Source organism: Emticicia sp. (assembly GCF_049241225.1).
Lineage (GTDB): Bacteria > Bacteroidota > Bacteroidia > Cytophagales > Spirosomataceae > Emticicia.
Genome location: NZ_JBMLRC010000189.1, coordinates 1 through 51,530, shown reverse-complemented (window position 1 = coordinate 51,530; position 51,530 = coordinate 1). Strand labels below are relative to the sequence as shown.

Here is a 51,530-nt window from a genome sequence, read left to right as displayed (position 1 = left end):
CTGCCACTGGTGAAATCAAAGCCAAGCCAAATGCCCCTATGCTGAATGCTTCCCCACAAACAATCACTATCGGACAATCATCAGTAATAACGGCAAGTGGTTGCAATGGTGTTATAAACTGGTCAAATGGCAGTTCTGTCAATCCATTAACTGTGAGTCCAATTCAAACAACAGGATATACAGCAATATGTACACAAAGTGGTTGCGAAAGTACAGTTTCGACTACAGCCATTGTTACAGTAAACACTAACGAACCTTGTGTAAGGCAAATAAGCCTTTCGAGCACTGCTGATGACTACTCGAGTGGTACACGCTTAAAACAAACAAATGCCTCGAATGGAAGCATTACTGCTGCTAATAGAATAAGCGGCACAGCAAAAGTAGCTTACGAATCAAAAGTCATAGAGCTCAAACCAGGATTTATAGCGGAAAATGGTACTGTTTTTAGTGCAAGAATTGGAGGATGTAATTAAAAAAAGAGGCTGTCTCAAAAGTTTTCTTCACAAAAGAATATTTGGATAGCATTTGACATCTCAATCTCCCTCTCCTCGCAGGAGGGGGAGACTTTTAGCCCTTCTCATATGAGGAGAAGGTCAGACCGCCGATGCGATTGGGATGAGGCGACCGACACTCGGTGATTTGCTGAATATTATTTGGTTGATTTTACTTTTAAGACAGCCTCAAGTTATTACTTTCCTAAAATTTATTTGCTTGTTAAAAAAATATAACAATGTTGAGAAAGAATATTAAATAATTTTATTAAAAAATTTTGCTAAATCGTTTTACCTACTTAACTTTACAAAACAAATTGAAATAATTCAATTTCCAGCTGATTACAGCTCAAAAAGACCTTTATATGTTCATTTTCTTGAAGGTTTTTATTTTTTATTTAATTGCTTAAACGTTTAATCATTTTCCATTTATTCTGTTTTCCCATTTCATTAAAATGATTTTCTATTAATACTTAATTTATTCAATATGGTCAATCAATATTTAACAGGAAGGATTTCGAGGATTCTTCTTCTATCAGCCCTCTCTACTTTGACGGTGTCCTTTGCCACAACGAGTGCAACTGCAAAGGATAAAGTCGTCAAAGTACAAGAAAGAAATATCAAAGGTAAAGTGTCAGACCAAGGAGGCGGAACATTGCCCGGCGTGAGTATCACAGTAAAAGGTACAACTACCGGAACAACTACTGACTCCAATGGAGAATTTACAATAAAAGTTCCAAACGAAAAATCAGTTTTGGTTGTAAGTTATGTTGGTTATTTAACGCAAGAAATTACGGTTGGAAATCAAAACTCAATCACCGTAGTAATGCAAGAAGATACAAAGACCTTGGAAGAAGTAGTGGTAGTAGGCTACGGTGAACAGAGAAAAGAAACACTAACTGGTTCGGTAGTGAGTGTCGATGATAAGGTATTCAAAAACAGGGGCCCCATTGCAAACCCAATGCAAGCATTGCAAGGACAGGTTCCCGGTGTAGTTGTAACTCGAAACTCGGCTCAACCCGGTCGTGAAAACTGGAACTTCCAAGTCAGAGGTGCTTCCTCGACCAATAATACTGAACCTTTGATTATTATTGATGGAGTGCCAGTACCCCAAGCCAACGCCTTAAACTCAATTAATCCAAATGATATTGACAATATATCTTTCCTTAAAGATGCAGCAGCGTCTATTTATGGTTCAAGAGCAGCTGGTGGTGTGGTATTAATTACTACTAAACGTGCTAAATCTGGGAAACCTACCATTGAGTATAGCACAGCTTTTTCTCAGAAAGTTCTTGGGCTTCAACCAAAATTGTTAACAGTAGATGAGTGGTGGCCATTTATTAGAGAAGCCAGAACAAATGATGGTTTTGCCCAAACCGACCTTTGGCTGAACCTAACTAATGTCATGGAAAAAGCATTAAAAGATAACAAAACTGTAATTACCCCTGCCGAATATGTGGCCTATGGTACTCCTGGTGCAGCACTTTTTGGGGATGTTAGAGATTTTCCTTTTTTCAGAGAATCAATGCAGGATATTCTTTGGGGTAATGCCAATTCGATGGAACATCAATTGAGTGTATCGTCAAGAACAGACAAGGCCGGTTATAGAATTTCGTTAGGTTATTTGAATGATGGTAGCCTATTGCAGTACGGAAATAACTCTAACAAAAGATATAATTTCAGATTGACACACGACTATAACTTTTCTTCTAAGTTAAAAATGGGAACAAATCTCTCATTAGAGAGAAATGATATTATTCAACCAACTCTTTTGGGCAATGTATTAAATAATGGTATTCAACAAGGCTTACCTGCTTTCAATGCCAAGGGCGATGCATATTTGTGGGGTTCGGGTATTCAGAATGCTTCACAGGCATCGATTGCTAAATTTGGTGGTGACAACAAGGAGTTAAACACTCGTATCAACGTAAATACTAATCTTAGTTATGAAGTTATACCATCACTTAAATTGGTGGGAACAGTTGGATATTATTTATTGAATACTGATTACCGAACTTTTGAAAATAATATTCCATTTTATAATTATGACGGTAGCTTATTGTTATCGACACTTCCAACACGAAGCTCTTATCAGCGTGCGAATAAGCAAGAGGCGTACTACAATGCAAGTGCCTACGCAGAGTATGCTAAAAAGTTTAATTCTATTCACGATTTTAGATTAACTGCAGGTCTTCAATATGAGCGAAACGAGTACAACAGATTTTTCTCAAGAACATTGGATGTAGTTCCGAATGTTCCGAATTCATTATCATTAAGTACCGGAGACCCTACCACAAAAACTATTGGTGAAGCCCAAAATCATTATGCAATTGGTGGTTATTTCAGTAGATTGAATTACTCACTCAATGATAAATATTTATTTGAAGCAAATTTCAGATATGATGGTTCATCAAAATTTGATGCGGACAACCGCTGGCAAGGATTTTATGGTGCATCAGTAGGGTGGAGAATCAAACAAGAAAGTTTCCTACGTGATGTAAAGGCTATTGATGAATTAAAACTCAGACTTTCTTATGGTAAAGTCGGTAATCAAAATGGTATCGGCCTGTACGATTATATCCAGTTTTTAAATTTGAATTTCTCGCCAGGTGCAACATCGAGTGGCTTCCCGATTCTTGGTTCAAGTCCAGTAGTTAGGGTTGCACCAAACGGTACACTCGTGGCCCTTGATAGAACATGGGAAACCGTAATCAACCAAAATATTGGTCTCGATTTTGCTTTCTTGAACAACCGTTTAGTGGGCTCTTTTGATGCCTACATAAAAAACAACAACAACATGCTGATAAGTCGCACGTACTCAAGTTTACTGGGTGCTAATGCTCCAGATGGCAACAACGGAGTCCTACAAACAAAAGGATGGGAGAGTGCTTTACAGTGGAGAGATAAAATTGGAAGTTTCAACTACAGAATCGGCGGAAATATCTCAGACAATAACAATAACCTTGTTTCTTTTGGCGGACAAACCATCATTAGTTCAGCAAATAGAGGCTTAAATAGTGGGGTGGAAGGCCATCCGATTAACTCATACTTTGGCTTGGTTTATGATGGCCGAATCCAAAGCCAAGAGCAATTAGATGCCTATCGTAAGTTTATCACAGGAAATAATATTGGTATACCGAGTGGTGCTGCCACCGCTCAGGCAAATGCACGCCTCGCCATTGGTGATAATATGTATAAAGATATAAATGGAGATGGTAGGATTACCTTCCCTGAGGATGCTGTAAATTTAGGTTCGGATAACCCTCGATACATTTACTCATTCAACGGTGGATTCGACTGGAAAGGATTTGACTTTAATGTAATTTTTCAAGGTGTTGCTAAGAGAGAATTAATCAGAGACGGAAACTGGCGTTTACCAGCACAGACTATTTTCCAAGCCCAGAATGCAGCATTTTTGGGTCAAACATGGAGTAGTACAAATACCGATGCCTATTACCCAAGACTCTCCACTACCGGAACGATCAACAATTACAATTATTTCCCTTCTTCATTTGTAGTCGAAAATGCTGCGTATATCCGCTTGAAAAACTTAGTTGTGGGCTATACGATACCATCGGCACTGACTCAGAGACTGCACATATCAAGACTGAGAGTATATTTTTCTGGCAGTGATTTGTGGGAAAGAAGTAAAATCAAGGATGGCTGGGATCCCGAAGCTACCAGAAGTGTAGCAAACACTGGCGATGCAGAAAACAACAATGTTTCTACTTTTAGCCAACGATTCCCTTTTTACCGTTATATGACCTTTGGTTTAAATCTTACATTCTAATAATTTAATTCAACATTGAAATGAAAAATAAATATATAAAAATAGTTGTTGCAGCACTTGGATTAAATCTATTCGGACTATCGAGCTGTAATGATTTACTCGATATGAAGCCACTCAATGAGATTTCGGATGCTTCATATTGGCAAAACGCTGACCAATTCAAATTGGCGGCAAATGAGTTCTATACCTACTTGTACACTTTCACTGATATGATAGGTAATACTCCTCACGCCGATTTAAGGAGTGATTTATTGTATTCGAGGGATGGAGCAAACCCGTTCAGTAACGGAACAAATACGATACCAAATACAGATGGTAACTGGACCACAGCTTTCCGTAGAATCCGAGCGATTAATTTCTTTTTAGAAAAAGCTGAGGCTTACCCCAAGCCAGATGAAATTAAAAGTTTAGTAGCCGAAGCAAAATTTTTTAGGGCGTATGTTTATTTCGATTTGTTTCAATTACACGGAGGAGTGCCAATTCTAAAAAATGTGGTTACGGTTGATTCAGAGGCATTATCAAGCCCTAGGGCTACTCGTGAAGAAACAATTAACTTTATTATTTCAGATTTAGAAAGTGCCATTCCAGACCTACGTGTTGAAAGCTCTATTACAGCAGCTGACAAAGGCAGAATTAGCAAAGGAGCCGCACAAGGTTTTTTAGGAAGAGTTGCACTTTATGAAGGCACATGGCAGAAATTTAGAAACGGAAATTCGGCCAACAATTTCTTGGATAAAGCCATAGCCAATTCAAAAGCAGTGATTGATAGCCGTGAGTATCAACTATTTGCACCAGCAGCATTAGGAGACTCTGCTCAGAAATATATGTTTATTCTTGAGAATCAACAATCGAACCCAGCAAATATCACAAAAGCAGCCAACCGAGAGTATATTTTAGCCAATAGATATGACTTTAATTTGCGTCAGATACGCTCAAATATCACGCACGCTGCTCTGAATAACGTTATTTGGCCAACAAAAAAACTGGCGGATATGTACTTATGCCAAGATGGCTTGCCTATCAACAAATCACCATTGTTTAGAGGATATGCCACAACAACATCAGAGTTTCAAAACCGCGATAATCGTATGCGTTATACACTTTTAATGGATGGTGTCTTTCGTTTCTCAAATGAAAACCCAGGTGCAAGAACTACATGGAGAGGTGATGCAGCCGATAATGCTGGCTCAGAAGGAAGACACAATTCAGCATCTAATAGTGGATATGCCAATCAGAAATGGTGTACAGAAAGACGTTTAGTAGATAATGAAGAAGCCTATGACTACCCAGTGATTAGATACGCGGAAGTTTTATTGACATATGCTGAAGCAGTATTTGAAAGAAATGGGGCTATCTCAGATACTGACCTCGATATTTCGATCAATTTAGTAAGAAATCGTGTAAACAAGACCATGCCTAAATTGAGCAATGCCTTAGTTAGTAATAACGGACTTTCGATGAGAGAAGAAATCCGTAGAGAACGTACTCTTGAACTATACTTAGAAAGTTTCAGATTAGATGACCTCAAACGCTGGAAAACTGCCGAGATTGAGATGCCAAAGCCAATTCAAGGAATTACTTGGAGAGGAACAGAGTATGAGAGAAGATGGAGTGGCCTTGGAAACAGACTAATTGGAAATGTCTTTACTCTTGAGTCATCTCGTAAATGGGAAGAGAAAAACTATCTTTTACCTATTCCGACTCAGGAAATAAATCTGAACAAAAATTTAACACAAACAACAGGTTGGTAAATTGATATAAGTTAATAAAAGGTGTATTCGTAAAGACGCTTTTAGCGTCTTTACCTTTCAATTTTTGGGGGCAGTTCAGATAGAAGTATAGGCATTTTTTTTGAATCATTAAGAACTTTCCATCTTCTTCTCGCTGCAGAAATATTCAAAGCACTAACCTTCACTATAAGAATTTCTTATTACAAACCTTCCAAATACATCCATGAAAAAGAATCTCTTATTTGCTACTTTATTTTTAAGCTTTAATACCATCTTTGCACAAGACTTCGTCAATAAAAGCCTACAATATTCAACAGGTCAAGTAGAAAAGGCACTCGCTCTGATTCCTGATAAATCAAAGGATATTCCAAGAAATATTAATAGCACTACAACCAAATGGCGGTATGTTGATTTTAGAGATTGGACCTCTGGTTTCTGGGGCGGAACACTCTGGTATCTGTTTGAGTTTTCAAAGGATGAAAAACTAAAAAATGAAGCAGATCATTTTTCTCGTTTACTTACTCCATTAGCTTATGAAAAGGCTTTTGATCATGATTTAGGCTTTCAGATATTTTGTAGTTTAGGCAATGGATACCGAATCACCAAAAACCCCGATTATAAAAAGATAATATTGGCCGCTGCCGACACACTAGCAACACTTTACAATCCGAAAGTCGGAACCATACTTTCATGGCCAAGAAATGTAGCAAAATATGGTGGGCATAATACGATCATCGACAACATGATAAATCTTGAGCTTCTATTTTGGGCTTCAAAAAATGGTGGGAATAAGAAATTATATCAAATTGCGGATAAACATGCCGAAACAACTATGAAGAACCATTTCAGACCAGATTTTAGTTCGTATCATGTGGTAGTGTATGATACACTGACTGGAAAAAAAATTATTGGTCAAACTCATCAAGGTTATGCCGATAATAGCATGTGGGCAAGAGGACAATCCTGGGCAATTTATGGCTATACAATGGTGTATCGAGAAACTAAAAAGGCAAAATATTTAGATTTTGCTCAAAAAGTAACAGATATTTACCTAAAAAGACTGCCCAAAGATTTAATTCCATATTGGGACTTCGACGCCCCAAATATTCCGAATGCCCCTCGTGATGCCTCTGCCGCAGCAATTACAGCTTCTGCACTTTTAGATTTATCGAAAATGATTCCAAACAAAGCCAAGGCAGCTAAATATTACACGACTGCTGTAAAAATCTTAGAGGAATTATCAAGCGAACGATACCAAAGCAGAGCTACAAACTCAGCTATTTTACTCCATTCTACTGGCCACCATCCGAATGGTACCGAAATAGATGCCTCGATAAATTACGCAGATTATTACTATCTTGAAGCATTGATAAAGCTAAAACGTATAAACAAACTATAATATCGAAAAAAAACGTTAAATTTGGCAGCAAAAACCTATTATGCTTTGAAAAAGAAAAAGTCAATTGTCGATGTTGCAAAAGAGCTGAATGTATCAACAGCCACGTTATCGTTTGTTTTAAACGGAAGAGGTAGAGAAAAAAGAATCAGTGAGGAGTTAATTAAGCGAATCGAAGAATATATAGAAGCAACGGGCTACAAACCCAATTTTTTTGGAAAAAGCCTTCGCACTGGCAAAAGCCAAACTATATGTATGATTGTGGAAGATATTGCTGACCCTTTCTTCTCGGAGGTAGCCAGTGGCATTGAAAAGAAAGCTTTTGAAGCTGGCTACAAACTGGTCGTTTCTAGCTGTAACAATGAGCCAGAAAAAATCAGGGAAGTCATTACACTAATGTCAGACAGAAACGTTGATGGCTTCATTATTGCCCCAACCATACAAATTGAGGATTTAATCCTAAAACTTCAAGAAGAAGGCAAGCCTTTGATTCTATTTGATCGATACCTGCCTGAAATCGAGACATTCAACGTGATCGTTGATAATGAATATGGCTCATATAAAGCAACTGAGCATTTGTTCGACAACGGGTTTAAAAACATTGCTTTTATCACCCTCGAATCCGAACAAACCCAAATGCAAGGTCGCTTAAAAGGCTATCTAAAATTTATCGAAGAAAACGAATCAGCCAGTAAAGTACTGCAAATAAAATATGAATTACAATATGAGCAGATTACTAGAAAGATAAAAACATTTTTGAAAGATAATCCCGAGATTGATGCTATTCTGTTTGGAACAAACTACCTGACCGTAGGCGGAATTAAAGCATTGAAACTCTTAGGTACGATGGGTAATAAAATAGGTTATGTCAGTTTCGATGACCATTTTTACTATGAGCTTTTCACACCTTCAATCACGGCCGTTTCACAACCAATCGAATTGTTATCCTCAACGATTATCAATAATATGTTAGATATGCTTGATACCACTAAAAAAACACAGAAGAAAAAAGAAACGATAATTTTACCCGTTTCATTAATTATCAGACAATCGTCCATACCCAAATAATTTTTTTGCTATGTTGCTAAATCGATTAATCATTTATGTAATTATAATAATAAATGTGTTTGTTTCAATTTCGGTTGAGGCACAAATAAAACGCATTGTACAATCGCCCGATGGGAATTTCCAGGCTGTCTTTCACCAAAATTTTGAAGAAAATAAAGCTCCGAGATTTAGTTATGAAGTTTTTTATAAAAATCAGCCGATAGTTTTAAAATCAGAAATTGATGTAAAAATCAATAGCTTGCTTTCGGATATTGCCATGGCAAGACCCACCAACACTCGCCCAAGATGGTTTGATAATTTGGTTTATTTATCAGAAAACACCACTTCAAAAGATACTACGTGGAAACCACTTTTCGGAGCAAATGAAAGCATAAGAAATAATTATAACGAAACAATCATCACTTACAAAAACGAAGTTAGACCAGATATAACCGTTCAATTCATTTTCAGGGCATCAAACGAAGGAATCGCTTTTCGTTATTATTTCCCAGAAAATGGAGAGGGAACGTATTATTCAATAGAATCAGAAAATACAGAATTTAAGTTTCCAACAAATACAAAAATTTGGCATACAAACCATGCCCAAGGGAAATACGCTAAAATAGGTGTCAATGAATTGAACGAAGAAACCGAAAGACCTTTGGTATTTGAGTTAGCCAATGGTATAAAAGGCTGCATAGGAGAAGCGGCCATGATAGATTATTCACGGACAAAATTTAAGTTCAAATCCGAGAACACGCTCACTACAAGTTTATATGATAAAGTAGATGCTATCACCGAATTCGGTACACCATGGCGTGTAATCATGGCAGCCGAAAAAGAAACTAAGCTGATAGAAAATAATTTTATCTTTCTTAACTTAAATAATCCATCAAATTTCAAATATACTTCTTGGATTCAACCGGGTAAAATTATTCGAGAGACTACCCTGACCACCAAAGGAGGCAAGGCCTGCATTGATTTTGCCAAAGCACATAATTTACAGTACATCTTGTTTGATTGGAAATGGTACGGACCAGCATTTTCATTCAAATCAGATGCTCGTCAAGTGGTTATTAAAGACTTGGACATGCAGGAAGTGATAAGATACGGAAACGAAAAGGGCATTGGAGTTTGGGTTTATGTAAATCAACAAGCATTACTCAAGCAAGCAGACCAGATTTTTCCACTCTACAAAGAATGGGGAATCAAGGGCGTTAAGTTTGGTTTTGTGCAGGTAGGCTCACATCGATGGACAACCTGGCTTCATGAGATGGTTCAAAAGTGTGCGGACAATCAATTGATGGTGAATATCCATGACGAATATCGGCCAACTGGCGAACAACGTTTCTGGCCTAACCTCATGACAGCGGAAGGAATCAGAGGTAATGAGGAGTTTCCTGATGGTACTCACAATACGGTTTTGCCATTTACTCGTGGTTTGGTTGGTCCAGCAGATTACACCATTTGCTATTATGATAAACGCCTAAAAACTACCCACGGTCATCAATTGGCTATGTCGGTAGTCAATTACAGCCCTCTACAAACACTCTTTTGGTATGATACACCATCAAAATATCAGGGAGAGGCAGAGATTGAGTTTTTTGAAAAAGTTCATACAACATGGGACGAAACCAAAATTATTGATGGAAAAATTGGTGAATACATCATTACGGCACGTCGTAAAGGCAATGAATGGTTTATTGGAGCAATTAATAATGACAAAGCACGAGAAATTGAAATTACTTTGGATTTCTTAGATAAAGATAAGGTTTACGATGGTAAAATATTTTATGATGATGAAAAGCTAACTACCAAAACCAAAGTAGCTATCAGCCAACAAAAATTTAGTTCGACTTCTCATCTAAAAATTTCATTAGTACCCAACGGCGGCACAAGCATTTGGTTAAACAAAAACTGAACTTTTACAAAATTATGCACAGTTCAAATAAACATATAGGAGTAGATATTGGAGGGTCACATATTACCTCAGCGTTGATTAATTCCGAAAACGGAAAAGTAGATTTTGGTTCTATGCAGCGGGTTCATGTCAATTCGCACGATTGTGCCGATAACATCCTTGCACAGTGGACTTCGGCAATCGAAAACACGATAGGCTCAGACTTTAGCAAACTTTCAAAAATCGGGATTGCTATGCCCGGCCCGTTTGACTATGAAACTGGCGTTTGTCTGATGCAAAATGTCAATAAATATGAAAGTCTATATGGATTAAACATCAAAAAATCTTTGGCTGAAAGATTAGAAATTGAATCGGAGAAAATTCAATTTAAAAATGATGCTGAGGCATATTTGGCAGGTGAAATGACTTCGGGTGCTGGAGTTGGATACAAAAAAAGCATTGGTCTTACTATCGGAACAGGATTAGGTACTGCCATCTATGAGAACGGTAAAGCCAAAGATTTAGGTTTAGGGTTCACCTATAAATTCGAGTCAGGAGTAATCGAAGAATATGTTTCTACACGATGGTTTTTGGCCAGATATGAAGAATTAACCAATACAAAACTCGATGGCGTAAAAGCAATTTCCTCAATTTATGATTCGGATAAATACGCCAAACAAGTATATGACGAGTTTTCTAGGCATTTAACCTATTTTATCAATGAGTTTATTTCTATTTTTTATCCAGAAGTAATCGTTATTGGCGGAAATATCGCCAATTCATTTCATATCTTCTACCCAAGTATTCAAGAGTTTTTAGACAATCATTATCCAGGTATCAAAGTAGTTAAATCCAAATTAGGCGAACAAGCGGCCCTAATCGGAGCTATTAATCCTTAATAAATATGAAGCAAAAAATCGCTTTTACCGAAAAAAAATACCTTACAACGCTCATTTTCGTCACCTCACTTTTTATGTTGTGGGGAATAGCCATAACGATGGGAGATGTGCTAAATCGGCATTTTCAGAATGTATTAAATGTTTCAAAGTCAGAATCTGGATTGGTTCAATTTTCGATTTTTGGGGCATACGCCGTTATGGGTATTCCGGCGGGGCTATTCATGAAACGTTTTGGCTACAAAAATGGTGTAATGTTAGGGTTGATTCTCTACGCAATCGGGGCTTTACTCTTTGTGCCTGCCTCCAATGCGGCCTCATTTATGTTTTTCCGAGTAGCATTATTTATTCTGGCTTGTGGTTTGGCAACACTCGAAACCGTAGCTCATCCCTTTGTTGCTGTATTGGGCGATGAGCGAACATCCGACAAACGAATAAACTTTGCCCAATCGTTTAATGGTCTTGGAGCGGTTATCGGGCCATTGATTGGCGGATTCTTTATCTTAAAATCCGGTTCAAATGATGGCGACTTATCTTCGGTAAAAATATTATATTCGATAATCGGTATAGTGATTTTATTGATCGCTTTGGCATTTTACTTCGTAAAAGTGCCTACTCTGAATGAGTCACACGGAATTGATTCTTCCGAACACTTACCCGAAAATACGCTGCCTCTTTTCAAGCGAAGACATTTTATTTGGGCTATATTAGCACAGTTTTTCAATGTAGCTGCACAAGGTGGCACGTGGGCATTTTTTATTAATTATGGTGTAGAAAAAATGGCTTTGCCAGAATCTTCGGCTGCTTATTACTTTTCATTAAGCATGGTTATGATGATGCTTGGGCGTTTTGTAGGTACATATCTCATGAACTTTATTGCACCCAATAAGCTATTGGCAAGCTTTGCATTAGCAAATATCTTAATGTGCATAATCATTGCTCAAAGCTTCGGTTGGGTTTCTTTTGTTGCCCTTATTTCTCTAAATTTCTTTTTCAGTATTATGTTTCCAACGATTTTTAGTTTAGGATTAAAAGGCCTTGGAACGCAAACTCAACAAGGAGCCTCATACTTAGTAATGGGCGTTGTTGGCGGAGCCGTGTTTCCTCCATTAATGGGAAAGATAGCTAATCATGATGTTGCCTCAGCCTATTATCTACCTATTTTATGCTATGTAATAATTTTTCTATTCGGATTTAAATTTTATCGTTCAAAATAATAATATTCAAAATTCTAACTAATGAATGTACGCGTAATTATAGTCTTATTGCTGAGCCTGGGTAATCAGTTAATGGCTCAGCATAAACCCCATCCTTATTTATTTTACACACCCGAAAGCATCGCTGATGTAAAGAAACGCTTGGAGAACGACACGCTCTTGAATAAAGCATGGGTTAATATGCTACAATCTGCCAACAAAGCCTTAGAAGGAAAAAAAGGAAATCCTGAGATACTTACACTGGCATATTGCATGACAGGCGAGGTGAAATATGCAGAAAGAGCCAAAGAATTACTTTTTGATTGGATAAATAAAGATAAATGGGATGGACTTGACGACCGCACACCTCGTTGGAATTCGGGCTTAGGTACTGCACGTGGGTGTTTTCAGACGGCTATTATCTATGACGGAATTTACAATTATCTTACAAAAGAAGAAAGAAAAAAAATTGTTGAAGCAATAAATAAATTAGGTATTGAACCAGCTCTGAATGACTGGATGTCTACCAATAAACGCATTCATTCCTTAAATTCTATGGGGCACAATTGGTGGTCTGCGGTTGTTTTTGAGGCAGGAATTGCCTCGTTGGCAATCATGACCGAAGATGAGCAGGCAAAAACTCGCATTGAAGAAATAATGCAAGCCAGCCGAGAATGGTTCAGTTTTTCGGGGAGCATCCTAGAAAATAAACCTTCTTCGTTTGACTCGAATGGCGGGTTTTACGAAAGCGTAAATTATGCAAACTTTGGTGTTTCAGAGTACCTTATGTTTAGGTTGGCTTACACAAATGCCCTTAAGCCAATCTCCATGCCCTATGATAATCTTTTACAAAAAACCGTTGATTGGTTTATACATACTTCGTACCCAAATTCCAAACGATTGATGTCATTGAACTTTGGCGATTCTAACGATTTTTCAAATGGTGAGCGAGTGACAAAACTAATGCTTGCTCTCGGTTTAGGTAAAAATTATTACCAATGGTATCTAAATGAAATTGGCCTGAGTGAAGGACGTGAAGATTTGAATATCAATACACCACTGGGATTTTTATACCATCCTAAATTCGAGCAAATAAAAGCATCGAATCCGCTACCTAATGCAGCAATGTATAAAGACATGGGCTGGGCAACTTTTAGAGATTCTTGGAAAAAGGACGCTACATTACTGGGCGTCAAGAGTGGTTATACTTGGAATCACGCTCATGCTGATGCAGGTTCGTTTGTGCTATATCATAAGGGCCAATATCTACTCATTGATGGTGGCGATGTTAGTTACGGTTTACCAGAATATAGCTCGTATTTTGTGAGAAGCGAAGCTCACAATGTGCTACTATTTAATGGTACTGCCCAAGACCCACAAGACCAATATCATGCCGTAAAAAACCCGGGTAGTTTACATCACCTCATTGATGCCAACAATCTGAAATACGTATTGGCCGATGCCACTGGCCCTACTTCAAGGAATTTCTTGAGGAATTATCGAAATTTCCTCTGGCTTGACAAGGTAATTTTAATTCTCGACGATGTGAAAACCTACGAAACTGGCAAGTTTGATTTTCTTTTACATTTTCAAGAAAAAGCTCTAAAAAAAGGACCAGATCTGGAAATCTCAAATAATGATGCCTCTATTTTGTTTAGACCGCTCTTTCCCGAAACTTTACCCCTGGGGTATCCACACGACTTTCCAGAAAAAATGAAACTAGAAGAAAGACAAGGTATAAAAGACCGAAATGCTAAAGTAAAAATTCCGTATTTTGCTTTATCACCTGCCGAAAAATCTCGACAAGAAAAGTTTCTCAACGCAATTATCTTACTCGATGATTCAAATAAAGCAGTAGAAACCTTTGTGGGTTCATCGGGAGCGAATGGCACCGCCGCCCGAACTAACTTACCGATCATCGAAAAACTAAGTGGTGAAAACTATATCGGAGTCAGAATCAAACAAAATGGAAAAATAACCGATGTATTCCTAAATCTGTTAGCTGATGGGAGACTCATGCACCGGAACTCAAATATCATAATCAATGGTTGGGAAACAGATGCCTACATACTATCGGTTACATACCCAGAAAATACCACTATGGGCTCGCTCGAAAACGTAAATTCTTTTTTTGTAAGTAATGGAAGCTATCTTCGGAAGAACGAAAAAGTGTATTTTAGCTCACTCTCCAAAGTTTTCATGAACGTTGTGTTTACAAATCAGGCAGTAGAAATAGAGGCAAACGGACAACCAATCACAAATATTTCAATGGATATCAATAAAAAACCAACGAAACTCGTGATTAATAAATCAGAAAAAAACATCAATTATAAAAATAATACTCTCCAGTTTAATTTAGAAAATTAATTTTAATTGAAACTTTAATGCAATGAATACATCAAAAGACACAAGCAAATTAGCTATTTTTGAACAAATAAAAACATACATTAACAACCAAGGTTTTACAATAGCTAATGCCGATGATTCGCGTCCGTGGGGAGGTTTTTTAGTGATTGATGAAACACAAGCACCATTATTCATCGAAACTTTTTTTCCTCAATTCTCAATAGCTGATTTTGCGGGATTTGAAAAACTAAGTCCTAAAATATTATTGGTTGCCCCCAATACTCGCCTTTCTTGGCAATATCATTTTAGGCGTTCAGAAATCTGGACAGTGATAGCAGGAAATGCTGCAATTGTAAGAAGCGAGACGGATGAAGAAAACACACAAGAATCACTACCATTGGGCTCCACCATAAGCTTAAAACAAGGTGAAAGACACCGTTTGGTGGGTGTAGATGAGTGGGGAATTATTGCAGAAATCTGGCAACACACCGACCCGCAAAATCCTTCAGACGAAGATGATATCGTTAGGGTGCAAGATGATTTTGGTAGATAAGCAACGGCTCCTGAAAAAAATAATAATTGATTTAGGGAGATTCGTCAATCCCCTAAATCAACTTTACAACAGCACAAAAGCTTTCTAAGCTCGTAAACCTGACAAAATATTGCAAGAATAGGGCATTAAATTATCATTTCGAGCGATACTTTTATTCTACTTTTGTCATATATTTATATACTTTGGTATTTTTTCAAGTTTAAAGCCTCGTGAATTTCAAATCTCTACCCGATGACATTCTCCTTTTGCACCTTCGCATGGGTGAAGAAATGGCATTTCATGAGATATATTTACGCTATTGGCAAAAGCTCTATGGAATTGCCAATAATAAAACTCGCTCCACTAAAATTGCCGAGGAAATTACCCAAGATGTGTTTCTTAAACTTTGGGAAGGTCGACGGAATCTGAAAATCGAACGATTAGAATACTATTTATTAGCTTCGGTTAAAAATGCAATCATCAACCACTACCGAACAATGCATACTCATGAAAAATTCATTGAATATGCTCAGAATGAATATGCTAAATCTGAATTATCTACCGAAAAACAACTCGATTTAAACGAACTGATTTCGAAAATCAATGAGCATCTCAATGATATGCCCTACAAAACTCGCCTTATTTTTAATTTAAACAGGCTTCAATATTACTCCGTTAAGGAAATTTCTGCCCAGCTGAATATCCCCGAACGCACAGTAGAATACCATATCGCTCAGGCAATAAAAATACTCAAAACCCATCTCAAAGAATATCTTCCTGCTTTATTTTTATTTTTATTGAGATAGCCTACCAAAAAAAATAACTGTACAAAAACAAGATTCTTTATCATTATACAATACTTATGTTGCATTTTTCCAATATTAAATATAATTGATTGCGGAAAAGAGAACGAAGTGTGTCTTACTTATTGAAAACCAAAAAACATCAATGAGCAAAGACCAATTTAATGAATTATTGAGGAAGTATCTGGAAGGCAAATGTACCCACGATGAAATAAAACTAATTGAGCAATGGTATGGTGCTCTCGATGGCGATAATCCAGCATCAGATGTAGTTGATAAAAATGAACTTCAAGAAAAACTATGGCATCAAATACAGTCTAAAATGTATCAAGAAGATAATGAAGAATCTTCAGACACTCCAATTTTACGTTGGCAAAAAACTACATGGATTAGTATTGCAGCCTCAATCCTGATTGTGTGTAGTTGGTTGTGGCTAACCAAAACTGAAAATTCCACAATTGTCAACATCACTGCAACAATAAGCGAAACCGAATGGATTGAACAGAAAAATACTTCTGCTGGTACCATCACAGTCGAACTCGAAGAAGGAAGTACCGTAAAATTATCCTCAAATAGTATCATTCGTTTTCCAAAACATTTTTCGCCACAAAAAAGAGAAGTATATCTAACTGGTGATGCCTTTTTTGAGGTAAAAAAACGTCCTTCTCAGCCATTTTATGTGTATGCAAATGACGTAATAACGAAGGTATTAGGTACAAGCTTTTATGTTCGAACCGAGGAAAAAACAAAACAAGTGAAGGTAGAAGTCATGACGGGACGAGTAGCAGTTTTAAGAAAATCTTCGGACGAGAAAAAACAATTCTCAGGCGTAATACTCACACCAAACCACTCGGTCACGTACTTTAACGAAGAACAGCATTTCGTCACTGGCTTAGTCGAGAATCCAATCGTCATTCAGACAGATAAGAAGGAAGAAAAAACTCCCAATTTTAGATTTAATGATACACCGTTATCAGAAGTCCTCGAAACGCTGAAAGATGCTTATGGAATTCAGTTTATGGTGGATAATGAAAAACAGTACAATTGTTTATTGACTGCCAATTTGAATAACAAACCCCTTGCTACGCAACTAGAACTGATTTGTGCAGCTCTTCATACTAAGTTCGAAATTCAAGGTACAACCATTCTATTGAGCGGAAAAGGTTGTAATTAATAGGCAAAAATCAAGAAAAAGTAAATGTTAAACATTATAAAAATAAAAGCAAATGAAATAAAAAAATGGAAGAATCTTAACTCAAAATTATTTGTTACCTCCTACTCATTTAACTTGAAATTAAACTAAACAATACCAATTTAAGAATGAAAAAATTGTATCTTCTAACACTCAGAAATCAACTGAGTTACAAAAACTCTCAGGTAAATCAATTGGTCAAGCTACTTTTGATTCAATGTATGGTGGTCTTCTCGGCATTTGCCCACGAAAACCAAATCAATGATTTACTTCAACGCCCTATTACACTCAGTGTTGAGCATTCGAAGCTGAGAAATGTCCTCAGTCAAATTGAAACTCAAACTTCTGTCAGCTTCGTTTATAGTTCCAACGAAATCAAAGCTGATAGAATTGTCTCCATGAATGCCAATGCCAAACCATTAGGCGAAGCTCTCCAAGAACTCTTAACGCCCCTAAAGCTAAACTTTAAGGTTTTAAGAGACCAAGTTGTTATCGAGAAGTTAGACTATGAAGCTAAAATTGAGCAAACAATAAAAGCTATTCAAGACCGAACCCTAACAGGTACAGTATATGATGAAAATAATTCTCCATTACCTGGTGTAAGTGTTGTAATTAAAAACACAACCAGAGGAACAACCACCGATGCCAAGGGAACATTTCAGATTTTAGTACCCGAAGACAACACCAGTATACTTGTTTTTTCAATCGTTGGGTATCAGCCACAAGAAGTTGCAGTTGGAAATAACAAAACCCTTACTGTTGGTTTGAAACCTGATGTTAGTACACTCGAAGAGGTAGTTGTAATTGGCTACGGCTCAGTTAAGAAAAAAGACTTAACTGGTTCGGTGGTACAACTCAAGAGTGAGCAACTTAAGGAGGTTCCAACCGCCAATGTTTTGGAGGCTGCACAGGGTAAAATTGCCGGTGCAGATATTACACGAAACAGCGGCCAAGCAGGTGCAGGTGTAAGTATCCGTATTCGTGGAAACCGCTCAATTGGGGGTAACAATGCTCCACTCATCATCGTAGATGGTATCCAATACAATAACCTTGAAGATATAAACGCCAACGACATCGAAACAATGGATATATTGAAAGATGCATCTTCAATTGCCATATATGGTTCGAGAGGTGCAAATGGTGTCATTTTGATAACGACTAAGAAAGGAAAATCGGGTAAACCTGATATTTCGTTTAATACGTATTCGGGGGTTTCGCAAGTATCAATGTATCCGAGAGCCATGAATATTACCGAATTTCGTGATTTTAAGCGTGAGGCTTGGCGAGCAGCAGGAATTTGGAAAACAGAGGCAGACGATGCCGCAATTTTTGCGAATGTTGCAGAATACAATGCCCTAAAAAGTGGCACATGGACAGATTATCAGGATGCCCTCATTCACAAAGGTTTACAGCAAAACTACCAATTGGGTATCAGAGCCGGTGGAGACCGTTTAAAAACCTACACTTCATTAGATTATTTCAATGAAAAAGGAATCTTGAAACTGGATGAAATTAAACGCTACACCGGTAGATTAAACATTGATTATACCTTAAATGATTGGTTGAAAATGGGTATGCAAAACCAAGTTACGTACTACGACCAAAGTGTGCGTAGAGACCCGCTCAATCAGGCCAATAAAATAAGTCCGTTAGGCTCTTTATACGACGATAATGGCAATTTCAATTTCATCATGCTCGATGGTCAGACAGCCAACCCACTCTCTGATGAGCAGCCAGATGTTTTCCAAAATAATGTTTTAACTACACGTATTCTTACAAATGGCTATTTGGAGCTAAACCCAGTCAAAGGGCTTACCATTCGTAGTACTTTAGGTGTAAATTTAGGTTTCATTAGAGATGGCTCTTATCAATCGCCTAAATCAATCACCCGATCACTTACGGGTAAATCACTTGCCACCTACGAGACAAGCAACAGTAGAAGCATCAACTGGGAAAATATGGCAACTTACCAACGCACTTTTGGGCAACACGTTGTAACGCTCACTGGAATCGCAAGTTTTATTAAAGGAACATCCGATAACGTGTCTGCCTCCGGAGTTAACCAACTACTTTCAAGCCAATTGTTTTACTCATTAGGAAGTGCAAGCGAAGAGATTACGATAAACTCTGGATACTCGAAAAGTAGTTTACTCTCTTATGCTGGGCGTCTGAATTATGCACTTAAAGACAGATATTTGCTAACACTTACTGCCCGCCAAGATGGCTCATCGAAGCTCGCAACCGGTAATAAATGGACGTTTTTCCCTTCGGCAGCTTTTGCTTGGCGAATCATCGAGGAAGACTTCATGAAAAATACAAAATTCTTGAGTGATTTAAAATTAAGAATAAGCTATGGTATAGCAGGAAACGACCCATCTGGGCCTTATGCAACTCAGACCAGCTTGGCTCGAGTTTCTATGGGTTTCAATGATATTGCTGTTCCTGCCTACACATTTTCTCGAATTGTAGGGAATGCCGAACTCAGCTGGGAGCTTTCCGATACCAAAAACCTAGGTTTAGATTTTGGTTTATTTGCAGGTAGAATCAACGCCTCGATTGACTACTACGATACTCGAACTACTGATTTATTGCTAAACAGAGGCTTACCACCAACTACAGGTGTTACTACGGTTAAACAAAATATCGGTAAAACCCGAAACCGTGGGGTTGAGGTGGCTATCGGTAGTACAAATATTCGCACTTCCAATTTCACTTGGAGTAGTAATCTTACTTTTACTAAAAACTCAGAGGAAATCGTTGAACTCGTTACCGGTGGAAACGATATCGGAAATGGCTGGTTTATCGGACACCCAATCAATGTATTCTATGACTATGAGAAAATTGGTATTTGGCAAACATCAGAAACCGATGCTGCCGCAAAGATTTCACCAATGCAATTACCAGGAGAAATCAAGGTAAAAGATCAAAACGGTGATGGGAAAATTGATGCTGTTAATGATAGAATTATTTTAGGGAATCCTCGCCCTAAATGGAGCGGTGGCTTTGATAATACATTAAAATACAAAGGTTTTGATCTAAATTTCTTTGTCTATGCTCGTATTGGGCAAATGATAAATTCGAGTCGCTCGGCTCGCTTCGACCAACAAGGTGTAGGTAATAGCACCACTGGAATCGATTATTGGACTCCGGAAAACCCAACGAATGATTACCCAAGACCTAACAAAAATGGAGGCTTGAAGTACCTATCAACACTTGGATATGAAGATGGCTCATTTGCCCGAATCAGAAACGTGACCCTAGCTTACACATTTGGAAGTAAGATTTTAAAAACGAGCTTTATTAAGAGTGTAAGACTCTATGCAACTGGGAAAAACCTACTTACATGGTCAAAACAAAACTACGACCCAGAGCGTGGTGGTGGAGAAAGTTTCCCAATGACAAAACTCTACATTTTTGGTCTAAATGCCAATTTTTAACCTAAAAAAGCATAAAAAAATGATAATTAATAGATTCAAAAAAACCTGTTTGATAGCCACAGTTGTTTTGGCTCTTTCATCTTGTGATAATGTTTTAGAAGAATATAACCCAAGTGGTTTGACTGCCGAAACTGCTTTTACCACACCAGCAGGCTTCGAGACCCTCGTTAATGCCGCTTACTCTTATCAACGATGGTGGTATGGAAAAGAAGAAGGGTATAATATTGCCGAAACTGGTACGGATATCTGGACGAGTGGTTCGGGGGAAGTCTACCGTGACCTTACTCAATACCTCAATCTTCAAAGTAGCAATGCTGCCTTAACCAACGAGTGGCGTGAATTATATGCAGCTATAAATCTTTGCAATGGCGGTATTAATCGTATTGATAAAGCTGGGCTTGCTCCGAATGTAAAGTTAATCCGTGAAGGAGAATTACGTTTTCTACGTGCATTTTACTATTGGCATATTGTAGAAACCTGGGGTGATGTTCATTTTACAACTCAAGAAACCAATGGCATCGTTGCTGATGCCAACCGCACTCCTATCGAAACATTCTATAAACAAATATTCGAGGATTTAAAAATTGCTGTTGCTAATCTTCCAGTTTCTCAAGCCCAATATGGCCGTGCTACCAAAGGGGCTGCACAAGCCTTCTTGGCTCGAATGTATCTCACCAGAGGAATGAATAAGGAAGCACTAGAAATGGCAGATGCGGTAATAAAGTCAAATACCTATCGATTAGAAGCAAAATTTGCCGACTTATGGAATATGAGCAACCAAAGAAACAAAGAGGTAATTTATGCCGTTGATTATTCTACTAATTTATTAGTCAATGATTTGGCCAGTGCTTCAAACCCTTATGGCCATAACAGAGGTAGTAACAACGGACATCTACTATTTTTGATGAAATATGATGACCGCCCAGGTATGATACGTGATATCGCAAACGGGCGTCCATTTAATCGCTACATGCCTACTCAGTTTTTGCTAAATTTATATAGTGAAAATGATGCCCGATATGAGGGTTCATTTATGGAAACTTGGTTTGCCAACTCCACCACTCGACCATCTGGTATGGCTCTCGGCGACACAGCCGTTGTTTGTACGCGTAGAGAAATCAATGATGCTTTTGAAAAAACTAGAAAATACCAAGTTTATGATAATAGCAAAATTTATAACCCAAATGGTACTGTGAAAGATAATCTTAGGTATCCGACACTATCTAAATTTATGGATCCGACACGACCGAGCCTAAACGAAGCTCAAAGTGCCAGAGATGTATTCGTAATCAGACTAGCGGAAGTGTATCTAATTGCAGCAGAAGCACAAATGAAATTGGGAGACACTAAATCAGCGGCAGATTATGTTAATGTTTTACGTACTCGTGCTGCAAAAACTGGTAAAGTAGCTGCTATGCAAGTTTTACCAGCCAATATCACACTCGATTTCTTACTTGATGAAAGAGCCAGAGAATTGGCAGGTGAACAGCTACGTTGGTTCGATTTGAAACGGACCGGAAAATTAATAGAGCGAATTAAAGCTTACGCACCCGACAACGCCGTTAATTTACAAAGTCACCATGTTTTACGCCCAATTCCTCAGACTCAATTAGATGCCGTAACCAATAAAGCAGAATTTAAGCAGAATGCTGGTTATCAATAATTTAGCCACCAAAGTACAAGTTCGAGCCACCTTCTCATTACCTTGAAGGTGGCTTTTTGTTCTGTAAAAAAATATACACTATATTTTTATTTCATTCGAAATACGGGTAAAAATATTTCTATCTAAAACTCAGGATTCCTACTTTAAAACAAATTAATTTTAATCCTTAAAATCCTTCAAAAATTCGTTCCAAATATGTTTAACTCCAGATTTAATTTTTCTATTTGTATCCTACTTACCTTTTTATCAATTACCGTAAATGCCCAAAATACATTTGTGTCGAAAGTATGGGTGTCGGACAGAGGGGACGGAACATACCAAAATCCTATTATCAATGCTGATTATTCTGATCCGGATGTTTGTAGAGTAGGAAGCGATTACTACCTAACTGCATCTAGTTTTAATTCTTCACCAGGCTTACCAATTTTACACTCAAAAGACTTGGTTAATTGGAAAATCATAGGTTACGCTCTTCATCGACAACTGCCTATCGAACATTTTTCAAAGCCACAGCACGGCAATGGCGTATGGGCACCAGCCATCAGATTTCACAAAAACGAGTTTTATATTTATTACCCCGACCCAGATTTTGGAATCTACGTAATAAAAGCAGCAAAACCCACAGGGCCTTGGTCTGAACCAAAATTAGTTGAAGCTGGCAAAGGGCTAATAGACCCTTGTCCGTTTTGGGATGAAGATGGCCAGGCATATTTAGCACATGCTTGGGCAGGTAGCAGGGCAGGAATTAAAAGTATTCTTACTATCAAAAAAATGACCCCAGATGGAACCGCCATTCTTGATGAAGGTACGATGGTATATGATGGACACGAACTTGACCCAACCATAGAAGGCCCCAAAATTCATAAAAGGAATGGTTATTACTATATTTTTGCACCGGCTGGTGGGGTTTCAACGGGTTGGCAGGTCGTACTTCGTTCAAAAAGCATCTATGGCCCTTACGAGCGAAAAATTGTGATGGCACAAGGAAAATCGAGTATTAATGGCCCACATCAAGGTGCATGGGTAAATACCATAACAGGAGAGGACTGGTTCGTTCATTTTCAAGATAAAGGAGTTTATGGGAGAGTAACTCACTTACAGCCAATGAAATGGGTGAATAATTGGCCAGTCATAGGAGCAGATGAAGATAGAGATGGTATCGGAGAACCAGTATTAACTTATAAAAAACCAAATGTTGGAAAAACTTATCCTATCGAAACTCCAGTTGATTCCGACGAATTTAGTTCACAAGCCTTGGGCTTACAATGGCAGTGGCACGCAAACCCGAGAGGAACTTGGCATACCACGAGCAACCAGGGATTTTTAAGACTTTTTTCACACAAAATACCCGAAGACGCTAAAAATCTTTGGGATGTCCCGAATCTTTTATTGCAAAAATTTCCTTCAGATACCTTCACGGCTACAACCAAAGTTCAGTTTTCTCCGAATCCAAAGCTCGAAAACGAAAAAGTTGGTTTACTTATCATGGGAAAAAGTTATGCAAATATTGCCCTAAAATCAAGTCTAAATGGCGAGGTTTCTTTGGTATATGGTAGTTGTAAAAAAGCTTTGGATAAAACCCAGGAAGACGAAAAAATACTCGCAAAAATAGACAAAAACAAGCCTATTTATTTACGAGTAAGTGTAGTAAGTGGTGGTAAGTGCCTATTTAGCTATAGTTTGGATGGCACAAATTTTATTCAAGCACCCGATGAATTCTCTGCCGAAGTTGGTGTATGGATTGGAGCTAAGATAGGAATTTTCTGCACCCGAACAACCCAAATCAACGATTCGGGTTATGCTGATTTCGATTGGTTCAGAATAGAATCAGTATCTAAAAACTAATACTCAAACATGAGTAATCCCAAACTTTGGAAAGACCCTACCAAATATTGGCGGCCGCTGCTTGGTAGAAAATAGCACTTTTATCAAATTTTGAGTTCCGTATGAACGACGACCAGTATTGCGAAATTGGTCGTTCATACGGAACTTATTTGTTAGAAAATCGACCTTTCTCCCAATATTTAGCACCCAAGGAGCAGTTTTATCTCAAAATTAGGGATGTTTCATATTGTTATTATTGTTGGAAGGAATACATCATAAATAACAAAATTTATGCGTAAACTGCTTTGGGGGGCTATCCTTAAAAATTTATCATGGAAATAATTATGTGGATTCTAAAAATAAAAAATGCTTAAAATAGAATCTTAATTTATTGATTATCTTTTTGGCAAAACTAATGAGTACACTGTAATTTAAGTAAGTACAACATTTTTTTCGTATCCCTCCCTCCTCATCGGGGAAGGAAAGAAAGAGTGGGGTTAAGTAATTGATAATCAGTCTGTTTTGACCCTCCCTAACGACAGCGGCCGACCGTCCTCCCCGATGGGGAGGGAACTAAAGCAAAACTTATACGAACTTAGTTTACAGTGTAATGAGTTCTCTATCTTATTAGTTTCTTTTATTTTTCGATTTTATAATAAACCTCAAAACTAGGCAATTTTGGTTCAAATCATTCCCCTTTGCCTTTTGTGTATGAGCTTTTTGAGTTAAATTTCAAGGCAAAATCACTAATTTTTGCCTTGAAATATTATTAAAATCGCATTTAAGTAATAAGATTTATATAATCGACAATTCTATAAATAGCTAAGAGGCTGTTTATAAGCCCATTAACTTTCTGTGGACTTGTCGACTATTGACTGTGGACTACTTATGTAGTTCAAATGTAATTATGCAAAAAAAACGGTATTCCGAATTTTAGATTATAACTGTGTGGGATAGTTTATAAACAGCACAAAATTAATTCAAACTGTTACTTTAAGCATAGTTAAGCTTTTATTGAAGATTCTAATAGCCAAAAACGATAAATCTATCTTCAAGGCTTTTTTGTTAGACCTTCATCTGTTCTCACAACAGGTTGGATAGTTCCATCTTCATTAAAATAAACATACTCAGCACAAATATGGCGTTGTTTTTTTCGGTTTTCACAGGCATCACCTGTGTTAATCCATCGGTGATAAAACAAAACCCATTGTCCGTTAAATTGCACAATCGAATGATGATTATTACCATTTTCTTCCTTCATTATTTCTCCTTTGTACTTCCATGGCCCTTTCGGCGAATCTGCCATGTAATAGGTTAGGGTTTTATTATTCTCGGGCATGGTAAAGTAATATTTATCATTTCTTTTAAAAACCCACGGACCTTCCATTTTTGGTTCGTATCCACCCATATCCATTTTAGTAAATTCTCCTTTTACTGACTTCATATCATCGTTTAACTCAATTACTGAGTAGTCTGCCCCTTGTCCGTGAACATACAGGTATACTTTATTGTCTGTATCAACAAATAAGCAAGGATCGTTCGAGTAAGGTTTTGTCCATAGAGGGGCCCCAATGTGGTCAACAAATGGCCCGGTAGGAGAGTCGCTCACTGCAATGCCTATGCCCATCCATTTTGTACTTTTCTCAGGATTAACCCGGTCTTTATGCCCATTCCCAGCAGGAAAACAGAAATAGTATTTTCCATTCTTGTAAGCACAATCGGGAGCCCAGGCATAATTATCAGCCCATGAGATATCCTTAACCGACAAGCAAGCACCATGGTCTGTCCATTGAATTAAATCGGCCGACGAAAAAACATGCCAATCTTTCATCCAAAAATCTTCTTGACATTCTTGGTCATGTGAAGCATAAATATACATTTTTCCATCTTTCCACACATGAGCCGATGGATCTGCAGTTCTTATCTTACTCCCAAAATTAAGAGGATTTTGAGCAAAACAAGGTATTGTGAGGAGCAATACAAGAAAATAAGCATACATTTTAGTTTGATTCATAGTAAATTAAGAGAATAAACGTTTTGGTTAAAAATTTGTAAAAAAAGAGAACTATTGAGAGTATAAAATTACAAAAAACAGGCAATTTTTCTGATTTTCATTCGCTCAAATTATTCTCTTTTAATTGATAAATTCCTCTTTGTTTGTATATCATCACCCGATTCGGCTTTTAAAAAGAATTTCATGTATTTTTTAGTTTTTTTTGCATCATTGAATTCAACGAATCCGCAATCATTTATTCAAAAGTCATTTATGAGGTTCTTAAATCGTAGGGTATGATTTATATTTTGTTATTTCTATATAAACAGCTTTGGGTCATAAATTTACAAAACATATGTCAAGTCATTTTAGTAGCATATGCAATGTTTTATAATTTATCTTATGTTAAATTATAAATTTAAATCAAACTTTATATAAACACGCACTTAATCTATTCTGATATTGATTGAAATACATTTTCTTCATCTCTGCATCTAAAAATGACTCTGTAATCATCAACTTTACAGCATCAGTTTTCTTCGTAAAATCATCGATGATGCGTTCAAGTCTTTTTGTTTGAATGCCAATTTTTGTGCCGAACTCCAAGAAATCTGGGTAGCTAAAATACCCTAATGAATTATAAGCATCGGTATAATAATCATTGGCAAATAAATCCAAAGCCATGGCGGGTTCATTCGGTGTATGTAGATACGTACACAGTAAGTCATAGGCTGGTGAAAGTCTGAAATCGCCAAACTTTGTCTGAATCAATGAGAAATTTTTCAAATGAGCATCGCCGTTGGAAAACAAATAATTAAACAGCACCAACTTAAAAAAACGCTCAATCTCAACTGTCCATGCCGCACAATATTTTTTAATCAATATTGCTATTTCTTCGTAGCTTCCTTCGTATTTATAATTCTCCCCATTAATCTGCCGACTTACTTGTTTGATTTGACTAAAATCTTCTTGCAGCCATTTAGTCCCATCTGCTTGTACATCAAATCTTTTGACCAGATACGCTGGTTCAGAATTTTTAAAATAAATAAGTGTGTTTGGAGCGGTTTCAATGCCAAAAATCTGTGAAGCGATTTGCATCGTTAGATGCTCATTTTCGGGTGCAGAAGCTAAGTTCTGAAATCTTCCAACAGGAATTGGTTTTAGAATATACCTCCCTCCTACTTGGGTGAGTTTCAGGGTATTTTCTTCAAGCTGTAAAGAATATTTTACTTGTACTCCCGAGATAGAAATTTGTCGGATATTATTCTCAAAATCGTTGTTGTAGATAAATTCTGGTGCTTCAAAATCGAGGAATGGCGAAACCCGTCTTCCATCAAATAAATGTTTGAGGGCTTTCGCCGAAAAACCGAGTGATTTGATTGGCTTATATGTCGATAAACATTTGCTCATATTTCTTTCACCGTAATCGCCCCTATTGTATCATTCTGAGCTGTTTTTAGCAAACGTGTAAACTCATCTTTTTCATCTATCTGAAAAGCCTTACACTGAATTTCTTTATTAATTCCTTCTGAGAGCAATCCACTAAAAAACGGAAAAAGAGAAGACGATTCGAAAACTTTGGCGTGCTTCGGAAACGAAAAACTAATCGCTGGCAATGCTGAATTCAAATAGTTTGTGGTGTACTCAAATGAATACCTACTATCAGATTTTTCCAAGTATCCTGCCAAAATTTGATTATAGTAAACTTCCGCTTTCATTGTTCAGTTTTTTTATCACAACCGTCATTTCCATACCCAAAACATCTAATATTTTTTGTAGGGTATTCAAGGTTGGATTCGCCCTATCATTTTCTATTTTTTGAATAGATTTTGTCGAAATTCCGCAAAGTTCGGCCAAGTCTTCTTGCCTAATTTGTAAATACTTACGACGCTCTTCTATCAATTTTCCAAATTTCATAACAGAACTATAATTCTTATTTTGCTGTAAATTTAATAAAAAAAACTACAAAATCAAGCAAATAAGAATTATAGTTCGCATTTAAAAACACACGATTTGTCGAGTTAGAGACAACGAAAATCATCAAAAAAATCATAAGTGCAAATTTTGCACTTATGAATCTAACAGCTTTTTAAGACTTGATATTTTACCCATTAATTGTTCACAATCTTTTTTGGTTGAGATTGTTTTGGCAAAATCAACTACATCTTTTTTGAGGGATTTTATCAGCTTCTGATTACTCTTAGCCGGAGCCTTTTCCTCTCCCCTACTCACAGCATTTTTTACATCATCAACCGAATTCAATTCTTCGGTATTCACTTCCATTTTTCCCAAACGCTGAATTTCTTCTTTACTCAAATCAATCTTTCCAGACAGCAACTCACTTTTCAAATTTGTGGGAAGCTTCTCTACACCCTTGGCAAAATCACCATCATTCTTTATCGTCCGTGGACTAACCGCATGTTCCGCCGCTAATTTTTCGGCAATATCTCCTTTTTCTCCCCCTTCCCTATCGTACTTGCCTTTGCCTGTTTTTTCTCGATTATAACGCAGTCCTCTGAAATACGAAATCTGCTCTGGATTCAGGTTTCTTCTACCCAACTGAAAATCAATCATGTAGTCTTTTACGGCATCCAAATCTTCAAAGTCGAGCAGACCAATCTTAAAATCAACACCAAATTGAGTACAGATTTTGTATCGATTGTGTCCGTCAATCAAGATATAAATGGGTTCGTCACGCTCCCCTATTCCTGCTTTTTGTTCGGTTGTTTCCCAAACCGTCAGCGGGTCTTTGCAGCCGTGTTTCAGAATGTTATTTTCAAGCTGTTTGTATTCTTCGGCCGTAAGTGGTGGAATAAACTGTTTGAGCGACTCAAGTATTACAATTTGTTTTTTTATTTTTTCGGTTTCGGAAAAAGTCGAAGGCTGTAAATCAACCAAAGTCTTTTTCATTCCGGCCATAAAATTCTTTGCCATAGGTGGGTTTATTTTAAGCCAAAGTCATTACTTCTTTGGCAACGTTCATGTATTGTTCGGCCGAAAGTGATTTCGGTGAATAGCTGAATAAATCTTGTTTTGCTACCTGCGACTGCTTGATAACAGTCGAACTCTCAATTTGGGTTTTAAAAATATTAAAATGTCCGTAGGTTTCTTTGATATGCTCAATCATGCCACGGTGCACACTTTGATTTTTATGAATCATGGTAAACAAAATGCCTTTGATTGTGAGCGAGAAATTGCTGTGTTCACGAATCTCCATGATGCGGTTGAAAAGGTTTTCTACACCATAGTACGCCGATGCCTCCGGCTGCATCGGTACGATGCACTCATGCGAAGCTACCAAAGCGGCCGTAGTGAGAATATTAAGCGATGGTGGGCAGTCGATAAGCACGTAATCAAAATCGCTCAAAATAGGACTTATTTTGTTGTGTAGGCGTTTCTCTGCTCCTATCGAATTGACCAACTCTAATTCGCGATAAGCCATCCGAATATCCGAAGGCGAAATCATGAGGTTTTCTTCAATCTGAATTATTGGCAGTGGCTCTTTGCTTAATAGCGAATCAATGACCTGCATCTCGGGCGAGTGAATTCCAAAACACTGCGAAAGATTTCCCTGTGAATCCATGTCAATCATCAATACTCGATTGCCCAGTAAGTTCAGGGCTTTTCCGAGATTTATCGTCGAGGTGGTCTTCCCTACTCCACCTTTGTGGTTAACAATCGAAATAACTTTGGCTTTTGAAAATAATTCATCCGAATAGCCATACTGACGCAAAACTGGCTCTAGCTTGCTCAGGTGAGTTTCGTTGAGTTTAGCCAATCCATCAACAACTTTATATAGAATCCTTGATGGAATTCCTGCCTCCTTCTCAATCTGAGTACGATTGAGTGCAGGTTTCATATTTAAAAACTTAATAACGAGTTCGGACGAAATCATGATATTTGTGGTAAATTTTTTCTCAAAAATATAAATATTTATCTTTTAAAACAATCATTGGATAAAAAAATATCTAATATTTTTCAAGAAATGAAAATCTTAAAGAATACGAAAAGCAAGGCTCGTTCTCGTTATAAAATTTCAAAAAAACCGACGAGAACGAAGTACGTATTTCTCTTTCTTTCAAAAGCCATCTACAAAAAATAGTACTTAAAATTCTATTCGATAAAATTGGTTTTACAATCTAAAAACGAGAAATTTGGTGTAAAAAAAATAAATCAAAATTTTATGACAAGCTTTGCTATAAATCAAGGGTATCAACAACAATTATTTTCTCAACCAATGGCTGCGGCTCCCATTGTTGAGAATGAAATTTCGGCTGATGTAATTGAGCAATTAAATGATTTAATAATGGCACAATACGAAATGTCGCTTTTTGAACGCCGAATTTTTATTGCCATTATCGAACAAATCAGTAATAATTTGCTTGAAGTAGGAGGGATGAAAGTAGTACCCGAAATAATACTTGATGCACGCCAAATAATTGCAGCCAGTGGCTTAAAGGGAGAATCGGCATTTGTAGAATTACAAAAAGCAACGATAAATCTGATTAAGCACGTTTGTAGGATAACCGAAACCGATGGGTTTTTACAGGTTTCGCTGCTAAGTAGTGCTAAATATATGAAAGGCAAAGGGCAGATTAAACTTCGAATCGATGCAAATTTGCACCAGTATTTACTAAAACTAAAAAATCAGTTTAGCATCTATAGTCTTGAAAAACTGATTCTTTTTAAAAGCTATTATTCGCAGTGCCTTTACGAACTATTCCGAAAACTACCAAAACAGAATGGTACAATCATGATTTCGATAGAGCAACTACGAAAAATTTTAAGAATAGGAGAGAGCGAGTATGAACGTTACTTTGATTTCAAACGATACATCATACAACAGGCCCAAAAAGAATTAGCAATACACGACACAAGTTTCGACTTCAAAGAAAAAAAGCAAGGCAAAAAAGTAATTGCACTACAGTTTATTTTTAAATAAAAAATCATAAGTGCAAATTTTGCACTTATGATTTTTGAGTGTTATTTCTTCTATAAAAAACAGAACTTCTTACACATAGGGTTATCGACAACGCAAACTGTATCCAAATAATATTTGCTTTGTGAGTCGAACATTCATTTCTAAAATTAATACTAATCATTTTAGTATCTAATCAACAACTGTTTGTTTCTTTTATTTTAATGTATTTTATGTATTTTCTGGTAGTGTAAGTATCTTATTATCAATACTTTATGGGGTTAACTATCACCAAAATGTCGCTAAGTATCACTAAAATATCGTTAAGTATCACTAATATGTCGTTCTAACTATCACCAAAATGTCGCTAAGTATCACTATTATGTCGTTCTGACAATTTCTCTATAAAGAATACTCGCTAACTATCACCAATTTGTCGTTAACTATCACCAAAATGTCGTTTTGATTTTAATTGGTATATTATCTGGTTTTTGTATCAAGATTCGAGGTTTTTCCAAATAAAAGAGCGGCAAAATTCCAACTAACTATCACCAATATGTCGTCAACTATCACCGATATATCGGATAATAAAATAAGTATAAAATCATAGTATCACTTATGTTTTTTTGAGTGATATTTATTAACTTTGTGAATGATACTCTAACACAGACGAAAATGCGAAAAACAAAACTTTCTGAAAATGTAGCAAACCAAATAAAACTTATCAGAAAATCAAATAAGCTGGTAGAAGCTCGCTATAAATTTGACATTTGGGAAATGAGAGTTTTTGTAAAAATGCTCACGCTGATACGTCCAGAAGACCAGGATTTTGCTCAATACCGCATCAATTCTACAGAAATAATTCATGATTTTGGCTTATACGATAACGGCTCTATCTACAAATCTATCAAAGAAGGAGCTGAAAAACTTTTAACCAAACAGGTTGAGATTGAAAGGATTGATGAAGAAGGACGCAAAAAACGAATAAAGGCGAATCTGATTAGTTCGACGGAAAGTTTTGTTGATGAAAATGAAGGAACAGATATTATACTGAAATTCGACCCCGAGCTCAGACGCCACTTGCTTGATTTGAAAGAAAAATATTTGACGTATGATGTAAGAAATATTTTGAAACTTACGAGTGTGTATTCAATCAGAATTTATGAACTGCTAAAACAGTATGAAGGCATGATTGATGAGTCGAAACAAGGTTATGCCAAGCGTAAGTTTAGTATTGATGAATTGAAAAAAGTACTGGGCATTGAAGAAGGGGAATATCAACTCTACGGGCATTTTAAAAATAAGATCATACTGAAAGCCCAAAAGGATTTGGAATCTGAAACCGATATTAGGTTTGAAATTGAAGAAGAAAAATCGAGTAGAAAAATTGTTTCGATAATTTTCTTGATTTACCGAAACAACAAAAACTCTAAAAAAGAGCCGAAATCTAAAAAACAAACAACGGACAGTGTACACCCAAAGTTTAATAAGATTTATGCCAAAGTAAAAGATTTTGTTTCGGTAGAAATTGTAGAGAGTTGGTTTAAAGAAATTCCGTACGAACAAATAGAAGTAGGAGTGGGGTACGCTCTTTCGCAATTTAAACGTGGAAAAGTAAACGATATGGTGAAGTACTTACAAAAAATGGTTCGTACTGAAATAAGTCCAACTATTGAGAGTAAGTCAATTCCACCCACTGCACCTGCCATCAGGTTTGAAAACGAAGAAGCAGTAGAAGAAATTGCCAAACTAAAATTGGCCAGCGACTTAGTTTTTAACGAAATATGCAATGATTTACTGGCCACCAACAAAACACTCAAAAACCAAATCATGATTAATATGCAAAATGGTTTGTTTGCAAAATTCTACAATCAGAGTTTATCATTTGAACAAAACTTAAAAGACCCAATGGTAGGAGGGGCCATGAAAGGACTTATTCATCAGGCTTTTCCCGAAGCGTTCACAGAATATGACATCATGATAAAAAGACTTAAACAGTTGGAGAAATAAACGAGCTCATTTCAAACAAAAACTTGACCAATAAATTTTATATTTTGTGGGTGGAAATTTCTCTCAAAATTTTCTATTGGTTCTAATTCCAGAAATATCTGTTGAATGCTTTTAACAGTAAAATGGATACCCTTCCTGATGATAATACAATTTAAATGATATCAATGCTAGGGCTATAAATTGATCCAATTAGGCTACGTGCAAGAATACACTCCAAGAACAATTCATTTAGTACACTAGAAACTAGGCTTATATAAAATTCAGTTATCGTATCCCTCCCTCTCAAAAAAAGAGAGGAAGGGTGAGGTTAATACACCAACATTTTTAGGCAAAATAGACCTTTTGAACTCACGGCAGTGGCCGACCGTCCCCAGCCTTCAGCCGATGGGAGGGGGGAACAAAATACTTATGCTTATCTGGGTTACAGAGTGTTAGTATTTCTCAATCTGTTGAGCAGCTTTTAGCGACGTAATTGGTCAAACGGGCTCGTTACTTGCTTCAAAGCCTGACTACTGACGTGCGTATACCGCATGGTGGTCTTGATATCTGAATGTCCCAAAAGCTCCTGAATATATCTAATATCTGTCCCGGATTCGAGTAAATGGGTGGCAAAACTATGCCGAAGTGAATGAATACTTACTGGTTTGTTTATCTTGCATTGCTTGATTACACTCACAAACACCTTTTGAATGCTTCGTTCGCTGATTGCTTCACAGTCATATTCATCTTCAAAGAGATATACTTTTGGTCTGTATTCTATGTAATAAGTTCTCAGCAGATCCAATATATTGTCTGATAAAATTACATAGCGGTCTTTTTTTCCTTTACCATTTTTGATAAAAATTGTTTTATCAAATTTATTAATATGGGCTATTTTTAAGTGTGATGCTTCGCTCAGTCGAATTCCAGTGGAATAAATTAAGCTAAATATAGCCTTGTATTTTAAACTCTTGGTGCTTTCTAATATTAACAGTATTTCCTGGGGACTAAGTACCTGAGGTAGAATCTTTGCTTTGATGATTCGGGGTATTTCAAAGTAACTCGTTTTTGAAAACCCCAAAATATTTTCTCGGTAATATTTAAATGCATTGATGACCACATTGAGCGATGCCCCACTCAGATTTCGCTTTGTAACCAAATAATAGAGATAAGTTTCAAACTCCGACTGAGAAACTTCACTAAGTTGCTTTGGAGCAAAATAATGAATCATTTTAATGAGTTGGCTGCGGTAATTACCGATAGTTTTGTAGCTGTAATTTCGCAGCTGCATGTGTTTTTGTAAGGAAATTATGACAGGATGAGCATTTTCTTCACGATAAGTGGGTGTATTGATCCAAGGTTTTCGGATTCTCACAAAGTATTTTTCGATTTCCTTAGTAGTGATATTGGGTCGATATTGCAAAATAATCTCTTTGGCAAATAGACAATTTTCTTTGCCAAATATCTGACCAATCAGCGAAACATGCTGACGAGTGTTGGGGACTAACCAACCTTTTCGAGAGCGACTAAATCGGCGTTGTGGAATTTGACTAATCAACCGATTCAAACTGAGGTCTTCAAACTCGACTAAAAGTTGGTCAGATTCTTTTTTATCAATTTTTATATTTATCATACAGCATAAGATTAACGAACTAAGATAGGGTTGAAAAATGAAAACTCAAATTCTATAAAAACATTTTTTGAATTTATGGTGAAGCCAGAACACCCGGATGAAGCACAATTCTTACTTGATAGACAATAGAAAGCTAATTCGATGCTACCTTTATGTTGTTAAACTGAAAACTTCGAGCAGTGATATTTCTATGAAAATATCGGGGGTGGGAGTCTCGCACAACTTTTTGAAATTAAACTTCATTAAAAAAAGAACTTTTCAGCAACTGTACGGAAAATACTCAAATGTGCTAAATGTGTGAATTTTGCAATAAATAAATACAATTATGTAAGCTTTATGATTTTTATATTCTCACCTTTACAATAAACAAAAATTAATTGAAAATAGGATGGAGCCAACTACCGAGTTAGAAAAATCAAAAGCACACATAATAGTTGAAATCATTGAATATTTGCCCAATGCAGTGGTAAGTAAAACCATTATTCGCAAAATAACTGGCAATATCACGGCCTCATCTTTTGATGCGGGCGAAGAATTGGCTGAGAAAATTTCACCTTTCGATAATTATGTTCAGATTATTGATGGAAAAGCCGAAGTGACCATCAACGGGAAGGTCTTTAGGCTTGCCAAAGGCGAAGGTATTATTATTCCCGCTCATGCTTCGCATATTTTTAATGCCAACGAACAATTCAAAATGATTTCGACGGTAATAAAAAGTGGATACGAAGACTAATCGCCTATCTGACGGCTACCTCAAAAGATAGCAGTTTCAAAATTTAATAATAAAACATGAAACTATACATCAAGTACATGGTAAGTACCCGTTGCAAGATGATGGTGAAAGAGGCTCTACGAAAGCTCGGATTACACTTTATAGTGGTCGATTTGGGTATAGTTGAAATACTGGAGGTACTTACGGAAGCACAAACTGAATCGTTGAGAAAAATCCTTCTCAGTGCTGGGCTCGAATTAATGGACGACAAAAAGGCCATGCTGATTGAGAAAATCAAGAAAGCCATTGTTGAGATGGTACATTATGCCGAAGAATTACCCAAAACTAATTTTTCGGACTTCATCAGCAAAAAACTCGACCACGACTACACTTCTCTGGCCAACCTTTTTTCTGAGGTTCAGGGAACCACCATTGAGCAATACATTATTTTTCACAAAGTAGAACGCATCAAAGAATTGATTGTCTATGGAGAAATGAATATCACCGAAATCGCCAACAACATGAATTACAGTAGTGTAGCCCATTTATCGAGCCAATTTAAAAAAGCAACGGGCCTTACACCCACACATTTTAAGCAGTTAAAAGAGAAAAGAAGGATTCCAATCGAAGAGGTATAATCAGCCGACTCTCCGCGTGATTTACCGTTATGCAACATTAATTCAACAAAAACATGTCAAAAATAAGCATATCAAAGGAATTTAATTATTGCAAATTAAGAAAAACAAAGTATTGATTTTTCTTAATAATTGTGAAGAAAGGTACCGAAACTCAAAAATGTTTGTGTGCGGGTTTGACCAAAATTGTGAGTAGGGCATTCAAAAAATAAGAACCAATCAATGAAAAATCATGACAATAAAGTAAGGCTATTTTTGGTAGATGATAATGCCGTTTTTATTAAATCTTTAGAGCTTGAGTTAATGCAAAATGCTGATTTTGATATTGAAACTTATGATACAGCCAAGCAGTGTGTAGAAAATTTATCCAATGAGCCAGACATAATAATCTTGGATTATCACCTCGACGGAATACACAAAAATACCAATAACGGACTCAAGACATTGATTCAAATAAAAGCTTTACACCCGAAAATGCCAGTACTAATATTATCAACACAAGATACAATTGAAGTGGCCGTCAATTGTATGCACCATAGAGCTTTTGATTATGTAGTGAAAAGCGAAACCGCCTTCATGCGTATCCAAAAGCTAATTGAAACAATTTTTCATTATCAAAAAATGGAAAAAGAACTCAATTGGTACATGGATAGGGTATGAAATTTTGCCGAATAGGCAAGTATAATAATATGAAAACACATGAAACTTTATATAAAATACATGGTCAGTTTGCGATGCAAGATGGTAGTAAAAGAAGAACTGAAAAATCTAGGCCTTCATTTTATGAATATTTCGTTAGGCGAAGTTGAAATCATGGAAAATCTCACACAATTACAGCATGACAAACTAAAGGAAGCATTACATAAATCGGGACTTGAACTCATGGATGACAAGAAATCAATGCTAATAGAAAAAATAAAGAATGTAATAGTAGAAATGGTGCATTATACTGATAAGATTCCGAAAATCAATTTCTCTGATTATTTGCGGGAAAAACTTAACTACGATTACACATATTTGGCTAATCTTTTCTCCGAAACCGAGGGAATCACGATTGAGCATTATATCATGAACCATAAGATTGAGCGGGTAAAAGAACTCATCATCTATGATGAACTCAATCTGACCGAAATTGCTGAAAAATTGCATTATAGTAGTATTTCGCATCTCTCTAATCAGTTCAAAAAAATAACTGGCCTTACACCATCATTCTTTAAGTCGCTGAAAGATAAAAAGCGAAAAAACCTTGATGATGTGTGAATTATATAACTTTTACTAACAATTGTATAACACTTTTTACCCAAAAGATATTCACCTTTGCTTAGTAGAAATCATTCTACAATTGTTCCGCCAACTGCGGCCTATAAACTAAATTATAATGTACAAGCACCTCATTTACACATTTGCATTTTTGTTTATGTTGTCATTTATTCCTGCACAATTAAGTGCCGAAACTAATGGTCTAAGAAGAGATAAAACTCCTAAAACGGAATTGGCCGAATCGAAGATTTTGCTTAGTCGCCTAGAAGAAATCAAGGCCATGGACAAGAGCAAACTTAGTTTTCAAGAAAAGAGGCAATTACGCAAGGAGGTACGTACGCTCAAGACCAACCTTGCATCGCTCAACAACGGTGTTTATTTATCGGTTGGAGCAATCATTATTATCGTTTTATTGCTCATACTTTTGTTGTAAAGGGTCCGGAGTTGTACAAAGCATTCATTATTAATGTTTTACACAAATCATAAGTGTGTTTATATTTAATCATCCACTTAAAAAACTATATAAGCATTTAATAGGAAAGTAGATTTTAGTTTTAGTGGTGAGATTTCAAATCGCTTTTACCAATCTTTATGTGAAAGCGATTTATTTTATTTTTTTCTGAAATAATATGAAAACTGAAGATAATATCAATGCTAAAATTTTAGCGATAACAATGAAAATTCAAAGCGATTTTCCAGAATTATCGAAATACATAGCCGAAATACCCATCACGATACCGAACGAAGCAACACCCGAGATCAATCTAAAAGTACTCACCGACTACCATGATACTTTACAGATTTTGATGAAAGACTACGCACAATCGCACAACAAATTAAACACAAACAATCAATGACAAAAACAAAATACTTAGGCGTTTGGATGGACCATGCGACTGCCTACTTGATGAATTTTTCTGAAATGCCAACGGCTACTGCTACTATCAAATCGAAATCAGCAAATGATGGAAATGAGCAATCAAAAGGCGAAAACAAAATGCACAACATTGAGCAGCATCAGCAAGCCGAATATTATAAAGAATTGAGCGAGGTTATCATCAACTATGAAGAAGTTGTTTTATTTGGCCCAACCAATGCTAAAGTAGAATTGATGAATATTCTGAAAGAAGACCATCATTTCGACCATATAAAAATTGAGGTGAAATCTGCCGATAAAATGACTGATAATCAGCAGCTTGCGTTTGTGAAAGATTACTTTTCAAAACATTGATAAAAATTGCCATGAAAAAAAGCAGTAAAGCCGACCAGATTAAAGAGCAAATCGAAAAGGAGGAAATCAATAACTTTCCGGGGTATCCATTATATCCAGCCAGTGAAGATGTTTTTTCAAAATTCAGAAATGATGCAGAAATTGACCCCATCGAAGCTTCCGAAATGCAAGATTCGATGAGCATGGCCAAAATTCATACTCAAGATGAACAAAATTTTGAGTCTGATTTAACCGAAAGACACCAGATTGGTGACAACTTAGATGTACCCGGTTCAGAACTCGACAATGAACAAGAAAATATCGGTAGCGAAGACGAAGAAAATAATTATTACAGCATCGGAGGCGATAACCACAATGATTTGGAGGAAGATAAATAGTTTTTGTTGGTCATAAATTTCAGAAAAATAAATGTGTGAATTTTGTAAATCATAGCAAGAATTATATAACACATTACAATGAATAGTAGCCTACCTTTGAATACACGCTTAAACCTCTTTTATCATGCCATTAGTCAATATTTTAGTCGTATTAATTGTTGCAGGAATTGTTCTGTGGCTTATCAATTCGTACATCCCGATGGATGGAAAAATCAAACGAATCTTAAACATCGTTTTTGTGGTAGTTATAATTATTTGGTTACTTAAAACATTCGGACTTTTGACAGGATTAATGAATATAAATGTCTAAAAACGGTATTATATTAAACTGAATTTACACAACTTTTTTAATTACAAAATAATTATTTATCTAGCTTGAAACGCTCATCTGATAATAAAATTACTAAAAATATTAAATCAAAAATTGGTATTTTGACAAAATACTAAAAGATGTTACTATTAATTTAATGCCAATATCTGATCAAAAGAAAATGATTCAGCACGAATCATATATTTGTTTTTTTTGCTGACAGTTAGATGAACACCATTATGTCTATGCTTCTACGAAGGCATAAAAAGTAAAAAAGGTACCGATTTTAGTATCTTCATCTTCAGTATAGTTAGATTTTACATACTAAAATTTTAATCGTATTTTTGTCTATCAAAAAAGCTAAAATATGACAATAACACTCAATTCTGTAATAAAAAAGCTGCTTTTATTGTTTCTAGTAATTGCTGGTTTATATTTTGGCAAAGTTTTTTTGATGCCGCTTTGTTTTGGTGCAGTTTTGGCGACATTGTTTTTACCTTTGAGTAATTGGCTACAACACCGAAAAATACCCAAGTTCATTACCGTAATTTTTTGTTTACTCACAATAATTCTCGTTGTTGGTGGTTTAGTTTCGCTTTTTGGCTGGAAAATTTCAGGTTTGATAAAAGACGTTGAACTTCTGAAACAAAGGGCCATAGATACAGGTATTCAACTACAGACATACATTTTTAATCGTTTTGGGGTTTCGGCCGAAGAACAACTTCAGATTCTGAAAAAAGAGCAACCATCTTATGCCAATCTGATGCAATCAATGGCGGGTTCGGTCTCGAGTTTTTTCGGCAATCTGATTTTGGTTTATATCTATTTCATTTTTTTGCTTTATTACCGCAATCATATTAAGCAATTTTTGCTGAGACTTTCAACCGAAAAAAATAAAGCCGAAATGGAGCAAATCATTCAATCGACCACCAAAGTTTCTCAGCAATATTTGCTTGGTTTATTAAAAATGATAGCTTGTTTGTGGATTATGTACGGAATAGGTTTTAGCATTTTGGGCGTAGAAGATGCCATTTTCTTTGCCATTTTGTGCGGTTTTTTAGAAATTGTGCCTTATGTTGGAAATATTACCGGAACTTTGCTGACAGTTTTTGTTGCTGCCCTGCACGGTGCCGAACTTTCAATGTTGGGCGGAATTGTAGTGGTTTATGGCATTGTTCAAACGATCCAAGGATGGCTGCTCGAACCTATCATTTTAGGCCCACAAGTAAAAATCAATCCTCTTTTTACCATCTTTGCCTTGGTAATTGGCCAATTAATTTGGGGTGTATCGGGAATTATTTTGGCAATACCACTGACAGCAATACTCAAAATAATATTCGACCACATCGAACCACTGAAACCTTATGGTTTTTTAGTTGGCGAGATTGAATCTGATGAAGCAGAACCTGGTTTTGCCGAAAAAATAAAAAACAAAATCTTATCAGTACGCAAAAAGTAATAGGCGATCAAATAAGCAATCCTATTTTTTGTGCGTGTCGAATAGCCGCGTCAGTATGCTTAAATTGACATATTTCGATTGATTTATTTTGAATTGAATCAAGTGTTTCGGTTGTTATATTCTCTTTCTCCAAACTGATATTTCTGATATAAACCGCCACAATTTGCTCGGGGTATTTATTGGCTATAGAGGTATAAATTTGGGGGTCGCTTTGCGAGTTATCGCCCAATAAAATAAAGCGTTGTTTCGGAAAAGCCTTCAAAATTCTTGTTACCCTGATAAGTTTTCCTTCATGTTTGGTCTTGCCTGTTTTCAATAATTCATACCATTTTTTGATGTTATTTAGTAAAAAAGCTCCTTTCGGCAAGCCATTGTGCTTGAAAAACTCATTCAAATCATCGTACAAGTTCCATTCACTACTGGAAACATAAAAGAACGGATTGAGCAAATCGGAACTTGTGTGGGCGAGTGAGAGCAGCTTATAAAACTTCACCACATCGGCAAAAGTCTTGCGACTACGTGGATGTTTGGTAAACATTACCCGCAGTTTTTTACCTGTATTGGCAGAATGAGAAACCAGCACGGTATCGTCAATGTCAGATATAAAACCATATTGGGTAGCGTGCGGAACAAAAAGTTTCCCTTCTCCGAATGTAGGGGCAAAGCCTTGATTTTCAACCAAATGGACTATTACAGGATGCCAACCCGCTTCAATTTTGGTATCTGATTTCCACTCGAACTTGAAGAAACCATCAGCTTCGGTGATAGTTTCGAAAAGCTGTTTTTGCCATTGTAAAATTACTTTAACCTTCGGTATGGGCTTCACCAAAAACAATTTGATCAAATGTATGATATTACTGAGTAGATTATTGCTAAATTTACTTGAGGTAGCCGATTTTCCAGCCAAAACATGACCATAAACCACCAAATTATTTTGGTGTCCGTAGCCATGATAGACCTTCACGGTAACAACACGATTCTCAACTTTATTTTTCATTATGACACACGATAACTTGAAACTACTCTTTGTAATTAACGCTGCTTCGGGCAATAATTCTATCGACTGGACTACCGAAATTACCAATTATTTTACTACAACCAAGCACACAATCGATTTCTATCATCTGACCAAAACCTGCAATATTTCAACAATTAAAGAGCAAATCAAGGCATTTTCGCCTAATTGTGTGGTTGCAGTCGGTGGCGACGGTACAATAAAATTAGTTGCCGAATGTTTGATGAAAACAAAAATCCTTATGGGAATTTTGCCCGCAGGCTCTGCCAATGGACTCGCAAAGGAACTCGGAATTAGCGACATTCCAAGACAAGCACTCGATATACTTACGCAAGGCTATTCAAAAAAAATCCACGTTACTCAAATTAACGAACAATTATGCGTCCATTTGAGCGATATTGGACTTAACGCCTACGCAATGAAGGAGTTTGAAAACCAACCAATGCGTGGTTGGTGGGGGTACCTGTTGGCATCGCTGAAAGTGCTGTGGCAAAACCCTCTGATGGGAATTACTATAAAAATTGATAATAAAAGCATCAAAATGAATGCTGAAATGATTGTAATTGCCAATGCTACCAAATATGGCAATGGTGTTGTGATTAATCCCATCGGTAACTTAGAGGATAAATTGTTTGAAGTAATCGTGATAAAGAAAAAATCATTTTATGAAATTTTTAAAATGACCTTCTCATACGGTTCGCACAACACCGATAAAACCGAAATCTTTCAAACTGATACTTTATCCATGAAATCCCGCAAGAAAGTTCATTTTCAGATAGACGGAGAATATCTAGGTAAAGTAAAAGAAGTCAATGCCATTATTGCTCCTGATGCTCTGCAAGTAATCGTTCCTGAGAGCTAAAACTTATATTAATGTGGAGATAAACCTGTAATTGGCTAATAGTCAGTATTCTACACCCAGTCTTAATTCTTAATTGTGCCTTAGCACCAAATGTGTGAATGTTGCAACTTTTTCTAAAAGTTATGTAACACTTTTCTGCGTAAACTCACACACCTTTATACTTTCAAAATACTAAAATTTTGCTGATAAATGATACCTCAAAAATATCAAGTCTGCATTGATGCTTGTGCCGACTGTATAGTGGCCTGCAAAGATGCCTCAACCGAAGACTTAAAAGAAGACGACATCGAAATGATGGCACGGTCTATAAAATTATGCCATGATTGTGCCGCCGTCTGTATTTTGGCCATGCAGTCAATGGCATCGGATAGTGAGTTGGTCAAGCAAATATGCAAGCTGTGTGTTGAAGTCTGTACTATTTGTGCCGATGAATGTGACAAACACGACCACATGAAGCAATGTAAAATCTGCTCGGAGGCCTGTCGAAAATGTGCCATCGAATGTGCAAAAATGTAAGTTAAAGATAAATTTTCATTCATATTTAATACTACCAAGATGTCGAACGATAAAGATACCAGAGACAAATCGGGCAAGAAAGCTCCTGCCAAAAGTCTAAAAGAAAAACGTACGGCTAAAGCCGCCAAACGTAATGAAAAAAGTAGTCCGAGCGTAACCTAATGCTTAAACAATAAATTGGGGTTTGACCCAAAAAACATGATACAAGTAAAAAAAGAGGGGATTTTGCTTGAAAAAACAACGCAAAGTTTTGAGGAGATGGGAGTTTTGAATCCTGCTGTAATTAAAGATGGTGAATTCGTTCATGTATTTTATAGGGCAGTCGGAAAAGGAAACTATTCGAGTATCGGATATTGCAAACTCAGTGGGCCATTTACGGTCATCGAACGTTTTGCCGAACCGCTTATTTTACCTGAATTTGATTATGAGTCGCATGGAGTTGAAGACCCCCGAATCGTGAAGATTGATAAGTTGTATTATCTTACATATACAGCTTATGATGGCGTGAATGCACTCGGTGCCTTAGCTACTTCAACTGATTTAAGACAATGGAAAAAGCGTGGTTTGCTCGTGCCTAAGATAACCTTTGATGAGTTTAATTACATGGCTAAGTTCAAGAATAAACTCAACGAAAAATATTTCAGATACAACGAACATGATCATATTCTTGAAAAAGAAGGCAAAGAAATGTTCCTTTGGGACAAAAATTTGATTTTCTTTCCCCGAAGAATTGAAGGAAAACTCTATTTTTTGCACCGCATCAAGCCCGATATTCAGATCATAGTTGGCATCAAAAAGTTAGAAGATTTAACACCCGATTTTTGGCAAAAATACTTTTTGGACTTCAACAAAAATATAGTTCTCGCTCCAAAATACGACCACGAAGTGAGCTACATCGGCGGAGGCTGTCCACCCATCGAAACCGCCAAAGGCTGGTTAATTATTTATCATGGTGTGCATGACTCAATCAAAGGTTATGTATATTCAGCTTGTGTGGCTTTGCTCGATTTAGATAATCCACAAAAGGAAATTGCACGTTTGCCGTACCCGCTATTTAAACCGGAAAAAATTTGGGAATTGAAAGGCGAAGTAAACAATGTCTGCTTTCCAACTGGCACGGCCTTATTTGATGATACATTATATATTTATTACGGAGCAGCCGATGAGCGAATCGCCTATGTATCAGTGAGTTTATCGGCTCTTTTAAATGAATTAACACTAAATCCCGTAGAAAAATGAACAATGAAAACACACTTGGTCGTATCAATGTACTGCCTTTAGGCAGGAAAAAATTTAGTGCGGAAAACAACTCGCATAAAGTGGATAGAGACAATTCACTACCCGAAATTTTATTCATTACTTCATTCCCTCCTCGTGAGTGTGGTATAGCCACTTACTCACAAGATTTAATCAAAGCACTCAAAAACAAATTCAGTTATTCGTTCAAAATCAGCATTTGTCCTTTAGAATCTGACAGCGAAAAATATATGTATCAAGAACCGATAAAATATGTCCTGAATGCCGATATATCAGATGATTTTATAAAACTTGCCAAATCCATCAATAATGATGATAACATTAAGATGGTAATGATTCAGCACGAATTTGGGCTGCTAAAAAAAGCCTTTTATTTTGAGCATTTCTTGAAATTACTCAATAAGCCTGCCGTTATTGCCTTTCATACGGTTTTGCCAAGACCTAATGAGGCATTAAGAACGTCGGTGAAAAACATCGTAAACTTTTGTGAATCGGTTATCGTAATGACCCATATATCAGCAGGAATTCTGACCACCGATTACGAAGTAACCGATGATAAAATCACTATCATTCCGCACGGAACGCACTTAGTGCCGCATTCTGACAAAGATTTTTTGAAAGCAAAATATCATGTTTCGGGTCGTCGGGTACTTTCTACATTCGGCTTGCTGAGTTCGGGAAAAAGTATCGAAACTACTTTAGAGGCCATGACCGAAATCATTAAAGACAATGATGATGTATTGTTTCTAGTTATCGGAAAAACGCATCCTTCGGTAGCGAAAGAAGAAGGTGAAAAATACCGTAATTTCCTTGAAAACAAGGTCGAAAGCCTGCAATTACAAAACAATGTTCGGTTCATCAATCATTATTTAGCTTTGCCCGAACTCCTTGATTATTTGCAACTGACCGATATTTATTTGTTTACCTCAAAAGACCCACATCAGGCTGTGAGTGGTACATTTTCTTATGCCATTAGTTGCGGCTGTCCGATTATTTCTACGCCCATTCCACACGCCCGTGAGGTATTGAAAAACGGTGCAGGAATCATCGTTGATTTCGAGAATTCGGGTCAATTATCAACGGCGGTTATTAATTTACTGGGCGACGAAACCTTACTCAAAGAAATTAGCTCAAATGGCTTGCACAGCATGGCACACACCGCTTGGGAAAATGCCGCTATTGCTCACGCTCTTTTGTTTGAAAACATCAGCGAAGGAAAAATTCATTTGAATTATAAAATACCAGCCATTAATCTCGATCATGTAAAAAAACTGACAACCCACTTCGGCATGATTCAGTTTTCAATCATTAATCAACCAGATATAAGTTCGGGTTATACACTTGACGATAATGCTCGGGCCTTGGTAGCCATGTGCCAACATTATGAGCTAACACATGATGCCGAGGACCTAAAATACATTGAGATTTACCTCAATTTTATCAGATATTGTTTGCAAGAAGATGGAAGTTTCTTGAATTACGTGGATGAAGACGGAGTTTTTACCCAACAAAACTACGAAACCAACCTCGCAGATTCAAATGGCAGAGCTATTTGGGCTTTAGGATATTTGATTTCAATGAGTGAATCATTACCCCAAGAGATGGTTTTTGAAGTTGGTAAGACCATTGATAGTACTTTAGCTAATCTGCTCGAAATTCATTCTACAAGAGCAATGGCCTTTATAATCAAGGGGTTATATTATAGAAATAGCGTGCAGCATTCGGTGCAAGATATGCTCTTGATAACTCGACTGAGCAATCGATTAGTGCAAATGTATAAGCACGAAGCCGAGCCCGAATGGTCGTGGTTTGAAAGCTATCTGACCTACGGAAACAGTATTCTGCCCGAAGCAATGCTTTGTGCTTGGCTCGCAACGGGCGAGCCAATCTATCAGCAAATCGCCAAAACTGCATTTGATTTTCTGTTATCAAAAATTTTCACCGAAAAAAGCATCAAAGTTATCTCGAATCAAGGATGGCTGCACAAAGGCGAAGAAGAAAACCGAGTAAAAATTGGCGGCGAACAACCCATTGATATTACGTACACAATTTTGGCTTTGAATAAGTTTTATGCGGTTTTTAAAGACGAAAGCTATAAAAATAAAAGCAAAATTGCTTTCGATTGGTTTTTGGGCAATAATCATCTGCACCAAATTATCTATAATCCGTGTACGGGTGGTTGTTATGATGGCCTAGAAGAAAGCTATATCAACCTCAATCAAGGAGCAGAATCAACCGTGAGCTATCTTATGGCTCGGCTAACCCTCGAAAAAGCTTCGAGGAGCAATCAGAAATTAGAAAAACCCGAAAAACTATATCTGAAATTCAATCGCCAAAGTCATTTAGTATAGTTCTTTAAACGACCAATCAACATAATAAATGTGTGAATCTTACAAATGTTATCAAATATTGTATAACACATTCTGAAATCTAATCCCGCACCTTTGTATAGTAAACCAAGATACAATATGAAAGCCATATTAACTGAGCACTATGATAATATTTTCCTTCTGTGTGTTTTCGTAATCATTGTCATTTTGAATGCTTGTTCATAGACACACTATAAAAAACAATACCATGAAAAATTTATTGGCTAAGTCCAAACAAGCAAAAAATATCCTATTGGGTATTCTGACGCTGATAGTAGCATTTTCATTTTCGGCTTGTTCAAAACGAATCGCTTTTCTTAATTCTCAGGCAGTACCTGCTGCACGCGGTTATGTTGATCTTAAGACCGATAAAAACAAAAATAATGTCATTGAAATTCACCTGACCGAGTTAGCAGAGGTACAAAGATTGCAACCTGCCAAACAAACTTATGTAGTTTGGATGCTGACCGACCAAGACGTTACAAAAAACATTGGTCAGATTAAGAGCGGAACGAGCATGATGTCGAAGCAGCTAAAAGCATCTTTCGAGACAGTTTCTTCTTTCCGACCAGTAAAAATATTCATAACGGCCGAAGACGATGCAAACATTCAATATCCTGGCAACCAAATGATATTAGAAACCGATAAGTTTTACAGGCAGTAGCGAAAACTTCAGTTTCAATATTTACATGCAGTATATTTTTTAGATAATCATAAAGGTATTAATAAAACTTCAATAAAGAAACCATGACAAATTTAACACAAATAAAAGGCAATTGGAATGAAACCAAAGGCAAACTCAAACAACAATACGCAATGCTAACCGACGATGATTTATTGTTGGTGGAGGGCAAACAAGACGAAATGTTGGGTCGCTTACAAACGAAACTTGGCAAGACAAAAGAAGAACTTCACGAATTAATTTCGGGTCTATAATAATTACACTGAATATAATTAAAACATTTAAACTGTATCAAAATGAAAAAAACAATCATAGTTGCCGCCATTTTTGCATTTTCAATAATCGTTGGAGCTTGTAGTTCGCCAACCCAAAAAGTGGAAGAAGCCAATACTGAGGTAGTTGAAGCTAATAAAGAATTAGACGATGCAAAAGCGGAATATATTTCTGATATGGCAAAGTATAAAGCCGAAACTGCTACTAAAATTGCAGCCAATGAGGTAATCATCAAAGATCTCAATGCTCGTATTGCAAGCCAGAAAAAAGAAGCTCAAGTAGAATACAAACAAAAAGTAGCCGAACTGGAGCAAAAAAATATTGATATGAAAAAGAAAATGGATGATTATAATATGGACGGGAAAGAAAATTGGGAAAAATTTAAAACTGAATTCAACCACGACATGGACGAACTAGGCCAAGCATTCAAGGATTTGACAGTGAACAATGTCAAGTAATACCCATCTCAACTTTTGCAAAACATAACTACAAATACACACAGTTTTTATTTTTAAAAATATGAAAAAAAACCTTTTGCTCTTATCCGCTATCGCATTAAGTATCAATCTATGCGAAGCCCAAGTCTCTGATAATTCTCGAAAAAAGTTTCAATTTGGAGTCAAAATAGGCTCAAACTATTCAAACATTTATGATTCAAATGGAGAAAACTTTGATGCTGAAGGAAAATTAGGATTTGCCGGCGGCCTTTTTGTTGCCATCCCAATAGGGAAATTTTTAGGAGTTCAACCCGAAATACTATTCTCACAAAAAGGTTATAAACAAACTGGGGCATTTTTGGGAAGTACGTATGAGCTAACACGAACAACTGACTATGTGGACATTCCGTTGTTGCTTTCAATCAAACCTGCAGACTTCCTGACCATACAGCTTGGGCCACAATTCTCTTTCCTCACAAAACGAAAAGATGTTTTTAAAAATGCTCTGTCAACAATTGAACAACAAAACGAATTCAAGAATGATAATATCCGCAAAAATACCTTGTGTGCCATTGGCGGAGTAGATATCAACATTAGGCGTGTAATAATTGGGGTGAGAGCAGGATGGGACATTCAAGATAATAATGGTGATGGTACATCAACAAATCCACGCTATAAGAATGCATGGGTACAGGCAACTCTCGGACTCAGAATCTTATAATAATATGAAAGCCACAACGAAACAAATAAATGCAGATATTTCATTAACTCTGATAGAAGTTATCTCATTAGAAAAATAGCCAAACAAACCATTTTTAAATATTTGCCCAATTTAGCGAATCCTAAAGCTCCAATATAAAGTTTTTATAAAAGAAACTTCCGATTTTGCTAAAAACTTAGGTTTCAAAATTAAGCCTTTTTTAAATGTTTTCACCTAGAAATAATATAAATACCATGCTGAATCAAATACATATCTTTCTGATAAGCACCTTGTTACTTCTAGGTGCTTACGAAATTATTCAATTAACAAAATTAGGAAGCAAATATGTGACCTTGATTTCTTTCTTGACAAGATGGTACTATACTTTGATATTGACAAAAAAAGCAATGAGAAACATTTATAAATACCAACATCAGTAGGTTTTTCATGAAGGTAGTTTAATAGGTAACAGTGGTTAAGATTGATTCAAAAAGCCTTCTTTATAAGTTGGCTTTTTTTTAGCTGTGTCCCATCCTGAAATAATTTGGCACACACACAATTGATTAAATTAAAAAATACCTTCAAAGTAATTTAAAATGTAGCAAATTATGTCTTTTTCATTCTAAGCTATTGACGCCTCAATCGAAATCAGCCTTTGTTTTTATTCCTTTTTTGAATTTCAAAAATACCCCAATTGTACCATCATGCCAAATACTTTTCCATGGAATTCCGTAGTGTTTAAACCCAAGTTTTTCGAGCGTTTTCATCATCGGATTATTTACATACAATTCGGTTGTGGCAAATATATTTTCCTCTGTCTTATCGAGCAGCAATAGCCGGGCAATGGCCGTAGAAACGCCAAGCCCTCTGAATGTTTCGCTCACAAAAAAATAACCCAATTCAAAGCTAAAAGTATCTTGAAGTGACTCTAAACCTGCTTTTTTTAAGGCTGGGCTTTCATTCAACTTTAAGGCTCCGATCCCGATTAGTGCATAATCTGCGAAGCACAAAACTAATTTATCACAGGTCTTCAGCTTTTCAACACTAGGAACAGTCACTTTACCTTGCTTAGTCAGATGCTCCGCAAAAACTTGAGCAATTTCGTCTGTAATGTTGCTTTTTTCTACGACTTGATAAGTAAGGTTTGTTAGTTTCATTTATCTGAATTCATAAATTTAATACAAAATAGGCAGAAATAATCTACGATTTATAGCATTGAATATTAAGTTTATGATATATTTTGGGTCACACATTTGAAGTAGTTTAACAAAAATGCCTCAAATTTGAGTGTAACAGTCTGTTTTATAAACTAATACTTCAATGATCAGAAGGGCCGTTGAAATAAGCATGATGTTTGAGTAGATGAGTATAAATACACTAATGTTGTTGGGAATAGGTCATTCGGCAAAGATTATTAAACCAACATTAAATTTTTATTCATAAAAATGTCAATTATGGCTAATTTATTAACCCTTTAACAATCATTAGCTAACATAGGCTTTACATGGGGTGAGTAGTTTTGCAGCTCAACAAACAGTGTTACTACCCATGAAAAAAAAATTATTTTCATTTCTAATTGGACTATTATTTTGTGTTAAAGCTTTTTCGCAAGGAACCGATGCTACTATAGCGGGTGTGGTCAAAGACGAAAAAGGTGAAGGAATTCCAGGAGCATCGGTGCGTGTTCGCAACGAATCGACTGGTTTTCAGACTGGTACACTCACCAATATCAACGGTGAATTTCAACTACAACAACTTCCACTTGGTAAACCTTACACCATTACGGTTTCGTTTGTGGGTTATCAGACCCAAAAGTTTTCGGATTATGCCCTAAACCAAGGCGATAAATTGAAAATTGATGCAAAAATGGCCACTGCAAACACAACCTTATCGGAAGTTGTAGTGTCGGCAAATTCGTTTGTAAATAAAGAAACCGAAAGAGCTGGTGCGGCAATTGCAGTTTCGGCTTTGCAAATGAAACAACTCCCGATGGAAGGCCGAAATTTTACGGCTTTAACAGCACTTTCTCCACTACAAGGTCGAAATGGTAGTTTTAGCGGCCAACGTACTTCATCAACCAACGTTACGATGGACGGGGCAAATGCTCGAAATATGTACACCAACGGAGCGGTTGGTAATGGCCCTTACACCATTTCTCAAGAAGCTATTCGTGAATACCAAGTTTCGACCAATAATTATGATGTAACGCAAGGCCGCCAAGGTGGTGGTGCAGTTAATGCGGTTACAAAAAACGGTACGAACACGATGGAAGGCTCAGCATTTTTCTACCAAAGAGCAAGTAAAGCAAGACTTTTTGGCAAAGAATTATTCCCGATGAATAGTAAATTCAATGCTAACGGAACACCAAGAACGACCAATATCAACCAAAAACAATATGGTTTTTCGTTGGGTGGACCAATCATTAAGGATAAATTACACTACTTTGTGGCTCTCGACCGCCAAAACGAAACAATTCCTTTCCAAATTGCTCCAGTTTTTGATGCAACCCAAGAACAAAACTTCGGTATCACAAAAGCTAATTTAGATAAAGTTATTGAAGTTGCCCGTGAGAAATATGGCATGAAAAATACACCACAATACGGTGATTTTTCGAGAGAAACCGAAGCAAATGCTTTGTTTATGCGTTTGGATTGGCAAT

At 36.6% G+C, this 51,530-nt stretch carries 46 protein-coding genes; 37 read left to right on the top strand and 9 right to left on the bottom strand.

The features are described 5' to 3' along the window. The 15 genes from ACOVO2_RS10690 to ACOVO2_RS10620 form a co-directional block, all read left to right on the top strand. Nucleotides 1–473, top strand: a 473-nt coding sequence (locus ACOVO2_RS10690) for a 3-coathanger stack domain-containing protein (protein WP_421769958.1), incomplete at its 5' end; no start/stop codon positions are given. 505 nt (nucleotides 474–978) lie between these two features. Further along, a complete protein-coding gene (locus ACOVO2_RS10685; RefSeq protein WP_421769957.1) occupies nucleotides 979–4,281 on the top strand; it encodes a SusC/RagA family TonB-linked outer membrane protein in 3,303 nt (1,100 codons plus the stop codon). A gap of 20 nt (nucleotides 4,282–4,301) precedes the next feature. After that, nucleotides 4,302–6,032, top strand: coding sequence for a RagB/SusD family nutrient uptake outer membrane protein (locus ACOVO2_RS10680; protein WP_421769956.1), 1,731 nt, complete (start codon nucleotides 4,302–4,304; stop codon nucleotides 6,030–6,032). Nucleotides 6,033–6,234: 202 nt separating this feature from the next. Next, on the top strand, nucleotides 6,235–7,410 hold the full coding sequence (locus ACOVO2_RS10675) for a glycoside hydrolase family 88 protein (RefSeq protein WP_421769955.1): 1,176 nt from the start codon (nucleotides 6,235–6,237) through the stop codon (nucleotides 7,408–7,410). A gap of 21 nt (nucleotides 7,411–7,431) precedes the next feature. After that, complete coding sequence (locus ACOVO2_RS10670) at nucleotides 7,432–8,475, top strand: LacI family DNA-binding transcriptional regulator (RefSeq protein WP_421769954.1); 1,044 nt, start codon at nucleotides 7,432–7,434, stop codon at nucleotides 8,473–8,475. A 10-nt stretch (nucleotides 8,476–8,485) separates the two neighbouring features. Further along, nucleotides 8,486–10,375, top strand: coding sequence for a glycoside hydrolase family 97 catalytic domain-containing protein (locus ACOVO2_RS10665; protein WP_421769953.1), 1,890 nt, complete (start codon nucleotides 8,486–8,488; stop codon nucleotides 10,373–10,375). Nucleotides 10,376–10,389: 14 nt separating this feature from the next. Next, nucleotides 10,390–11,253, top strand: coding sequence for an ROK family protein (locus tag ACOVO2_RS10660; protein ID WP_421769952.1), 864 nt, complete (start codon nucleotides 10,390–10,392; stop codon nucleotides 11,251–11,253). Between the two features lie 5 nt (nucleotides 11,254–11,258). Continuing rightward, complete coding sequence (gene fucP / locus ACOVO2_RS10655; protein WP_421769951.1) at nucleotides 11,259–12,467, top strand: L-fucose:H+ symporter permease; 1,209 nt, start codon at nucleotides 11,259–11,261, stop codon at nucleotides 12,465–12,467. Between the two features lie 21 nt (nucleotides 12,468–12,488). Further along, complete coding sequence (locus tag ACOVO2_RS10650) at nucleotides 12,489–14,813, top strand: heparinase II/III domain-containing protein (RefSeq protein ID WP_421769950.1); 2,325 nt, start codon at nucleotides 12,489–12,491, stop codon at nucleotides 14,811–14,813. 22 nt (nucleotides 14,814–14,835) lie between these two features. Further along, nucleotides 14,836–15,345 carry a phosphoheptose isomerase gene (locus ACOVO2_RS10645; RefSeq protein WP_421769949.1) on the top strand — a complete coding sequence of 170 codons (510 nt, stop codon included), beginning with the start codon at nucleotides 14,836–14,838 and terminating at the stop codon, nucleotides 15,343–15,345. 209 nt (nucleotides 15,346–15,554) lie between these two features. Continuing rightward, entirely contained in the window at nucleotides 15,555–16,130 is a 576-nt protein-coding gene (locus ACOVO2_RS10640; protein WP_421769948.1) for an RNA polymerase sigma factor, read from the top strand. Between the two features lie 142 nt (nucleotides 16,131–16,272). Continuing rightward, nucleotides 16,273–17,301: a FecR family protein gene (locus tag ACOVO2_RS10635; protein WP_421769947.1), complete on the top strand. Its 1,029-nt coding sequence runs from the start codon at nucleotides 16,273–16,275 to the stop codon at nucleotides 17,299–17,301. Between the two features lie 146 nt (nucleotides 17,302–17,447). Beyond that, a complete protein-coding gene (locus tag ACOVO2_RS10630) occupies nucleotides 17,448–20,756 on the top strand; it encodes a TonB-dependent receptor (RefSeq protein ID WP_421769946.1) in 3,309 nt (1,102 codons plus the stop codon). Nucleotides 20,757–20,775: 19 nt separating this feature from the next. Then, a complete protein-coding gene (locus tag ACOVO2_RS10625; protein WP_421769945.1) occupies nucleotides 20,776–22,419 on the top strand; it encodes a RagB/SusD family nutrient uptake outer membrane protein in 1,644 nt (547 codons plus the stop codon). A gap of 195 nt (nucleotides 22,420–22,614) precedes the next feature. Beyond that, the gene (locus ACOVO2_RS10620; protein ID WP_421769944.1) at nucleotides 22,615–24,264 is read left to right on the top strand and encodes a glycoside hydrolase 43 family protein; all 1,650 of its coding nucleotides are present in this window, start codon (nucleotides 22,615–22,617) and stop codon (nucleotides 24,262–24,264) included. A 1,030-nt stretch (nucleotides 24,265–25,294) separates the two neighbouring features. On the opposite strand, the gene ACOVO2_RS10615 is transcribed toward ACOVO2_RS10620, so the two are convergent. The 6 genes from ACOVO2_RS10615 to ACOVO2_RS10590 all read right to left on the bottom strand — a co-directional run bounded on the left by ACOVO2_RS10615 (nucleotide 25,295) and on the right by ACOVO2_RS10590 (nucleotide 30,095). Then, nucleotides 25,295–26,257, bottom strand: coding sequence for a family 43 glycosylhydrolase (locus tag ACOVO2_RS10615; protein WP_421769943.1), 963 nt, complete (start codon nucleotides 26,255–26,257; stop codon nucleotides 25,295–25,297). 402 nt (nucleotides 26,258–26,659) lie between these two features. Next, on the bottom strand, nucleotides 26,660–27,646 hold the full coding sequence (locus ACOVO2_RS10610) for a HipA domain-containing protein (protein WP_421769942.1): 987 nt from the start codon (nucleotides 27,644–27,646) through the stop codon (nucleotides 26,660–26,662). Further along, nucleotides 27,643–27,954, bottom strand: coding sequence for a HipA N-terminal domain-containing protein (locus ACOVO2_RS10605; RefSeq protein ID WP_421769941.1), 312 nt, complete (start codon nucleotides 27,952–27,954; stop codon nucleotides 27,643–27,645). The genes ACOVO2_RS10610 and ACOVO2_RS10605 overlap by 4 nt, the downstream gene beginning before the upstream one ends. Continuing rightward, entirely contained in the window at nucleotides 27,932–28,153 is a 222-nt protein-coding gene (locus ACOVO2_RS10600) for a helix-turn-helix domain-containing protein (RefSeq protein WP_421769940.1), read from the bottom strand. The genes ACOVO2_RS10605 and ACOVO2_RS10600 overlap by 23 nt, the downstream gene beginning before the upstream one ends. A 153-nt stretch (nucleotides 28,154–28,306) precedes the next feature. Then, nucleotides 28,307–29,170 (bottom strand): hypothetical protein, encoded by an 864-nt coding sequence (locus ACOVO2_RS10595; RefSeq protein WP_421769939.1) that lies wholly within the window; start codon nucleotides 29,168–29,170, stop codon nucleotides 28,307–28,309. A gap of 13 nt (nucleotides 29,171–29,183) precedes the next feature. Continuing rightward, a complete protein-coding gene (locus ACOVO2_RS10590; RefSeq protein ID WP_229250896.1) occupies nucleotides 29,184–30,095 on the bottom strand; it encodes a ParA family protein in 912 nt (303 codons plus the stop codon). A 324-nt stretch (nucleotides 30,096–30,419) separates the two neighbouring features. On the opposite strand from ACOVO2_RS10590, the gene ACOVO2_RS10585 reads away from it, so the two are divergent. Then, a complete protein-coding gene (locus ACOVO2_RS10585) occupies nucleotides 30,420–31,178 on the top strand; it encodes a replication initiation protein (RefSeq protein WP_421769938.1) in 759 nt (252 codons plus the stop codon). A gap of 651 nt (nucleotides 31,179–31,829) precedes the next feature. Further along, nucleotides 31,830–33,164, top strand: coding sequence for a replication initiation protein (locus ACOVO2_RS10580; RefSeq protein ID WP_421769937.1), 1,335 nt, complete (start codon nucleotides 31,830–31,832; stop codon nucleotides 33,162–33,164). Between the two features lie 460 nt (nucleotides 33,165–33,624). On the opposite strand, the gene ACOVO2_RS10575 is transcribed toward ACOVO2_RS10580, so the two are convergent. Further along, on the bottom strand, nucleotides 33,625–34,776 hold the full coding sequence (locus ACOVO2_RS10575; RefSeq protein WP_421769936.1) for a tyrosine-type recombinase/integrase: 1,152 nt from the start codon (nucleotides 34,774–34,776) through the stop codon (nucleotides 33,625–33,627). A gap of 388 nt (nucleotides 34,777–35,164) precedes the next feature. On the opposite strand from ACOVO2_RS10575, the gene ACOVO2_RS10570 reads away from it, so the two are divergent. From ACOVO2_RS10570 to ACOVO2_RS10525, 10 genes are all read left to right on the top strand, one after another. After that, a complete protein-coding gene (locus tag ACOVO2_RS10570; RefSeq protein ID WP_421769935.1) occupies nucleotides 35,165–35,509 on the top strand; it encodes a cupin domain-containing protein in 345 nt (114 codons plus the stop codon). A 56-nt stretch (nucleotides 35,510–35,565) separates the two neighbouring features. Then, a complete protein-coding gene (locus ACOVO2_RS10565) occupies nucleotides 35,566–36,126 on the top strand; it encodes a helix-turn-helix domain-containing protein (protein ID WP_421769934.1) in 561 nt (186 codons plus the stop codon). Between the two features lie 219 nt (nucleotides 36,127–36,345). Further along, nucleotides 36,346–36,783 (top strand): response regulator, encoded by a 438-nt coding sequence (locus tag ACOVO2_RS10560; RefSeq protein WP_421769933.1) that lies wholly within the window; start codon nucleotides 36,346–36,348, stop codon nucleotides 36,781–36,783. 39 nt (nucleotides 36,784–36,822) lie between these two features. After that, nucleotides 36,823–37,383, top strand: coding sequence for a helix-turn-helix domain-containing protein (locus ACOVO2_RS10555; protein ID WP_421769932.1), 561 nt, complete (start codon nucleotides 36,823–36,825; stop codon nucleotides 37,381–37,383). A gap of 118 nt (nucleotides 37,384–37,501) precedes the next feature. Continuing rightward, nucleotides 37,502–37,816, top strand: a complete 315-nt coding sequence (locus tag ACOVO2_RS10550; protein ID WP_421769931.1) for a hypothetical protein — start codon at nucleotides 37,502–37,504, stop codon at nucleotides 37,814–37,816. Nucleotides 37,817–38,012: 196 nt separating this feature from the next. After that, entirely contained in the window at nucleotides 38,013–38,240 is a 228-nt protein-coding gene (locus tag ACOVO2_RS10545) for a hypothetical protein (protein ID WP_421769930.1), read from the top strand. Next, the gene (locus ACOVO2_RS10540; RefSeq protein ID WP_421769929.1) at nucleotides 38,237–38,614 is read left to right on the top strand and encodes a hypothetical protein; all 378 of its coding nucleotides are present in this window, start codon (nucleotides 38,237–38,239) and stop codon (nucleotides 38,612–38,614) included. Before ACOVO2_RS10545 ends, ACOVO2_RS10540 begins: the two co-directional genes overlap by 4 nt. A gap of 11 nt (nucleotides 38,615–38,625) precedes the next feature. Next, a complete protein-coding gene (locus ACOVO2_RS10535) occupies nucleotides 38,626–38,991 on the top strand; it encodes a hypothetical protein (RefSeq protein ID WP_421769928.1) in 366 nt (121 codons plus the stop codon). 124 nt (nucleotides 38,992–39,115) lie between these two features. Further along, complete coding sequence (locus tag ACOVO2_RS10530) at nucleotides 39,116–39,301, top strand: Thivi_2564 family membrane protein (RefSeq protein WP_421769927.1); 186 nt, start codon at nucleotides 39,116–39,118, stop codon at nucleotides 39,299–39,301. Nucleotides 39,302–39,668: 367 nt separating this feature from the next. Continuing rightward, entirely contained in the window at nucleotides 39,669–40,760 is a 1,092-nt protein-coding gene (locus ACOVO2_RS10525; protein ID WP_421769926.1) for an AI-2E family transporter, read from the top strand. 7 nt (nucleotides 40,761–40,767) lie between these two features. Here the strand turns inward: ACOVO2_RS10525 and ACOVO2_RS10520 are convergent, their stop codons facing one another. After that, nucleotides 40,768–41,757, bottom strand: coding sequence for an App1 family protein (locus ACOVO2_RS10520; RefSeq protein WP_421769925.1), 990 nt, complete (start codon nucleotides 41,755–41,757; stop codon nucleotides 40,768–40,770). A 1-nt stretch (nucleotide 41,758) separates the two neighbouring features. Between ACOVO2_RS10520 and ACOVO2_RS10515 the strand changes: the two genes are divergently transcribed. From ACOVO2_RS10515 to ACOVO2_RS10475, 9 genes are all read left to right on the top strand, one after another. Beyond that, a complete protein-coding gene (locus ACOVO2_RS10515; protein ID WP_421769924.1) occupies nucleotides 41,759–42,637 on the top strand; it encodes a diacylglycerol/lipid kinase family protein in 879 nt (292 codons plus the stop codon). 189 nt (nucleotides 42,638–42,826) lie between these two features. Further along, nucleotides 42,827–43,153: a four-helix bundle copper-binding protein gene (locus ACOVO2_RS10510; RefSeq protein WP_421769923.1), complete on the top strand. Its 327-nt coding sequence runs from the start codon at nucleotides 42,827–42,829 to the stop codon at nucleotides 43,151–43,153. A 39-nt stretch (nucleotides 43,154–43,192) separates the two neighbouring features. Then, on the top strand, nucleotides 43,193–43,315 hold the full coding sequence (locus tag ACOVO2_RS10505) for a hypothetical protein (protein ID WP_421769922.1): 123 nt from the start codon (nucleotides 43,193–43,195) through the stop codon (nucleotides 43,313–43,315). 36 nt (nucleotides 43,316–43,351) lie between these two features. Then, a complete protein-coding gene (locus tag ACOVO2_RS10500; RefSeq protein ID WP_421769921.1) occupies nucleotides 43,352–44,392 on the top strand; it encodes a hypothetical protein in 1,041 nt (346 codons plus the stop codon). Continuing rightward, on the top strand, nucleotides 44,389–46,761 hold the full coding sequence (locus ACOVO2_RS10495) for a glycosyltransferase (RefSeq protein ID WP_421769920.1): 2,373 nt from the start codon (nucleotides 44,389–44,391) through the stop codon (nucleotides 46,759–46,761). The genes ACOVO2_RS10500 and ACOVO2_RS10495 overlap by 4 nt, the downstream gene beginning before the upstream one ends. 226 nt (nucleotides 46,762–46,987) lie before the next feature. Next, nucleotides 46,988–47,443 (top strand): hypothetical protein, encoded by a 456-nt coding sequence (locus ACOVO2_RS10490; RefSeq protein ID WP_421769919.1) that lies wholly within the window; start codon nucleotides 46,988–46,990, stop codon nucleotides 47,441–47,443. Between the two features lie 83 nt (nucleotides 47,444–47,526). Continuing rightward, nucleotides 47,527–47,715: a CsbD family protein gene (locus ACOVO2_RS10485; protein ID WP_421769918.1), complete on the top strand. Its 189-nt coding sequence runs from the start codon at nucleotides 47,527–47,529 to the stop codon at nucleotides 47,713–47,715. Nucleotides 47,716–47,757: 42 nt separating this feature from the next. Continuing rightward, nucleotides 47,758–48,192 carry a hypothetical protein gene (locus ACOVO2_RS10480; protein WP_421769917.1) on the top strand — a complete coding sequence of 145 codons (435 nt, stop codon included), beginning with the start codon at nucleotides 47,758–47,760 and terminating at the stop codon, nucleotides 48,190–48,192. A gap of 61 nt (nucleotides 48,193–48,253) precedes the next feature. Further along, entirely contained in the window at nucleotides 48,254–48,892 is a 639-nt protein-coding gene (locus tag ACOVO2_RS10475) for a porin family protein (RefSeq protein WP_421769916.1), read from the top strand. 617 nt (nucleotides 48,893–49,509) lie between these two features. On the opposite strand, the gene ACOVO2_RS10470 is transcribed toward ACOVO2_RS10475, so the two are convergent. Further along, entirely contained in the window at nucleotides 49,510–50,028 is a 519-nt protein-coding gene (locus tag ACOVO2_RS10470) for a GNAT family N-acetyltransferase (RefSeq protein WP_421769915.1), read from the bottom strand. A gap of 391 nt (nucleotides 50,029–50,419) precedes the next feature. On the opposite strand from ACOVO2_RS10470, the gene ACOVO2_RS10465 reads away from it, so the two are divergent. After that, the coding region (locus ACOVO2_RS10465; RefSeq protein ID WP_421769914.1) for a carboxypeptidase regulatory-like domain-containing protein at nucleotides 50,420–51,530 on the top strand (1,111 nt) is incomplete at its 3' end.

Excerpts from the sequence above, each read along its gene's own strand:
- ACOVO2_RS10475 (WP_421769916.1), top strand. The coding sequence starts at position 48,254 with ATGAAAAAAAACCTTTTGCTCTTATCCGCTATCGCATTAAGTATCAAT.
- fucP (WP_421769951.1), top strand. The coding sequence starts at position 11,259 with ATGAAGCAAAAAATCGCTTTTACCGAAAAAAAATACCTTACAACGCTC.
- ACOVO2_RS10635 (WP_421769947.1), top strand. The coding sequence starts at position 16,273 with ATGAGCAAAGACCAATTTAATGAATTATTGAGGAAGTATCTGGAAGGC.
- ACOVO2_RS10580 (WP_421769937.1), top strand. The coding sequence starts at position 31,830 with ATGCGAAAAACAAAACTTTCTGAAAATGTAGCAAACCAAATAAAACTT.
- ACOVO2_RS10480 (WP_421769917.1), top strand. The coding sequence starts at position 47,758 with ATGAAAAAAACAATCATAGTTGCCGCCATTTTTGCATTTTCAATAATC.
- ACOVO2_RS10565 (WP_421769934.1), top strand. The coding sequence starts at position 35,566 with ATGAAACTATACATCAAGTACATGGTAAGTACCCGTTGCAAGATGATG.
- ACOVO2_RS10510 (WP_421769923.1), top strand. The coding sequence starts at position 42,827 with ATGATACCTCAAAAATATCAAGTCTGCATTGATGCTTGTGCCGACTGT.
- ACOVO2_RS10470 (WP_421769915.1), bottom strand. The coding sequence starts at position 50,028 with ATGAAACTAACAAACCTTACTTATCAAGTCGTAGAAAAAAGCAACATT.
- ACOVO2_RS10665 (WP_421769953.1), top strand. The coding sequence starts at position 8,486 with ATGTTGCTAAATCGATTAATCATTTATGTAATTATAATAATAAATGTG.
- ACOVO2_RS10555 (WP_421769932.1), top strand. The coding sequence starts at position 36,823 with ATGAAACTTTATATAAAATACATGGTCAGTTTGCGATGCAAGATGGTA.
- ACOVO2_RS10560 (WP_421769933.1), top strand. The coding sequence starts at position 36,346 with ATGAAAAATCATGACAATAAAGTAAGGCTATTTTTGGTAGATGATAAT.
- ACOVO2_RS10525 (WP_421769926.1), top strand. The coding sequence starts at position 39,669 with ATGACAATAACACTCAATTCTGTAATAAAAAAGCTGCTTTTATTGTTT.
- ACOVO2_RS10495 (WP_421769920.1), top strand. The coding sequence starts at position 44,389 with ATGAACAATGAAAACACACTTGGTCGTATCAATGTACTGCCTTTAGGC.
- ACOVO2_RS10590 (WP_229250896.1), bottom strand. The coding sequence starts at position 30,095 with ATGAAACCTGCACTCAATCGTACTCAGATTGAGAAGGAGGCAGGAATT.
- ACOVO2_RS10490 (WP_421769919.1), top strand. The coding sequence starts at position 46,988 with ATGAAAAATTTATTGGCTAAGTCCAAACAAGCAAAAAATATCCTATTG.
- ACOVO2_RS10575 (WP_421769936.1), bottom strand. The coding sequence starts at position 34,776 with ATGATAAATATAAAAATTGATAAAAAAGAATCTGACCAACTTTTAGTC.
- ACOVO2_RS10550 (WP_421769931.1), top strand. The coding sequence starts at position 37,502 with ATGTACAAGCACCTCATTTACACATTTGCATTTTTGTTTATGTTGTCA.
- ACOVO2_RS10500 (WP_421769921.1), top strand. The coding sequence starts at position 43,352 with ATGATACAAGTAAAAAAAGAGGGGATTTTGCTTGAAAAAACAACGCAA.
- ACOVO2_RS10660 (WP_421769952.1), top strand. The coding sequence starts at position 10,390 with ATGCACAGTTCAAATAAACATATAGGAGTAGATATTGGAGGGTCACAT.
- ACOVO2_RS10570 (WP_421769935.1), top strand. The coding sequence starts at position 35,165 with ATGGAGCCAACTACCGAGTTAGAAAAATCAAAAGCACACATAATAGTT.
- ACOVO2_RS10505 (WP_421769922.1), top strand. The coding sequence starts at position 43,193 with ATGTCGAACGATAAAGATACCAGAGACAAATCGGGCAAGAAAGCTCCT.
- ACOVO2_RS10585 (WP_421769938.1), top strand. The coding sequence starts at position 30,420 with ATGACAAGCTTTGCTATAAATCAAGGGTATCAACAACAATTATTTTCT.
- ACOVO2_RS10645 (WP_421769949.1), top strand. The coding sequence starts at position 14,836 with ATGAATACATCAAAAGACACAAGCAAATTAGCTATTTTTGAACAAATA.
- ACOVO2_RS10615 (WP_421769943.1), bottom strand. The coding sequence starts at position 26,257 with ATGAATCAAACTAAAATGTATGCTTATTTTCTTGTATTGCTCCTCACA.
- ACOVO2_RS10520 (WP_421769925.1), bottom strand. The coding sequence starts at position 41,757 with ATGAAAAATAAAGTTGAGAATCGTGTTGTTACCGTGAAGGTCTATCAT.
- ACOVO2_RS10685 (WP_421769957.1), top strand. The coding sequence starts at position 979 with ATGGTCAATCAATATTTAACAGGAAGGATTTCGAGGATTCTTCTTCTA.
- ACOVO2_RS10530 (WP_421769927.1), top strand. The coding sequence starts at position 39,116 with ATGCCATTAGTCAATATTTTAGTCGTATTAATTGTTGCAGGAATTGTT.
- ACOVO2_RS10630 (WP_421769946.1), top strand. The coding sequence starts at position 17,448 with ATGAAAAAATTGTATCTTCTAACACTCAGAAATCAACTGAGTTACAAA.
- ACOVO2_RS10540 (WP_421769929.1), top strand. The coding sequence starts at position 38,237 with ATGACAAAAACAAAATACTTAGGCGTTTGGATGGACCATGCGACTGCC.
- ACOVO2_RS10545 (WP_421769930.1), top strand. The coding sequence starts at position 38,013 with ATGAAAACTGAAGATAATATCAATGCTAAAATTTTAGCGATAACAATG.
- ACOVO2_RS10605 (WP_421769941.1), bottom strand. The coding sequence starts at position 27,954 with ATGAAAGCGGAAGTTTACTATAATCAAATTTTGGCAGGATACTTGGAA.
- ACOVO2_RS10680 (WP_421769956.1), top strand. The coding sequence starts at position 4,302 with ATGAAAAATAAATATATAAAAATAGTTGTTGCAGCACTTGGATTAAAT.
- ACOVO2_RS10675 (WP_421769955.1), top strand. The coding sequence starts at position 6,235 with ATGAAAAAGAATCTCTTATTTGCTACTTTATTTTTAAGCTTTAATACC.
- ACOVO2_RS10650 (WP_421769950.1), top strand. The coding sequence starts at position 12,489 with ATGAATGTACGCGTAATTATAGTCTTATTGCTGAGCCTGGGTAATCAG.
- ACOVO2_RS10625 (WP_421769945.1), top strand. The coding sequence starts at position 20,776 with ATGATAATTAATAGATTCAAAAAAACCTGTTTGATAGCCACAGTTGTT.
- ACOVO2_RS10535 (WP_421769928.1), top strand. The coding sequence starts at position 38,626 with ATGAAAAAAAGCAGTAAAGCCGACCAGATTAAAGAGCAAATCGAAAAG.
- ACOVO2_RS10610 (WP_421769942.1), bottom strand. The coding sequence starts at position 27,646 with ATGAGCAAATGTTTATCGACATATAAGCCAATCAAATCACTCGGTTTT.
- ACOVO2_RS10515 (WP_421769924.1), top strand. The coding sequence starts at position 41,759 with ATGACACACGATAACTTGAAACTACTCTTTGTAATTAACGCTGCTTCG.
- ACOVO2_RS10485 (WP_421769918.1), top strand. The coding sequence starts at position 47,527 with ATGACAAATTTAACACAAATAAAAGGCAATTGGAATGAAACCAAAGGC.
- ACOVO2_RS10600 (WP_421769940.1), bottom strand. The coding sequence starts at position 28,153 with ATGAAATTTGGAAAATTGATAGAAGAGCGTCGTAAGTATTTACAAATT.
- ACOVO2_RS10620 (WP_421769944.1), top strand. The coding sequence starts at position 22,615 with ATGTTTAACTCCAGATTTAATTTTTCTATTTGTATCCTACTTACCTTT.
- ACOVO2_RS10595 (WP_421769939.1), bottom strand. The coding sequence starts at position 29,170 with ATGGCAAAGAATTTTATGGCCGGAATGAAAAAGACTTTGGTTGATTTA.